Source organism: Kitasatospora sp. NPDC058063 (assembly GCF_042885395.1).
GTDB classification, from domain to species: Bacteria; Actinomycetota; Actinomycetes; order Streptomycetales; family Streptomycetaceae; genus Kitasatospora; species Kitasatospora lactacystinica.
Genome location: NZ_JBHVSD010000009.1, coordinates 306,459 through 353,560 on the forward strand (window position 1 = coordinate 306,459; position 47,102 = coordinate 353,560).

General features: G+C 73.5%; 37 protein-coding genes, 1 tRNA gene and 1 rRNA gene. 24 read left to right on the forward strand and 15 right to left on the reverse strand.

The genetic code is table 11. The features are described 5' to 3' along the window. Positions 1-190: 190 nt before the first annotated feature. The 10 genes from ACFVUY_RS18535 (at position 191) to ACFVUY_RS18580 (ending at position 14,049) form a co-directional block, all read left to right on the forward strand. Positions 191-1,723, forward strand: coding sequence for a hypothetical protein (locus ACFVUY_RS18535; protein ID WP_387685442.1), 1,533 nt, complete (start codon positions 191-193; stop codon positions 1,721-1,723). A gap of 20 nt (positions 1,724-1,743) precedes the next feature. After that, positions 1,744-2,706, forward strand: coding sequence for a glutamate ABC transporter substrate-binding protein (locus tag ACFVUY_RS18540; protein WP_387731052.1), 963 nt, complete (start codon positions 1,744-1,746; stop codon positions 2,704-2,706). Between the two features lie 277 nt (positions 2,707-2,983). Beyond that, positions 2,984-4,351, forward strand: a complete 1,368-nt coding sequence (locus tag ACFVUY_RS18545; RefSeq protein WP_387731055.1) for a hypothetical protein — start codon at positions 2,984-2,986, stop codon at positions 4,349-4,351. A 5-nt stretch (positions 4,352-4,356) separates the two neighbouring features. Continuing rightward, positions 4,357-7,029 (forward strand): tetratricopeptide repeat protein, encoded by a 2,673-nt coding sequence (locus tag ACFVUY_RS18550; protein ID WP_387731058.1) that lies wholly within the window; start codon positions 4,357-4,359, stop codon positions 7,027-7,029. A 3-nt stretch (positions 7,030-7,032) separates the two neighbouring features. Next, the gene (locus ACFVUY_RS18555; protein ID WP_387731060.1) at positions 7,033-8,388 is read left to right on the forward strand and encodes a protein phosphatase 2C domain-containing protein; all 1,356 of its coding nucleotides are present in this window, start codon (positions 7,033-7,035) and stop codon (positions 8,386-8,388) included. Between the two features lie 108 nt (positions 8,389-8,496). After that, positions 8,497-9,852, forward strand: coding sequence for a VWA domain-containing protein (locus ACFVUY_RS18560; RefSeq protein ID WP_387685430.1), 1,356 nt, complete (start codon positions 8,497-8,499; stop codon positions 9,850-9,852). A gap of 346 nt (positions 9,853-10,198) precedes the next feature. Further along, a complete protein-coding gene (locus tag ACFVUY_RS18565) occupies positions 10,199-11,335 on the forward strand; it encodes an FHA domain-containing protein (RefSeq protein ID WP_387731062.1) in 1,137 nt (378 codons plus the stop codon). 168 nt (positions 11,336-11,503) lie between these two features. After that, a complete protein-coding gene (locus tag ACFVUY_RS18570; RefSeq protein ID WP_359910612.1) occupies positions 11,504-12,421 on the forward strand; it encodes an ABC transporter ATP-binding protein in 918 nt (305 codons plus the stop codon). Next, entirely contained in the window at positions 12,418-13,554 is a 1,137-nt protein-coding gene (locus tag ACFVUY_RS18575; RefSeq protein ID WP_359910609.1) for an ABC transporter permease, read from the forward strand. Before ACFVUY_RS18570 ends, ACFVUY_RS18575 begins: the two co-directional genes overlap by 4 nt. A 90-nt stretch (positions 13,555-13,644) precedes the next feature. After that, on the forward strand, positions 13,645-14,049 hold the full coding sequence (locus ACFVUY_RS18580; RefSeq protein WP_387685424.1) for a globin: 405 nt from the start codon (positions 13,645-13,647) through the stop codon (positions 14,047-14,049). 103 nt (positions 14,050-14,152) lie between these two features. Here ACFVUY_RS18580 and ACFVUY_RS18585 read toward each other — a convergent pair whose 3' ends face one another. The 5 genes from ACFVUY_RS18585 to ACFVUY_RS18605 form a co-directional block, all read right to left on the reverse strand. After that, positions 14,153-14,845 carry a hypothetical protein gene (locus tag ACFVUY_RS18585; RefSeq protein ID WP_387685422.1) on the reverse strand — a complete coding sequence of 231 codons (693 nt, stop codon included), beginning with the start codon at positions 14,843-14,845 and terminating at the stop codon, positions 14,153-14,155. 29 nt (positions 14,846-14,874) lie between these two features. Continuing rightward, on the reverse strand, positions 14,875-15,318 hold the full coding sequence (locus ACFVUY_RS18590) for an acyl-CoA thioesterase (protein ID WP_387685420.1): 444 nt from the start codon (positions 15,316-15,318) through the stop codon (positions 14,875-14,877). Positions 15,319-15,460: 142 nt separating this feature from the next. Further along, entirely contained in the window at positions 15,461-17,125 is a 1,665-nt protein-coding gene (ettA, locus tag ACFVUY_RS18595) for an energy-dependent translational throttle protein EttA (protein WP_359910599.1), read from the reverse strand. A gap of 272 nt (positions 17,126-17,397) precedes the next feature. Next, on the reverse strand, positions 17,398-18,852 hold the full coding sequence (locus tag ACFVUY_RS18600; RefSeq protein ID WP_387685418.1) for a Cys-Gln thioester bond-forming surface protein: 1,455 nt from the start codon (positions 18,850-18,852) through the stop codon (positions 17,398-17,400). A gap of 357 nt (positions 18,853-19,209) precedes the next feature. Next, the gene (locus ACFVUY_RS18605) at positions 19,210-19,830 is read right to left on the reverse strand and encodes a single-stranded DNA-binding protein (RefSeq protein WP_387731064.1); all 621 of its coding nucleotides are present in this window, start codon (positions 19,828-19,830) and stop codon (positions 19,210-19,212) included. A 657-nt stretch (positions 19,831-20,487) separates the two neighbouring features. On the opposite strand from ACFVUY_RS18605, the gene ACFVUY_RS18610 reads away from it, so the two are divergent. Further along, positions 20,488-20,563: transfer RNA gene (locus ACFVUY_RS18610), tRNA-Arg, on the forward strand. Positions 20,564-20,884: 321 nt separating this feature from the next. Here ACFVUY_RS18610 and ACFVUY_RS18615 read toward each other — a convergent pair. Then, a complete protein-coding gene (locus ACFVUY_RS18615) occupies positions 20,885-21,490 on the reverse strand; it encodes a TetR/AcrR family transcriptional regulator (protein WP_387731067.1) in 606 nt (201 codons plus the stop codon). Positions 21,491-21,565: 75 nt separating this feature from the next. On the opposite strand from ACFVUY_RS18615, the gene ACFVUY_RS18620 reads away from it, so the two are divergent. Continuing rightward, the gene (locus tag ACFVUY_RS18620) at positions 21,566-22,120 is read left to right on the forward strand and encodes a GNAT family N-acetyltransferase (protein ID WP_387685413.1); all 555 of its coding nucleotides are present in this window, start codon (positions 21,566-21,568) and stop codon (positions 22,118-22,120) included. Positions 22,121-22,223: 103 nt separating this feature from the next. On the opposite strand, the gene ACFVUY_RS18625 is transcribed toward ACFVUY_RS18620, so the two are convergent. Then, complete coding sequence (locus ACFVUY_RS18625) at positions 22,224-23,846, reverse strand: MFS transporter (RefSeq protein WP_387731070.1); 1,623 nt, start codon at positions 23,844-23,846, stop codon at positions 22,224-22,226. A gap of 187 nt (positions 23,847-24,033) precedes the next feature. On the opposite strand from ACFVUY_RS18625, the gene ACFVUY_RS18630 reads away from it, so the two are divergent. The 3 genes from ACFVUY_RS18630 (at position 24,034) to ACFVUY_RS18640 (ending at position 26,262) form a co-directional block, all read left to right on the forward strand. Beyond that, positions 24,034-24,723 (forward strand): TetR family transcriptional regulator, encoded by a 690-nt coding sequence (locus tag ACFVUY_RS18630; RefSeq protein ID WP_380550304.1) that lies wholly within the window; start codon positions 24,034-24,036, stop codon positions 24,721-24,723. A gap of 35 nt (positions 24,724-24,758) precedes the next feature. Further along, positions 24,759-25,568: an enoyl-CoA hydratase/isomerase family protein gene (locus ACFVUY_RS18635; protein WP_387731073.1), complete on the forward strand. Its 810-nt coding sequence runs from the start codon at positions 24,759-24,761 to the stop codon at positions 25,566-25,568. An 82-nt stretch (positions 25,569-25,650) separates the two neighbouring features. Continuing rightward, positions 25,651-26,262 (forward strand): phosphatase PAP2 family protein, encoded by a 612-nt coding sequence (locus tag ACFVUY_RS18640; RefSeq protein ID WP_387685405.1) that lies wholly within the window; start codon positions 25,651-25,653, stop codon positions 26,260-26,262. Between the two features lies 1 nt (position 26,263). On the opposite strand, the gene ACFVUY_RS18645 is transcribed toward ACFVUY_RS18640, so the two are convergent. Further along, complete coding sequence (locus ACFVUY_RS18645; protein WP_387731075.1) at positions 26,264-27,490, reverse strand: acyl-CoA dehydrogenase family protein; 1,227 nt, start codon at positions 27,488-27,490, stop codon at positions 26,264-26,266. 134 nt (positions 27,491-27,624) lie between these two features. Between ACFVUY_RS18645 and ACFVUY_RS18650 the strand changes: the two genes are divergently transcribed. Both ACFVUY_RS18650 and ACFVUY_RS18655 read left to right on the forward strand, forming a co-directional pair. Then, positions 27,625-28,248, forward strand: coding sequence for a TetR family transcriptional regulator (locus ACFVUY_RS18650; RefSeq protein ID WP_387685401.1), 624 nt, complete (start codon positions 27,625-27,627; stop codon positions 28,246-28,248). A 151-nt stretch (positions 28,249-28,399) separates the two neighbouring features. Then, positions 28,400-29,857, forward strand: coding sequence for a cellulase family glycosylhydrolase (locus tag ACFVUY_RS18655; RefSeq protein ID WP_387731078.1), 1,458 nt, complete (start codon positions 28,400-28,402; stop codon positions 29,855-29,857). Between the two features lie 54 nt (positions 29,858-29,911). On the opposite strand, the gene ACFVUY_RS18660 is transcribed toward ACFVUY_RS18655, so the two are convergent. Further along, on the reverse strand, positions 29,912-31,936 hold the full coding sequence (locus ACFVUY_RS18660) for a M3 family metallopeptidase (RefSeq protein ID WP_387685396.1): 2,025 nt from the start codon (positions 31,934-31,936) through the stop codon (positions 29,912-29,914). Positions 31,937-32,178: 242 nt separating this feature from the next. On the opposite strand from ACFVUY_RS18660, the gene ACFVUY_RS18665 reads away from it, so the two are divergent. Then, positions 32,179-33,891 carry a bifunctional 3'-5' exonuclease/DNA polymerase gene (locus tag ACFVUY_RS18665; protein ID WP_387685394.1) on the forward strand — a complete coding sequence of 571 codons (1,713 nt, stop codon included), beginning with the start codon at positions 32,179-32,181 and terminating at the stop codon, positions 33,889-33,891. 45 nt (positions 33,892-33,936) lie between these two features. Here the strand turns inward: ACFVUY_RS18665 and dhaM are convergent, their stop codons facing one another. Further along, positions 33,937-34,329 (reverse strand): dihydroxyacetone kinase phosphoryl donor subunit DhaM, encoded by a 393-nt coding sequence (gene dhaM, locus ACFVUY_RS18670; protein ID WP_359910558.1) that lies wholly within the window; start codon positions 34,327-34,329, stop codon positions 33,937-33,939. Positions 34,330-34,486: 157 nt separating this feature from the next. Between dhaM and dhaK the strand changes: the two genes are divergently transcribed. Then, positions 34,487-35,479, forward strand: a complete 993-nt coding sequence (gene dhaK / locus ACFVUY_RS18675; protein WP_359910555.1) for a dihydroxyacetone kinase subunit DhaK — start codon at positions 34,487-34,489, stop codon at positions 35,477-35,479. A 20-nt stretch (positions 35,480-35,499) separates the two neighbouring features. After that, the gene (gene dhaL, locus ACFVUY_RS18680) at positions 35,500-36,126 is read left to right on the forward strand and encodes a dihydroxyacetone kinase subunit DhaL (RefSeq protein WP_387731080.1); all 627 of its coding nucleotides are present in this window, start codon (positions 35,500-35,502) and stop codon (positions 36,124-36,126) included. Between the two features lie 289 nt (positions 36,127-36,415). Here the strand turns inward: dhaL and ACFVUY_RS18685 are convergent, their stop codons facing one another. Continuing rightward, positions 36,416-37,588 carry a PP2C family protein-serine/threonine phosphatase gene (locus ACFVUY_RS18685; protein WP_387731082.1) on the reverse strand — a complete coding sequence of 391 codons (1,173 nt, stop codon included), beginning with the start codon at positions 37,586-37,588 and terminating at the stop codon, positions 36,416-36,418. 182 nt (positions 37,589-37,770) lie between these two features. Here ACFVUY_RS18685 and ACFVUY_RS18690 point away from each other — a divergent pair, with 182 nt between their 5' ends. After that, positions 37,771-37,989: a heavy-metal-associated domain-containing protein gene (locus tag ACFVUY_RS18690; protein ID WP_380550273.1), complete on the forward strand. Its 219-nt coding sequence runs from the start codon at positions 37,771-37,773 to the stop codon at positions 37,987-37,989. A gap of 66 nt (positions 37,990-38,055) precedes the next feature. Then, on the forward strand, positions 38,056-40,314 hold the full coding sequence (locus tag ACFVUY_RS18695; RefSeq protein WP_387731085.1) for a heavy metal translocating P-type ATPase: 2,259 nt from the start codon (positions 38,056-38,058) through the stop codon (positions 40,312-40,314). A gap of 69 nt (positions 40,315-40,383) precedes the next feature. On the opposite strand, the gene ACFVUY_RS18700 is transcribed toward ACFVUY_RS18695, so the two are convergent. The 3 genes from ACFVUY_RS18700 to ACFVUY_RS18710 form a co-directional block, all read right to left on the reverse strand. Continuing rightward, complete coding sequence (locus ACFVUY_RS18700) at positions 40,384-41,103, reverse strand: SDR family NAD(P)-dependent oxidoreductase (RefSeq protein WP_387685386.1); 720 nt, start codon at positions 41,101-41,103, stop codon at positions 40,384-40,386. 557 nt (positions 41,104-41,660) lie between these two features. Beyond that, positions 41,661-42,950, reverse strand: a complete 1,290-nt coding sequence (locus ACFVUY_RS18705) for a citrate synthase (protein WP_359910538.1) — start codon at positions 42,948-42,950, stop codon at positions 41,661-41,663. Between the two features lie 225 nt (positions 42,951-43,175). Further along, entirely contained in the window at positions 43,176-45,413 is a 2,238-nt protein-coding gene (locus tag ACFVUY_RS18710; RefSeq protein WP_387685383.1) for an ATP-dependent RecD-like DNA helicase, read from the reverse strand. Positions 45,414-45,595: 182 nt separating this feature from the next. Here ACFVUY_RS18710 and ACFVUY_RS18715 point away from each other — a divergent pair, with 182 nt between their 5' ends. Together ACFVUY_RS18715 and ACFVUY_RS18720 are read left to right on the forward strand one after the other, a co-directional pair. Then, positions 45,596-46,387, forward strand: a complete 792-nt coding sequence (locus ACFVUY_RS18715) for a VOC family protein (protein ID WP_387731088.1) — start codon at positions 45,596-45,598, stop codon at positions 46,385-46,387. A 99-nt stretch (positions 46,388-46,486) separates the two neighbouring features. Next, entirely contained in the window at positions 46,487-46,948 is a 462-nt protein-coding gene (locus ACFVUY_RS18720; protein WP_359910530.1) for a GNAT family N-acetyltransferase, read from the forward strand. A gap of 63 nt (positions 46,949-47,011) precedes the next feature. Here the strand turns inward: ACFVUY_RS18720 and rrf are convergent. Next, a 5S ribosomal RNA gene (gene rrf, locus ACFVUY_RS18725) occupies positions 47,012-47,102 on the reverse strand; the annotation flags it as partial.

The following is a 47,102-nucleotide window of genomic DNA, read 5'->3' on the forward strand; positions in this document are numbered from 1 at the left end:
GTACGGGCCGGGCCGACGGCAAGGGCGCACGAACGGTACCGGCCGCACCAGTGGTACCGGCCGTCCCGGGAACGTGCACGACATGCTCAAGATCGGCGCAAGTCAGGTGTGGCCGGGGGGAGTCACGGCCATACTGCTGCCATCGGTCGGGCCCCGGGGACGGGCCCGGCCCCAGGGGAGGATGAGGCGGGTGGCAACACCAGTAGGCAGCGGCGCGTCCGGCGCCGCGTTCCCGGCACGGCCGAACCAGCTGCCGGGGGCGCCGGGCGCGGCGGTGGCGACGGCCGCACCGGGGGCACCGGCCGCACCGGCCGTCCCCGGATCGGCCCCGCTCGCGAAGTCCGGCGGGGCGCCCCCGGCACCCAGACCCGGCGGGGCGCCCGCGAAGCGCCCTCCGACGGCCGTCGCCACCGGCGTGCGCGCCCGGCTCGCGCAGGCCACCCGCACACCCCCCGGCCGGCTGCGGCTGGCCGGCGTGGTGCTCGCGGTGCTCACCGTGGCCTTCGGCGGGCTCACCGCCTGGCAACTGGAGACCAGGGCCCAGGCCGCCGACCGGGTGGTCTCGTACAGCCAGCCGCTCAGCCGGGACGCCGCCGAGATCCACCGCAACCTGGCCGACGCCGCCACCACCGCGGCCAGCGGCTTCCTGCTGGCCGGCGCCGAGCCCGACGAGGTCCGCAACCGCTACGAGCAGGACATCGCCACCGCCGCCAAGCTGATCGCCCAGGCCGCCGCCCGGACCACCGCGACCTCGCCCGCACAGGGCTCGCTCGCCCGACTGAACCAGCAACTCCCGGTGTACGCCGGCCTGGTGGAGACCGCGCGGGCCGACAACCGGCAGGGCATACCGCTCGGCGGCGCCTACCTGCGGTACGCCTCCGAGCAGATGCAGACCGTCCTGCTGCCGACCGCCGCCGAACTGGCCGCCGTCGAGAACCGGGAGCTGTCCGACGACTACGCCGAGGCCAGAGCGGTGCCGTGGGCGGCGTACGGCCTGGCGCTGGTCGCCCTGGCCGCGCTGGCCTGGGTGCAGCTGACCCTGTTCCGCCGCACCAACCGGGTGTTCAACATCGGGCTGCTGGGCGCCACCGCCGCCGTCCTGTCCGGCGCCCTGTGGCTCACCGTCACCGGGCTGACCACCAGCTCGGCGCTCCAGCGGAGCAACCGCGAGGGCGCGGCCCCGCTGCGGGCGCTCAACACCGCCCGGGTGGACGTACTGACCGCCCGGCTGGCGGAGAACCTGCACTTCGTCGCCCGCGGCTCGACCACCAAGTACGCCGACCAGTGGGCGAAGGCCACCGAACACCTCGCCGGGGCCAAGGACCTCCCGCCGGACCGGTCCAACGGCTCCCTGCCGCAGGCCGTCCGGCTGGCGCCGTCGGCCGCCGTGCCGAGCGTCGTGGACGCCTCGAAGCAGTTCGACGAGTGGCGCCGGCGGCACGACGCCGCCCGGACCCTGGAGGTCGACAGCGCCGACTACCAGGGCGCCCTGGAGGCCACCGTGACGGCCAAGGGCGACGCGGCCACCGCCGACGCCGCCTTCAACGCCACCGACAAGGCGCTCGCCCGGGCCGCCGACATCGAGCAGGACCGCTTCGACAAGGCCGCCGGGGGCACCGGCGGGGACCTGCGCGCCGCCGCCGTCGCCGCCGCGCTGCTCGGCCTGGTGGCCGCGACCGCCGCGCTGCGGGGCCTGGGCCGGCGACTGGCCGAGTACCGGTGACGGGCAGAGGGGGAGACGCAATGCGCACCAGAGGATCCAGCGGATCGAGGAGAAGGACCAGGACCGCCGCCGCGCTCGCGCTGCTGGCGGCCGGCACGGCCGTGCTCACCGGGGGCGGCCCGGTCGGCGCCGCGCCGGCGGCCACGACCGCCGCGCCGCTGGCCGTGCACCAGGACCAGCAGGACCAGGCCGACGGCTGCGACGTCTACCGGAGCGTGCCGCCGAGCAGCGACGACGGCCCGGCCGTGAAGGCCGTCAAGGCCCGGCGCAGCCTGGTGATCGGCGTGGACCAGAACAGCTACCGCTGGGGCGCCCGCAACCCGAACACCGGCCAGATCGAGGGCTTCGACATCGACCTCGCCCGGGCGATCGGCGCGGCCGTCATGGGCGACCCGGACAAGGTGGTGCTCAAGCCGGTGGCCACGGCCGACCGGATCGACGCCATCAAGAAGGGCCGGGTCGACCTGATCGTCCGCACCATGACGATCAACTGCAAGCGGATGGAGGACGTCGCCTTCTCCAAGCCGTACTTCAACATCAGCCAGCGCGTCCTGGTGCCGAAGTCGTCGCCCGCGAAGAACATCGACGACGCGATCAAGGACAAGGCGGTCTGCGCCGCCGACGGCTCCACCGCGCAGACCGTGGTCAAGGAGAAGAAGACCGCCCGGCAGGTCGTCACGGTGGAGAACCAGCTGGACTGCCTGGTCCTGATGCAGCTCGGCAAGGTCGACGCCACCATGACCGACAACGGCCTGGCGGCCGGCCAGGCCGCACAGGACCAGACCGTGCGGATCGTGGACGGCGAGGCCCAGCCGGAGGTGATCGGCGTCGCCATGCTGAAGGACAGCACCGACCTGACCGCCCGGGTCAACCAGGTCCTGGCCGACTACTACGCGCGCGGCGACTGGACCCGTTCGTACGAACACTGGCTCAAGCCGTACATGCTCAACGAGGCCGAGCACTACTGGCCCGCACCGCACTGATCCGGCGTCGGGGCAGGTCCGGGGGCGGGCGTGCGGAACGGCGCAAGGCGGCGCGCGGGACGGCGCGGGGGAGGTGGCGCACGATCCGTCAGCGGGGCGTTTGACGGCACGTTGACGCCCCGTGCCCGCTCCGCCCGAACGGCCACCGGCTAGGGTTCGGGACGATCACCACGGGGAGACCGGTGGTGGACACGGGGGTTGTCGTGGGACCGCACGTCCGGTACGTCGAGCACGTCAGGTACGTCGGGATCGCACGCGAGGAAGGAAGGACACCGCGGTGGCGGCATCGGCTGGCCCGGTACTGAGCCGGGAGGAGGTCGACCGTGCGCTCGCCCGCCTCGGCGCGGAGCGGGACGCGGTCGAATCGGCGCTGCTCGCCCTCCAGGACCACCCGGGCCTGCGGCTGCTGGACGGCGCCGAGCTGTCCGGGCGCACCCTGGAGCGCTGGTCGGTCGCCGGCAAGGGACTGCCACTGCTCTGGGCGCTGTTCGACCGCTACTCCGAGGCACTGGCCTCGGCCCGGGCCGTCCGGGCCCGCAAGGCCAAGCCCGGCACACCCGAACTCGCCGAGCTGAGCGAACTGCTGACCGGCGACGCGGTGACCGTCCCGGGCGGGGTGGTGCCGGACGGCCCGCAGGTGCTCGGCGCGCCCGCCAAGCTGGTCGAACGGATCAGCCTGGACGCGCTGATGACCAGGATGAACTCCTGGTACGCCACCGTGCTGGAGGTGGTCAGCGCCGCCGACGCGGTCTGGTCGGCGCTGCCGGCCCGGATCGACCTGCTGCTGGCCGAGCTCCAGCGGGTGCGCACCCTGGCCGCCTCGCTCGGCGTGCGCACCGGCGCCCACCCGCTGGGCGACGACCTGGCCGGCCTCGAGAAGGACCTCACCGAGCTGCGCACCGAGGTGCGCGGGGACCCGCTGGCGCTGTGGCGCCCGGCCCGGGTGCCCGCCCAGCGCGGCACGGTCCCGGAGGGCTCGGCCTTCGCCGGCCCGGCCGGGGTGGTGGACACCGAGCGGTTCGACCGGGCCGGGCGGGCACTGGACGGCGTCCGGCTGGAGCTGGAGGACCTGCTGCGGCTGCGCGACGAGGCCGAGGACCGCCTCCAGGGCGTCGGTGACCTGCTCCAGCGGGCCGACGCCACCCTGGCCGAGGCCCGCCGGGCACGCGGCGAGGTGCTGGCGAAGATAGCGTCCAGCGACGTCCCGGCGGTGCCCGGACCGACCTCGGCGCTGCGCGAGCGGATCGTCGCGGCGCTGGACCTGCGCCAGGCCGGGCAGTGGGGCCGGCTGGCGCCGCTGCTGGACACGCTGGAGGACGCCGCCGCCAAGGAGCTGACCCGGGCCCGGCAGTCGCTCACCGAGGTGACCCAGCCGCTGGCCGTCCGGGCCGAGCTGCGCGGCCGGCTGGACGCCTACAAGGCGATGGCGGCCCGGCTGCGGGTCTCCGAGGACCCGGAAGTGATCGAGCGGTACGAGAAGGCGCGCTGGCTGCTGTGGAGCGCGCCCTGCGACCTGCGGGCGGCGGCCGCCGCGGTGGCCCGGTTCCAGCAGTCGCTGCGGCCGGCCCACACCGAGGCCGGAACCGGGCAGGGTCAGGAGGCGGCCGGCCGGCCGCCGGCCGACGGAGAGGTTCAGGGGGGCTGAGGTTGATGGGCGGGACGTGCGAACGGCCGGAGTGCTCCGGCAGCGGCAGGATCGACGCCGACGGCTACTGCGACGAGTGCGGGCTGGCCCCGGCGGCCAGGACCACCGCCACGCCCGGGAGGGCGACGACGGGGACCGCGGGGACGGGAGCGCCGACGACGGGAGCACCGGGAACCGGGGCACCGGCCTCCGCCGGCCCCGGCTCGTCCTGCCCGCGCGACTGCTCCGGCACCATCGACCCGGACGGCTACTGCGACGAGTGCGGCCTGACCCCGCCCGGCGGCGACACCGGGGTCACCCAGCCGTACGTCCCCTCCGCCCGGGTCTCCCCCGGCTCCGGCCACGGCCCCACCGGCCCGGCCCGTTCGATGTCGGCCCGCACCGGCTCGGCCCGTACGATGTCCGGCCGCTCCCGCTCGCACCGCTCCACCCGCACCGGCAGCGGCCGCTCGCTCTCGGTCCGCTCCACCCGGGGCGGCGGCACCGCGGGCACCCGCAGCCGGCTGGGCGCCGGCCTGGTCACCGTGCCGACCGTCGAGGCGGCCGACCCGTCCCGGGCCGTGCTGGCCAACCCCGAGGTGCCCGAGCGCAAGCGGTTCTGCTCCAAGTGCGAGGCCCCGGTGGGCCGGGAGAAGAACGGCAGCCCGGGCCGCCCGGACGGCTTCTGCACCAAGTGCGGCACGCCGTACTCGTTCACGCCCAAGCTGCGCCGCGGCGACCTGGTCGGCGGGCAGTACGAGGTGGTGGGCTGCCTGGCGCACGGCGGGCTCGGCTGGATCTACCTGGCGGTGGACCGGCGGGTCAACGACAAGTGGGTGGTGCTCAAGGGCCTGCTGGACACCGGCGACGAGGACGCGCTCGCGGTGGCCGTCGCCGAACGGCGCTTCCTGGCCGAGGTGGACCACCCGAACATCGTCCGGATCATCAACTTCGCCGAGCACCCGGACCTGCGCACCGGCGCCACCGACGGCTACATCGTGATGGAGTACGTCGGCGGGAAGTCGCTCAAGGACATCGCCAACGAGCGCCGCACCGCGGACGGCCGGCGCGAGCCGCTGCCGGTCGAGCAGGCGATCGCCTACGCGCTGGAGGCGCTGCCGGCCCTGGGGTACCTGCACGGCCGGGGCCTGGTGTACTGCGACTTCAAGATCGACAACGTGATCCAGAGCGGCGACACGCTCAAGATCATAGACATGGGCGCGGTCCGCCGGCTCGACGACGACGGCCCGATCTACGGCACCATCGGCTACCAGGCCCCGGAGATCGCCACCGACGGCCCCTCCGTCGCCTCCGACCTGTACACCGTGGCCCGCACCCTCGCGGTGCTCACCTTCGACTTCCAGGGCTACAGCGGCACCTACCGCGACTCGCTGCCCGGCCCCGAGCAGGTCGAGGCCTTCGCCCGGTACGAGTCCTACTACCGCTTCCTGGTCCGCGCCACCGACCCGGACCCGGCCCGCCGCTTCGCCTCCGCCGAGGAGATGGCCGACCAGCTCACCGGCGTGCTGCGGGAGATCATGGCCCTCCAGGACGACCGGCCCCGGCCCGCGCCGTCCACCCTGTTCGGCCCCGAACTGCGCGTCGTCGACACCGAGCTGGTGCTGCCCACCGAACAGGCCGGACAGCTCCGGGTGGCCCCCCTGGACCCGGCCGCCGCCGCCCTCGCGCTGCCCGTCCCCCGGGTCGACCCCGGCGACCCCAACGCCGGCTTCCTGGCCGTCCTGGTCACCCCCGACCCCGAGGAGACGCTCGCCGCGCTGGCCGCCGCGCCCACCGTCTCGGTCGAGAGCCGGCTGCGCGAACTGCGCACCCTGCTCGAACTCGGCCGCCACCCGGACGCCGTGCGCCGCCTCGCCGAACTGGAACAGGACCAGCCGGACGACTGGCGGGTGGTCTGGTACCGCGGCCTGACCGCGCTGGTCGGCAGCGAGGCCCCGCCCCGAACCGAAGGGCGCGCCGGCACCGAGAGCGAGGAGCGCGGGAGCGACGCAGGAGCGAGGGAGCGACGACCGTCGGCGCCGGGCCAGGAGCGCCCGGAGGCGAGCGGGCGAGTCGCAGCGCTGCGGGCCGCCGCGGAGGCCTTCGACGCGGTCTACGACGCCTTCCCCGGCGAGGCCGCCCCCAAGCTGGCCCTCGCCATCTGCGCCGAACTGCTCGCCGACGGCGGCGACGCGGCCGAGTTCTACCGACTGGTGTGGGCCACCGACCACGCCTACCTGAGCGCCGCCTTCGGGCTGGCCCGGGTCCGGCTGGCCGAGGAGGACCGGACCGGCGCGGTCCGCGTCCTGGAGACCGTCCCGGCCACCTCCAACCAGTACACGGCCGCCCGGATCGCCGCCGTCCGGGCCCGGCTGCGCGAGCGCCCGGCCACCGACGACCTGGCCGTCGACCTCGGCGCGAGCTCCGCGCAGCTGACCGCGCTGCGGCTGGACTCCCGCCGCCGCGAGGAGCTCGCGGTCGAGGTGCTCGACGCGGCCCTCGGCTGGGTCGGCGCCGAGGCGGCCGCCGGCCGGCGCGCCACCGACCTGGTGGTACTGGGACGTCCCGCACAGGAGCGGGAACTGCGCTTCGCCCTGGAACAGTCCTACCGGGTACTCGCCCGGTTGGCCGACCGGGCCGAGATCAGGATCGAGATGGTGGAACGGGCCAACCGTGCCCGTCCCAGGACGTGGGTGTAGCAGATGCCGCAGCAGACCGAGTGCCCGAGCTGTTCGGAGCCGATGGACCAGGAGGACGCCTTCTGCGGCTCCTGCGGGACCGGCCGGAACGGCCGGGCGGCCCCCGGCTCGATGCCGACGAGCTGGGCCGCCGCGCGCGGCGAGGCCGTACCGTCGCCGCGCGGGCCGGTCTGCGTGCACTGCGGGCAGCCGCAGGTCGCCCCGGACGGCTACTGCGAGGGCTGCGGCGGCGCCCAGCCGCGCCCGCGCGACCACATGGAGAAGTCGCTCGGGGGCGTCGCCGGGGTCAGCGACCGCGGCGTGCGCCACCACCGCAACGAGGACTCCTTCACCGTCGCCGCGACCTCGCTGCCCGGCGGCGAGCCGGTCGTGGTCGCCGTGGTGTGCGACGGCGTCTCCTCCTCCGACCGCCCGGACGAGGCCTCGGAGACGGCCGTGGACGCCGCCTCCGAGTCGCTGCTGACCGCCCTGGAGGCCGGCCGGGACCCGAACCGGGCGATGCACCAGGCCATCGCCGACGCCGCCAAGGCCGTCGCCGACCTCGCCACCGACGGCGCCGGCCCCACCCGCCCCGACCTCAACGCGCCCGCCTGCACCTACGTCAGCGCCATAGCCGCGGGCGGACGGGTCACCATCGGGTGGGTCGGCGACACCCGGGCGTACTGGATCCCGGACGACCGCGCCGCCGCCGAGCCCTTCCGGCTCACCCAGGACGACTCCTGGGCGGCCCGGATGGTCGAGGCCGGGCTGATGAGCGAGGCCGAGGCCTACGCCGACCCCCGCGCGCACGCGATCACCGGCTGGCTCGGCGCCGACGCCGAGGAGGTCGTGCCGCACACCCTCGACTTCACGCCGCACGTCCCCGGGGTGGTGCTGATCTGCACCGACGGGCTGTGGAACTACGCCGAGGCGGCCACCGACCTGGCGTACTACGTGCGCCCGGACGCCCGCACCGAGCCGCTCGCCACCGCCCAGACCCTGGTGAAGTTCGCCGTCGCGGCCGGCGGCCACGACAACATCACCGTCGCCGTGCTGCCGATCGACCCGCCGGCCGCCGCCGTCGAGGAGGCCGAGCAGAGCCCCACCGCGCTGGACCTGCCGGTGATCGCTCCGCGGCCGGCCGGCCGACCCGCCGCGGAGGAGGACGAGGACCACGATCCGACCCTGCCGGACCTCCCGGTGATCGGCTCCCCCGCCGCCCCGCTGCCCCCGGTCCCGCCGGCGCCGCCGGAGGTGCCCCCGGCGCCGGCCGTCCCGCCGCTCGTCCCCGCCGCTCCGGCACCGCCCGTCGCCCCGCCTGTTGCCCCGCCCGTCTCCCCGCCCGTCCCGCCGCAGCCGCCGCACCCGCCGACGGCCTGACCGACCACCCGCCGGACGCCCCGGCAGCACGGCCCGCCGGCCCGCCCGGCGGGCCGCCCCACCGTCCTGAGCACGTCCACCCCTCACCCGACGGGAGCCGACCGCCCCATGGCAACACTGGCGAAGCCGAACCTGCCCAGGTTCAACGTGGAGATCTTCCAGAACGAGTACCTGGCCGACGGCGCCCGCGAGGTCAACGCCATCGTCACCGTCACCGCGACCGGCGGCGGCACCTCCGGCGGCCGGCCGCTCGGCTTCGCCGACGCCACCCCGGCGGGCACCGGCACCGCGGCCGCCGTGGTCGTCCTGGTGGACTGCTCGGGCTCGATGGACTACCCCAAGAGCAAGATCAACGGCGCCCGCGAGGCCACCGCCGCCGCCATCGACGCACTGCGCGACGGCACCGCCTTCGCCGTGGTCGCCGGCACCCACGAGGCCCGCGACATCTACCCCGGCGACGGCACCCTCGCCATCGCCTCCGCCACCACCCGCGGGCAGGCCAAGGAGTCGCTGCGGCGGCTCACCGCCGCCGGCGGCACCGCGATGGGCACCTGGCTGGCCAAGGCCGACAAGCTCTTCCTCACCCGCCGCGACATCGCCATCCGGCACGCCGTCCTGCTCACCGACGGCAACAACGAGCACGAGTCCGCCGAGGACCTGGCCCGCACCATCGAACTGGTGACCGGCCACTTCACCGCCGACTGCCGCGGCGTGGGCACCGACTGGCGGATCGACGAGCTGCGCAGGATCTCCTCGGCGCTGCTCGGCACCACCGACATCGTCGCCGAACCCTCCGGCCTGGCCGAGGACTTCCGCTCGATGATGGCCGGGGCGATGGGCAAGCAGGTCGCCGACGTCGCCCTGCGGATCTGGACCCCGGCCAACGCCACGGTCAGGTTCGTCAAGCAGGTCGCCCCCGCGGTCGAGGACCTGACCTCCCGCCGCACCGAGGCCGGGCCCCGGGCCGGCGACTACCCCACCGGCTCCTGGGGCGACGAGAGCCGCGACTACCACGTCTGCGTCGAGGTGCCGGCCGCCTCGGTCGGCAACGAGATGCTGGCCGCCCGGATCAGCCTGGTGCTGCCCGACCAGGTCGCCGGCGGCACCCCGGAGGTGCTCACCCAGGGCCTGGTCAAGGCGGTCTGGACCGACGACCTGGCCTCCTCCACCCGGATCAGCCCGCAGGTCGCCCACTACACCGGGCAGGCCGAGCTCGCCTCCTCCATCCAGGAGGGCCTGGAGGCCCACCGGGCCGGGGACGTCGACCGCGCGACCTCCAAGCTGGGCGCGGCCGTCCGGATCGCCCACGCGACCGGGAACGAGGGCACCTACAAGCTGCTCCAGAAGGTGGTGGACGTGGTGGACCCGAAGGAGGGTACGGTTCGGTTCCGTAAGAACGTGAGCGAGGCCGACTCGATGACCCTTGAGACCCGGTCGACCAAGACGGTACGTGTGAAGAAGTGACCGCTGAAGACGTGACCGGGCCGGCACCCCGGCGCGACGCCGCACCGAGCCGGCCCGAAACGAGGGGGACCTGATGCCGATCTGCCCGAGGGGCCACGAGTCGCAGGCCGAGGACTGGTGCGACTTCTGCGGCTTCCCGATGACTCCGCCGGCCCCCGCGCCGGGGGCGCACGGAGGCTACCCGGGGGCGCCCGGGGCCGACCCCGCGCCCGGCGCGCACGCCGGACACCACCCGGGGTACGGCGGCGCGTCCTTCGGCGCTCCGCCGCCTCCGCCGCCGATGCCGCCGGGGGCCGTCCCCCCGGGAGCCGTCCCGCCGCCCGGGGCACCCCTGCCGCCCCCGGGCATGGTGCCTCCGCCCCCGCACGGGGCCGTCCAGCCCCAGGCCGGGCCGCAGGGCCTCACCACGGGCCTGGCCTTCTGCCCGATCTGCCGCAGCCCGCAGACCGGACGGTTCTGCGAGGAGTGCGGCTACGACTACGAGCTCTCCACGCCCTCGCGCCGCCAGGCGCCCGGCGCCGGACACCTCCCGCCCGGCCCGGCCCAGCAGCCGCCGCTGAACATCCCGGCGGCCTACGGCGGCACCCCGCCGCAGGCCCCGCCCGGTCACGCGCCCGCCGGCCGGCCGCCGTTCGAGCAGCCGCCGCTCGGTCACGCCCCGGCCGGCCAGCCGCCCTTCGGACAGCCGCCGTTCGGTCACGCCCCGGCCGGCCAGCCGCCGTTCGGAGAGTCACCGTTCGGACAGCCGCCGGCCGCCCAGCAGGCCGTCGCGCCGCCCGTCCAGCAGCAGCCGCAGGCGCCCGCACACCCGCACACCTACGGCTACCCGCCCGCCCAGCCCGGCACCGGGCCGACGGCACCTCCCGGCCACCACGCCGGGGGCGAGGGGAACACGCCGGAGGGCGCGTTCCCCGACACCTCGGTGCGCGAGGACTCCGGGCCGGTCTACGCCCACCCGGCCGGCCCCGGCCCGAACAGCCGCGGCGGCGACTTCGGCACCTCCTTCAACCTGGCCCCGCCGCAGCAGGCGCAGCCGCAGCAACCCCAGGAACCCGCCCCGGCCGAGCCGGTGCGGACCAACTGGATCGCCGTGGTCGCGGCCGACCGGGACTACTTCACCGAGATGATGGCCCGCAGCGGCCCCGAGGCGGCCGGCCTGTTCTTCCCGCCGTACTGCCCCGAGCGCCGGATCCCGCTGACCGGCCGCGGCCAGCTGCGGATCGGACGGCGCAGCCAGCACCGCGGCACGGTGCCGGAGATCGACCTGTCCGTCCCGCCGGAGGACCCGGGCGCCTCGCACCAGCACGCGCTGCTCGCCGAACAGGCGGACGGCAGCTGGGTCCTGGTCGACCAGGACTCGACCAACGGCACCACCGTGAACGGCGGCGCGGAGCCGATCACCCCGCACACCGCGATCCCGCTGAACGACGGCGACCGGATCCACATCGGCGCCTGGACCACCATCACCGTGCACCGCGGCTGAAAGACCGCCACATCATTCCCTGATGGGCCGTCAGTGCCAACTCCGGTCGGGCCGGGCGGAATTCGACATCCGCCCGGCCCGACTTTGTTTGACCCCTCTTCAAAATATCCGCAAATTCGCTCGCACGGATGTGCACAGGAGCCTTCGCAGCCCCTAGGCTCAGGCCACATGACTGCTGCTATATCCGCTGACGGCATACGTCAGCGGTACGGGGATGTGCAGGCCGTCGACGGGGTGTCGTTCACCGTCGAGGCCGGCGAGTTCTACGGGATCCTGGGCCCCAACGGCGCCGGGAAGACCACCACGATGGAGATCCTGGAAGGAGTCCGGAAACCGGACGAGGGCCGGATCCAGCTGCTGGGCATGGAGCCCTGGCCGCGCAATCCGAAACTGCTGCCGCGAATCGGCGTGCAGTTCCAGGCGACCGCTTTCTTCCGGAAACTGACGGCCCGGGAGACCATCCGCACCTTCGCGTCGTTCTACGGGGTCGGCCCCAAGCGGGCCGATGCGATGCTGGAGCGGGTCGGCCTCTCGGACAAGGCCGAGACCCTGACCGACCAGATGTCCGGCGGCCAGGCCCAGCGCCTGTCGATCGCCTGCGCACTGGCGCACGACCCGGAGCTCGTCTTCCTGGACGAGCCCACCACCGGACTCGACCCGCAGTCCCGGCGCAACCTGTGGGACCTCCTGCGGGACATCAACGCCGAGGGCCGCACGGTCGTGCTGACCACGCACTACCTGGACGAGGCCGAGGTGCTCTGCGACCGGGTCTCGATCATGGACCACGGCAAGATCCTCCACACCGGCGCCCCGGCGGCGCTGATCCGCGAGATCGACGACACCGTCCGGATCAGCGTGGCCTCCGGCCAACTCCCGCTCGCCCGGGCCCGGGAGCTGATGACCGCGGCCGGTGCGGACATCGCCAACCTGGAGGACGACACCGTCTCGCTCTCCGTCTCCACCCGCGTTCCGGCCCCGGTGCTCAGCGTCCTCGCCGAGCAGAACGCGCTGCGCGGCCTGGAAGTGCGCGGCGCCACCCTGGAGGACGTCTTCCTCCAGCTGACCGGACGGGAGTTCCGCGCATGACCGCCAGCACCTCCACCGAGCCGCAGGCCCCGGCCCGGCGCGGCGGCCCCGCCACCGACGAGCGGGAGCGGGTCAGCGCGTTCTGGAGCCTGTCCCGCGCCATGCTGCTCGGGATGAAGCGCGACCGCACCGCGACCTTCTTCATCCTGCTGTTCCCGCTGGTGTTCCTGGTGTTCTTCGGCAGCGTCACCAAGGGCTCCGGCAGCCCCCACGCCAAGGTGGCCCAGGTCGGCGCGGTGAAGCTGTTCGACTCGATCCAGGGCGACGAGCGGGCCGGGCTGGACAAGGTCCTCACCATCACGAAGACCGACGACGAGGCCGCCACGCTGGAGAAGGTCCGCAAGGGCGACTACGACGCGCTGATCAAGCAGGGCCCGGACGGCACGGTCGAGCTGCGCTACACCGCCGCCGACCAGGTCCGCGCCGGCGCGCTCCAGGGCATCCTCAACTCGGTCGTCCAGACCGCCAACCAGGCGGCCACCGGCCAGAAGCCGGCCTTCGTGCTGGACTCCCAGCAGGTCGAGGACAAGTCGCTCAAGCCGATCCAGTTCCTCACCCCCGGCCTGCTCGGCTGGGCCGTCGCCACCGGCGCGGTGTTCGGTGCCGCGCTGACGCTGGTCAACTGGCGCAAGTCCAAGGTGCTGCGGCGGCTGCGGCTGGCCCCGATCAACGCCGGAACCGTGGTCAGCTCCCGGATCCTGGTCTCGCTGCTGACCGCGTTCCTGCAGACCGCCGTCTTCCTGGTGGTCGCGACGAGCTTCTTCGGGCTCAAGCTCACCGGCAACTGGTGGCTGATCATCCCGCTGGTGGCCTGCGCGACGCTCGCCTTCATGTCGATCGGCCTGCTGGCCGGCTCGGTCGCCAAGACCGAGGAGGCGGCCAACGGCATCTCGCAGATCATCGTGCTGCCGATGTCCTTCCTGTCCGGCTCGTTCTTCCCGCTGGACGGGGCGCCGGGCTGGCTGAAGGCCGTCTCCGAGGTCATGCCGCTGCACTACCTGGTCAACTCCGCCCAGTCGGTGCTCACCCGCGGCGGCGGCGTCATGGACGCCCTGCCGACCATGGGCGGCCTGCTGCTCTTCGCGGCCGTGCTGACCGGCATCTCCTGGAAGCTGTTCCGCTGGGAGGACTGACCCTCCCCGGTCGACGTCCACCGATCCCGACGGGGTCGTACGCCTTTGGTCCCGGTGTACGACCCCGTCGGCGTCTGCGACCATGGTCGGGTGAGAGAGATCCGGCGAGGCACGTTGAGCGAGGAGACCTTCTACGACCAGGTCGGCGGTGAGCCGGCCTTCCGGCGGCTCGCCCACCGGTTCTACGAGGGCATCGCCGAGGACGAGTTGCTGCGGCCGATGTACCCCGAGGAGGACCTCGGGCCGGCCGAGGAGCGGATGGCCCTCTTCCTGATGCAGTACTGGGGCGGCCCGCGCACCTACAGCGAGCGGCGCGGCCACCCCCGGCTGCGGATGCGGCACGCGCCGTTCAAGGTCGACAAGGCCGCGCACGACGCCTGGCTCACCCACATGCGGGCGGCCGTGGCGAGCCTGGAGCTGCCGGCCGAGCACGAGCAGCAGCTGCTCGAGTACCTGACCTACGCCGCCGCCTCGATGATCAACACCCCGGGCTGAGGCCGTTCCCGGGGTCTTCCCTGGGTCTTCCCCCGGGGGGCTTCCCCCGGGGTCTTCCCGGGCTTGCGGGCCGGGGCTTGCGGGCCGGGGTTCGCGGGCCCGGCTACCGGACCGGGCTGAGCCCCAGCCCCGCGCCCGGCGCGGCCACCGTGCGCACCGCCACCGAACCCGCCGGGGCGCTCAGCCGCAGCCAGCCGCCCGCCCGGTGCACGGTCAGCGGGGCACCGGGCCGCAGGAAGCCGATCACGTACGCGGCGTGCAGCGCGCGCAGCGGCAGCTCGGGCAGCACCGTCACCGGGCGGGACCAGATCTCGTCGGCCAGCGCGTCCAGCACCGTGCGGCCGCGGTGGTGCGCCGGGACCGCCTCGCTGCGCTCGCGGAACTCCTGTACCCCGGCCATGAGTTCGGGGTACACCTCGGCCACCGGCGGGGCGCCCACCGGCCGCCAGCCGGTGCGCGGCGGCAGCAGCCCGGCCCAGGCCGGGCCGGTCACCGGCGCGGGCAGCGCGACGGCGCCCGCCTCGGCGTCCACGCCGTCCAGCAACTGGCCCGCCGAGACGGTCAGGTCCACCGGGCCGTCCAGACCGCCCAGCCGCACGGTACGGACCGCCAGCGCGCCCGAACCGCCCAGCGGCAGCCGTCCGAAGACCGCCAGCACGCCGTCGCCGTCGCCCGGGCCCACCGCCTGGAGCCGGACCGCCGCCGCCCGGTCGAAGCGCAGCAGGCGCAGCAGGAAGGCGGAGAGGTCGGCGGCCTCCCCGGTGTCGGTCAGGGCGAGACGGGCGGTGATGGTCACAGCGGTTCAGCTCGAATCGTCAGGTGGGGTCAGACGGCGGCGACGGCCGGCTCTACGTCCATGAAGCGGCCGAGGAACTCCCGCTCCACCGGCGAGATCCGGCGCGGCCGGCCCTCGGCCAGGTCGTAGGGGACGACCACGGTGGACGCCCGGACGTACACGATGTCGCTGCCGTCCTCGGCGACGTCCTTGATCTCGTACGAGACCGTCAGCGAGGCGCCGCCGATCTTCGTCACCCAGGTCTCGATGGTGACCGGCTCGGGCCGGTGCACCAGCGGACGCTTGTAGTCGATCTCGTGGCGGGCCACCACCGAGCCGCCCGCGAACTCCCCGGCGCCGGCCGCGGCGGCCTGGGTGAACATGAAGTCGATCCGGGCCTCCTCCAGGTAGCGCAGGAAGACCACGTTGTTGACGTGCCCGAAGGCGTCCATGTCGGACCAGCGCAGCGGGCAGGCGTAGATGTGGCGAGCCACGGCAGTTCTCCTCGGTGTCCGGTCGCCCGCCGCCGTCCACCGCCGGTGGCGTGGGACGCGACGCGGCGGACGGTGGCGACGGGCCGCGGCCCGGCAGGCCGCCCCGGGGGGCAGTCTGCCGGGCCGTTGTGACGGCTGGGTGTCAGCCTCGGGTCAGCTTCTTGTACGTGGCCCGGTGCGGACGGGCGGCGTCGGCGCCGAGCCGCTCGATCTTGTTCTTCTCGTACGACTCGAAGTTGCCCTCGAACCAGAACCACTTGCTGTCGCCCTCGTAGGCGAGGATGTGGGTGGCCACTCGGTCCAGGAACCAGCGGTCGTGGGAGATGACCACGGCGCAGCCGGGGAACTCCAGCAGGGCGTTCTCCAGCGAGGAGAGCGTCTCGACGTCCAGGTCGTTGGTGGGCTCGTCGAGGAGCAGCAGGTTGCCGCCCTGCTTGAGGGTGAGCGCCAGGTTCAGGCGGTTGCGCTCACCACCGGAGAGCACGCCGGCCGGCTTCTGCTGGTCCGGGCCCTTGAAGCCGAAGGCCGACACGTAGGCGCGGGACGGCATCTCGACCTGGCCGACGTTGATCCAGTCCAGACCGTCGGAGACGACCTCCCAGAGGGTCTTCTTCGGGTCGATGTTGGAGCGGGTCTGGTCGACGTAGCTGATCTTGACGGTCTCGCCGACCTTGACCGTGCCGCTGTCCGGCGTCTCCAGGTCCTGGAGCATCTTGAACAGGGTGGTCTTGCCGGCGCCGTTCGGGCCGATGATGCCGACGATGCCGTTGCGCGGCAGGGTGAAGCTCAGGTCGTCGATCAGGATCTTCTCACCGAAGGCCTTGTTGAGGTTCTCGACCTCGATGACGACGCTGCCCAGACGCGGGCCCGGCGGGATCTGGATCTCCTCGAAGTCCAGCTTCCGCATCTTGTCCGCCTCGGCCGCCATCTCCTCGTAGCGGGCCAGACGGGCCTTGGACTTCGCCTGGCGGCCCTTGGCGTTGGAGCGGACCCACTCCAGCTCCTCCTTGAGGCGCTTGGCGCGCTTGGCGTCCTTCTGCCCCTCGACCTTGAGGCGCGACTGCTTGCTCTCCAGGTAGGTGGAGTAGTTGCCCTCGTAGCCGATCGCGCGGCCGCGGTCGAGCTCCAGGATCCAGCCGGCCACGTTGTCCAGGAAGTACCGGTCGTGGGTGACGGCGACGACGGTGCCGGCGTACTTGGCCAGGTGCTGCTCCAGCCAGTTCACCGACTCGGCGTCCAGGTGGTTGGTGGGCTCGTCGAGCAGCAGCAGGTCGGGGGCCTCCAGCAGCAGCTTGCAGAGCGCCACGCGGCGCTTCTCGCCACCGGAGAGCTTGGTGACCTGCCAGTCGCCGGGCGGGCAGCCCAGCGCGTCCATGGCCTGCTCCAGCTGGGCCTCGAGGTCCCAGGCGTTGGCGTGGTCCAGGTCCTCCTGGAGCTTGCCCATCTCGTCCAGCAGCGCGTCCGAGTAGTCGGTCGCCATCAGCTCGGCGATCTCGTTGAAGCGGTTGAGCTTCCCCTTGATCTCCTTGACGCCGTCCTCGACGTTCTCCAGGACGGTCTTGGACTCGTCCAGCGGCGGCTCCTGGAGCAGCATGCCGACGGTGAAGCCCGGCGAGAGGAAGGCGTCGCCGTTGGAGGGGTGCTCCAGGCCGGCCATCATCTTCAGCACGGTGGACTTACCGGCGCCGTTGGGGCCCACGACGCCGATCTTCGCTCCGGGGAGGAAGCTGAGCGTCACGTCGTCAAGGATGACCTTGTCTCCGTGAGCCTTGCGCACCTTGCGCATCGTGTAGATGTATTCCGCCACGTGAGATCGCTCCGGCGTCGTCGGGAGTAATTCGGCTTGCAGCCTTCCATTGTGCCGCACCCGGCCCGGAGCCCGAACCGCCCAGGTGACCCCACGGGGGTATCCGGAGCCGCTCCCCGCCCGCCCGGGCCCCGCCACCAGCGCCCCTTCCGCCCCACCCCGGGAACGCGACGGCCCGGCTCCCCGCACGGATGCGGGGAGCCGGGCCGGTGTCCGCTCTCAGGGTCTCGGGAGGTCAGCGCCCCCCGGCCCGCTCGGGCGGTTCAGTCGGTTCAGGCGGTGGTGCGACCGTGACGGCCGCGGCGGCGCAGGACGAAGACGGCGGCGCCACCGGCCACGACCAGGCCACCGGCGACGGCAGCGAGGATCGGGGTGGAGTCATTGGCACCGGTCTGGGCCAGGCCACCGGTGCCGGGGGCGGCGCTGGTGGTCGCCGGGGTCGGCTGGCCGGCACCGGTGCTCGGGGTGCCCGACGGGGTCACCGACGGGCCGCCGGACGGGGTGCCGGTCGCGGCCGGGGTGGCCGGGGTGGTCGGGGCCGGGGTCGGGGTCACGCCGGTCTTGCAGTCCAGAACGCCGGTGAACTGCTTGGAGTAGCCGTTCGGGCCGGTCACGGTGAAGTCGTAGCTCGCCTTCTCCTCGACCTTGACGAGCACGCTCTCGGTCTTGCCCGGCTGGACGGCGACCTGCTGCTTGCCGACCGTGACGGTGGCCGCCTCGTCACCGGTGTTGGCGACGGACACCCGCACGCCGCCGGCGGCGCACTCCTCCTTGGCGGAGCTGTCGATCAGCGCGCCCTTGCCCTGCTTCCAGGTGGCCTTGGCGCCGGCCGCGACGTTCACCTTGGTGGAGCCGGCCAGGATCATGGTCTGGCTGTGGCGACCGCGGTTGTCCACCTTGCTCATGAAGACCCGGCCGCTGAGCACGGTGGCCTCGGCGGTGGCGTTGATGGCGGCCTTGCCGTCCGGGGTGCCGGCCGGCACGTCCAGGTACAGCGGGGTGTCCTTGTTGATCGGGCCCGCCAGGGCGCCACCGACCGGCTTGTTGTCCTTGTCCAGCAGCTTGACCTTGTCCGCGGCGTCGCCGGTGACGGTCAGCTTGACCTCGTTCGCGCTGGAGTTCAGCAGGAACGGGCCGAGCTTGCCGCCCGACTTGCCGGAGACCGAGTCCGGGGCGAGGGTCAGCGAGGGCTTCGGCTCGGCCGCGACGCCCTTGTTGGCGTCGCCGACCAGGTAGTCGCGGAGCTTCTTGGCCTTGTCGTTGCGCGGGACGGCGTTCTTGTTGTCCGAGAACTTCCAGATCGCGGCCTGGGTGCCCGCGGCGGCGTCCGCCTCGCTCAGACCGTCGACGTGGATGGCCGTGGCCAGGGAGGCCAGGCTGGCCTGCGGGTACGAGTTGTCCAGGATCCAGCGGATCTTGGGGGCGTTCGCGTTGCTGTTGAGCGAGCTCGCAGCCCAGTCCGCCTCGTGGTACTTGGCGTTGCTGTCCAGGTAGACCGGGTTGTCGAAGTCGATGCAGTACGTCCGGAGCTTCTCGCCCGCGTCCGTCTTGAGGGTGAACAGGCCGCCGTCGACGGTCCCCTTGCCCTCGACGTCGATCTTCTCGCCGAGCATCTCGTTCTGGACCTCGGCGGTCACGCCCGAGGTCGGTGCGCCGGCCGCGCCGGCCGCGGCCGCCGCACCGGCCGCGAACAGGCCTCCGCCCAGCGCCAAGCTGGTCGTGAGCATGACAGTGGTTATACGGGACAGACTCAGCCCCTGCCTCTGGAACATCTGGGATCCCTCCGGGCCGGGCCGCACCGAGTGGGCAGTCCCCGCCGACTTGCCGATCCGCGCGTGCCCCCTGTGGCACTGCTGCGGGTATGAACCAGACGAATCCTATTGAGCCCCGGAGGCCCCGAAACCCCCATGCGAAATCAGGACGATTCCGTATCTGGATCGTTATCAATCCCCTCAGGTCCCACACAAGCTGACGGCCCGGCAGAAACTCACGGACGGTTTTCTGTTATGCGGTCGGATTGCGCGTGCGGGCGCAACGACGTTCTCGATCAACATATTTGTCGACAGGGAAGGTCACCCGACCGGTCAGGTCGACACATCCGCGGCGCCACCTCCCCGTGCCCTCCCGTCCACCTCCCCCGGTTCCCCCGCGACCGGCCTCCCGCCGGGCGGCAGCGCCCGCACGGCGGGTGCCGCCACCGCCGCCGGGGCCGCCGGGGAACCCGCCCCGGGCCGCGGCACGGAGCCCCTGCGCGCCTCCACCGCGCTGACGATCCACTCCGGCACCACCTCGTCACCGGCCTCCGCCCCGGCCGGCCCGGGGCCGCCCGGCGGCTGCCCGCGCACCCCCGCCGCCCACCGGAACGCCGTGGTACCACGGGTGAGGTCGTGTCCGACCGATCGCGCGTCGATCTCGGCCCGGCTGCGCTTCACCTCCCCGTCCGCCCACTCCCGCACCCGCAGCCGGCCGCTCACCAGCACCGGATCGCCCTTGGCCAGCGAGCCGATCAGATTGACCGCCAGCGCCCGCCAGGCCGTCACCGTCACCCACTGCGTCTCGCCGTCCACCCAGCACTCGCGCTGCCGGTCGTACCGCCGTTCCGTGCAGGCGAGCCGGAAGTTGGCCATCGGCACCCCGCCGCCGGTTTCGCCGTAGCTCACCTCCGTCGCCACATTGCCGACCACCGTCACATGCGTCTCGTTCACAGCACACCCTCCGTTCCCGCCGATGCACCGTACGGAATCGACCGGTGCGCCTTGAGCGTGCACTTCGGGGGAAATCCCAGCCACCGAGTTCCGAAATCCTGTGGATAACTCGGGCCTGTGGAAACTTTTGTCACTCGCAGGGGTGAATTTCAGCCTCCCGCAGCCTCTGCACGGCCCGAATCTTCGCGGCCATGACAACAAACCCGCTGCTCGCCGCCCCGCCGGCACGCCCCGGAAGCCACCGGGGAACAGGATCCGGAACGCACCCGGACGGCCGTCCGCGCACGTCATCCGACCGGCGCAACGGCGATAAAGGCCCCCCACCCGCTCCGTCGGCGGCACATTCTCCGTGCCGAATCCATAACGGGTGAGGAGGCAGCCCCGTAACGACTGCACAACGTCCGGCGCGGAACACTCCCAGACCGCTGCACTCACGGCCTTCACCTGCGATTATCGGACCGCTCCACCGAACCGACACACCAACGGCGGTGTCGTCGCACCCGGCCGGGGAAGCGGTCACCCTTATCCTGTCCCCGACAGGGCGAGGGCCCACCACCCCCACCCCCACCCTCAGGTACGGGGCCGGACAGCGCGCGCCCCGGCGCCCGCCAGCCCGATCCCGGCCACGGTCGCGCCCGCCAGGGCGCCGCCCGTCCCGCCCCCATAGCTCAGCGGATAGAGCACCCGCCTTCTAAGCGGTAGGTCGCAGGTTCGAATCCTGCTGGGGGCACCATCCGGCAATTGCCCAGGCCACCGCTCCGACGAACACCATCCGTGTTCGTTCCGGACCACCCGGTCATCCCGTACACCAACCGTTCCGCGCACCCTTCGCGCAGAACTCGTGACGATGCGTATCGCGGCCGCCGTGAAACAGGACCGAAAACGGGGTCAATCGGAACAACCGGAATTCCCGGCGAATCCCCCGCCCCGCACAGGCCGGAGCACGCGCCGCCCTCGACGGCCGACCCCGACCGGACCCGATCCGATCCGATCCGACCGGACCGGACCGGACCGGCGCACTCCGGCTGGGGCCCGCCTGCCCCGCCCGCCCCGCCTACCCCGCCAGCCCGGCCAGATAGGCGTCCAGCAGCTTCGCCTGCCGCTCCGCCGGGAACTCCTCCGGAGCGAACAGCGCCTGCACCACCAGACCCAGCACGAAGGCCTGCGCCCCCGCGGCGAGCGCCGCCGGGTCGGCCTGCGCCGGGAGCTCCCCCAGCCGCTGGGCGTCCGCGACGTGCGCCGTGAGCGCGGTGCGCGAGCGCGCGTAGCGGCCCGCGTGCGCGGCCGCCAGCTCCGGGTCGGCCAGGGCGTGGTCCCAGGAGCCGACCCAGATCCGGTTGTCGGCCGCGGCCTCGCCGTCCAGCGGCAGCACGTCCAGGAGCGAGGCCCGCACCCGGGCCAGCCCGGCCGGCGGCGGGCCGTCGGCCGGGTCGGTGCGCCGGGGCCGGGCCAGCGAGCGCCGGTCCAGCTCCTCCAGCGCATGGCTGAGCAGCGCCCGCTTGTTCGGGAAGTAGTGCGTCAGCATCCCGGTGGAGGCACCCAGTTCGGCGGCCACCGCGCGCAGGGTCAGCCCCTCGAAGCCCCGGGTGGAGAGCACCCGCCACACCCCCTCGGAAACATCCGAGCGTCGGGCGTCATGGTCTCCACGGGCCGGTGTCATGGGGGCTATCGTACATACCAAACGTTTGTTATGAATGGTTCCGCCAACCTCAGCACCACCCGTGAAAGGCCGCCCGTGTTTGCCGTACCGCTCACCGAGAACGCCGAACTGCGCCCGCTGGAGCCCTGGCAGGCCCCCGAGTTCCTGACCCACCTCGACCGCGCCCGCGCCCACACCGACCCGTGGATCCCCTGGGCGACCTTCTCGGTCGACCTGGACTCCGCCCGCGCCACCCTCCAGCGCTACTCCGACGGCCAGAACGCCGACCAGAAGCGGATCTACGGCATCTGGCTGGACGGCACGCTGGTCGGCGGCGTGATGTTCGTGAGCTTCGACGCCCGGTCCGGCGTCTGCGAGATCGGCGCCTGGACGGAACCGGCCGGCGAGGGCCACGGGCTGATCACCGCCGCCGTCAAGCTGCTGCTCGACTACGCCTTCGCCACCCGCGGCATGCACCGCGCCGAGTGGTGGTGCTCCTCCGTCAACGCCCGCAGCCGGGCCGTCGCCGAGCGGGTCGGCATGACCCGCGACGGCGTACTGCGCGAGTGGTACCCGTACAACGGGGTCCGCTACGACAAGGAGATCTGGGCCATCCTGGCCTCCGAGTGGACGGCCGCGGCCAAGGGCTGAGCCGCCCGCGACAGCGGCGGGGCCCGGTGGACACCTCCGTGCCACCGGGCCCCGCCGCTCGAACACCGTCCAGCTCGGACGCCGCCCAGCTCGAACCCCTCGCTCAGGCCGCCCGGGCCCCGACCGCCGGGCGCTCCGCCGCCACCCCGGCCGGCGGCTCGGCGGCCTCGCCCTCGCCGGCACCCGCACCGGCACCGGCACCCGGGACCGCATCCGCATCCTGGGCCGCGTCCCCGTCCAGGGCCGCGCCGCCGACCACCCGCAGCCGCCACACCAGCAGCAGCACCAGCACCAGCACCCCGCCGGCCGACAGGAAGACCACGTCCACGGCGTCGGTGAAGCTGCGCACCGCGTGCTCGCGCGCGGCCCCGGTGAGCGTCCGGACGGCGCCCAGCGGCCGGCCCTGCTCGCCGTCCGCGAAGACCCTGGTCAGCACGGTGCCGAACACCGCCGCCCCCAGCGCGTTGCCGAGGTTCTGGAAGAACCGGATGCCGGTGGTCGCCACGCCCAGCTGGTGCACCGGCGCGGCCTGCTGCACCACCACGATCAGCTGGCCGATCAGCTGACCCAACCCGCAACCCAGCAGGGCGAGTTCGGCCATCACCGCGGGCAGCGCGGTGGTCGGCCCGCTCAGGCCGAGCAGCAGCAGGGCGAGCGCCGCACAGCCCGCGCCGGCCAGCAGGAAGGTCCCCAGCGAGTGACCCCGGGCGAGCAGCCGGCCGACGGCCAGGCCGGAGACCGTCATCCCGGCCGCCATCGGGATCAGGTACAGGCTGGCGGTGGTCGGGGCGACGCCCCGGGCAAGCTGGAGGTAGAGCATCACCTGGACGATCGCGCCGATCATGCCCATTCCGACCAGGCCCTGGATCGCGAAGCCCAGCCGCACCACCGGGATCCGGAACAGCGACAGCGGCAGCACCGGCGCGGCGGCGACGGCCTGGCGCCACAGGAAGAGGCCGAACGCGGCGAGCGTGCCGAAGGCCAGCCCGAGGATCACCGGGGACGTCCAGGCGTAGTCCTTGCCGCCCCACTCGGTGACCAGCAGCAGCCCGACCGCGAACGCCGCGGCCAGGGCGGAGCCGAGGAAGTCCAGGCCGCCGCGGCCGGTCGCCCTGGGCAGCCTGATCACCAGGGCGACACCGACCAGCACCACCAGGCAGAGCGGCAGGTTGACGTAGAAGATCCAGCGCCAGCTGACGTGGTCGGCGAGCAGCCCCCCGACCAGCGGGCCGACCGACATGCCCAGTCCCGCGACGATCCCGCCCATGGCGCTGCCCTTGGCGTTGGCGCGCCCGCCCGGCTCCTTGAACTGGGCGATGACGACCATGGTGACGCTCATCAGCCCGCCGCCGCCGATGCCCTGGACGGCCCGGAAGGCGATCAGCTGGCCCATCGACTGCGCCGCTCCGCACAGCGCCGAACCGAGTGTGAAGGTGGCGACCGCCCCGAGGAGCACGCGCTTGGCGCCGTAGGAGTCGCACAGCTTGCCGTAGAGCGGCAGCAGCGCGGTGGCGGCGAGGGCGAACGCGCTGATCAGCCAGGGCAGCCGGTCTACGCCGTGGACCGGGTCGAGGTCGCGGACGATCGGCACGGTGGCCGCCGAGACGATGTTCATGTCGAGCACGGCCAGCACGATCGTGACCAGGCAGAGCAGCATGCCCGCCTTGCGTCGGCCGGGTGTCATCGGCGCGGTGGCGCCGGGCGGTGCGGGTACGGCGGTGGCCATGGTCAAGTCCCCCCAGGGTCGGTCGAGTTCGCGTCGGGGCCGGGACGGCCGGCGGCGCGTCCTCACCATGGCAGCATTTTTGTACCCGGTCAATTCTTCATCCCGACCAATCTTTCAGCCTGGGCAATCTTTCATCCCGGCCAATCTTTCGGACCGGTCAACATTTGAGCCTGGTACAGTCCCCAGCATGGCGATGCGACCCGCACAGGACCCCGGCTCCGACGTCGACCTGGACGCGCTCCCGCTGCGCGAGCGCAAGAAGCTCCAGACCGGCATGCGGATCTTCCGCACGGCCATCGCGCTGTTCACCGAGCGCGGCTTCGACCAGGTCTCGGTCGCGGAGATCGCCGCCGCCGCCGAGGTGTCCAAGATGACCGTCTTCAACTACTTCCCCACCAAGGAAGAGCTGGTCATGCGCCCGATGGAGCAGCACCTCGACGAGCCCGCCCGGGCGGTGCGCGACCGCGCCCCGGGCAGCTCCGCGGCGACGGCGCTGCGCGAGCAGTTCCTCGCCGCGCTGGAACGCTTCGACCCGGCCTCCGGGCTGAACGACGACCGGATCGTGCTCGACGTGGTCCGGCTGATCCACCGCACCCCGGCACTGACCGCCCGGGCCACCCACGGCTTCGACCTGCTGGCGCACGCCGCGCTCTCCGCCGAACTGATCGCCCAGGACCCGGCCCACGACGAGCTCACCGCCCGGGTCGCCACCGCGCAGGCGCTGGCCGTCCGGGTCGCGCTGATCGCCGCCAACCATCGGCGGATGCTCGCCGGCGAGCGGGCCGTCGACGCCCTGCCCACCGCACTGGAGGAGGCCCGCCGCGCCTTCGCCCTGCTCGAACACGGCCTCGGCGACTACTGCACCCGCGCCGCCTGAGAGAGTTGGCGCACCACGACCGACCGGAGGTGCGCATGGACCAGCCGCTGCTCACGCGGGACCGCTCCGCCCTGCCCGCGCAGGCCGAAGGCCTCAACGCGTACGTCGGCGAGGACGGCGTCGCCGTCCTGGAGTTCGCCCGCCCGCACCGCCGCAACGCGGTGACCCTGGCGATCTGGCAGGCGCTGCCCAAGGTGCTGGAGGAGCTGGCCGGCCACGAGGGCGTGCGCGTCCTGCTGCTCACCGGCGCCGGCAACACCTTCAGCGCGGGCGCGGACATCGCCGAACTCTCCGAGGTGTACGGCGATCCGGACCACGCGGAGGCCTACCACGCGACCAACGTCGCCGCCGAGGAGGCGCTGGCGGCCTTCCCGCACCCGACCCTCGCCGTGGTGCACGGTGCCTGCGTCGGCGGCGGCTGCCAGCTCGCCGTCGCCTGCGACCTGCGGTTCGTCGCCGAGGACGCCCGGCTCGGGATCACCCCGGCCAAGCTCGGCGTGGTCTACTCGGCGGTGCCGACCGTACGGCTGTCCCGGCTGATCGGCCCGGCCCGGGCCAAGTACCTGCTGTTCTCCGGCGAGTTGGTGGCCGGCCGGGACGCCCTGCCGCTGGGCCTCGCCGAACGCGTCCTGCCGGACGCCGAACTGGACGCCGCCGCACTGGACTTCGCCCGGGTGCTGACCCTCCGCTCGACCCAGACCATCGGCGCGGCCAAGGCCGTCCTGGACGCCCCTCCCGAGCGGGCGGACGAGGTCCTGGCCCCCTGGCTGCTCCGCGCCCGGGAGGGCTCGGACATCCGCGAGGGCCTGACGGCCTTCCTGGAGGGCCGCCCCGCCCGGTTCTGAGCCGGGCCGCACCACCATCACCTGTACGACCGGAACCCGTCCAACCCGTCCGCCCCTTCACGCCCCCGGAGCACCCACCCCGATGACGACCGAGGCCGAGGCCGCGCCCGCCGCCCCCACCAGCCGGACGATCTGGGCCCGCCGGATCACCGACGGCCTGGAGCCGAAGAACGTGATCGTCGCGCTGCTCCCGGTGCTGGGCGGCCTCCGCTACGGCCTGCCGGGCATCGGCTGGGCGCTGTTCGCCATCCTGTTCGCCGCCGTCGTCCCGACCCTGATCATCCGGCACGGCATGCGCAAGGGCACCGTGGCGGACCGCCACGTCGGCCACCGGCAGCGGCGGCTGACCGTCTTCCCGCTCATCATGGGCTCGGTGCTGCTCAGCTTCGCGGTGATGATCGGACTGGACGCCCCGGCCGACCTGACGGCGCTGGTCCTGGCGATGTTCGCCTCGCTGGTCCCGATCCTGGTGATCACCGCCTGGTGGAAGGTCTCCGTCCACACCGCCGTGGCCACCGGCGCGGTGGTCTGCCTCGCCATCGCACTGGGCCCGCTCTGGCTGCTGCTCGCTCCACTGGTTCCGGCGATCGGCTGGTCCCGGGTGGTGCTGCGGGACCACACCACCGCGCAGACGGTCGTCGGCGCGGTGGTGGGCGCGCTCACCGCCGGGCTCACCTTCTGGCTGGCCCGCTGAGTCAGCGGATCGGCACCCCCGAGATCGCCCGGGCGATCACCAGCCGCTGGATCTCGCTGGTCCCCTCGAAGATCGAGTAGATCGCGCTGTCCCGGTGCATCCGCTCCACCGGGTACTCCCGGGTGAAGCCGTTGCCGCCGAGGATCTGCATCGCCTGCGCGGTCACGTACTTGGCGGTCTCACCGGCGTACAGCTTGGACATCGAGCCCTCGGCCGCCGTGAAGGGCTGGTTGTTGGCCGCCGTCCAGGAGGCCCGCCACACCAGCAGCCGGGCCGCGTCGATCCGGGTCCTCATGTCGGCGAGCTGGAAGGCCACGCCCTGGTTGTCGATGATCGGCCGGCCGAACTGCTCGCGCGTCCTCGCGTAGTCCAGCGCCACCTCGTACGCGGCCCGGGCGATGCCGATCGCCTGCGCGCCGACGGCCGGGCGGGAGGCCTCGAAGGTGGCCATCGCCGCGTTGCCCCGGCCCCCCGGGCGCTTGACGCCCTCGCGGGCCCGGGCCAGTCGCTCGTCCAGCTTCTCCTTGCCGCCGAGCAGGCAGCTGCCGGGCACCCGGACGCCGTCCAGCACGACCTCGGCGGTGTGCGAGGCGCGGATGCCGTGCTTCTTGAACTTCTGGCCCTGGCTCAGTCCGGGGGTGCCGGGCGGGACGACGAAGGAGGCCTGGCCCTTCGCACCGAGCGCCGGGTCGACGGTGGCGACCACCACGTGGACGGCGGCTATCCCGCCGTTGGTGGCCCAGGTCTTGGTGCCGTTCAGCACCCACTCGTCCGCGGCCTCGTCGTACACCGCCCGGGTGCGCAGCGCCGAGACGTCGGAGCCGGCGTCCGGCTCGGAGGAGCAGAAGGCCGCCACCTTGACGTCCTCCGGCGTGCCGAACATCTGCGGGGTCCAGGTGCCGATCTGCTCGTCGGTGCCGTTGGCCAGCACCGCGACGGCTGCCAGGGTGGTGCCGACGATGGACAGCCCGATGCCGGCGTCGCCCCAGAACAGTTCCTCCATGGCGATCGGGATGCCGACGCCGGAGGGGTCGAAGTACTGCTGGGCGTAGAAGTCCAGCGAGTAGATGCCCAGCTTGGCGGCCTCCTGGATGACCGGCCAGGGGGTCTCCTCGCGCTCGTCCCACTCGGCCGCGGCCGGGCGCATCACGTCGGCGGCGAAGCCGTGCAGCCAGTCGCGTACGGCGAGCTGGTCCGCGCCCGGGTCCAGCGAGAACGTGCTGCTCATGGTGCGTGCCTCCGAAGACGTGTGCGGCCGACCGGGGTGTTACCTCGGGTAACATCGTGGGAGTCTGCTACTGATTGGTAACCGGTGTCAACGCCCAGGCAGACCCCGCCGAACCCGATCCCGAGGAGCAGCGCATGTCCCGAGAGCCCCGCCGCGAGCAGCTGCTCAACGCCGCCGACCGGGTCATCCAGCGCGAGGGGCCGGGCGCCAGCATGAACGCCATCGCCGCCGAGGCCGGGATCACCAAACCGATCCTCTACCGCCACTTCGGCGACCGGAACGGCCTGATCAGAGCCCTGACCGAACGCCACACCGGCGGGCTGCTGGCCGCCGTCCGGGCCGCCCTCGCCGAGCCGCTGGAACGCCGCGACCGGGTCGAACACGTCCTGGACACCTACCTCGCCGGCATCGAGGCCCGCCCCCAGGTCTACCGGCTGCTCACCCACCCCGAGCCCGGCGACCCCAGCAGCGCGGGCAACGCGCTCGCCCCCGCGCTCAAGCAGATCGCCGAGGAGATCACCCGGGCCGTGCGGAGCCAGGTCGACCTCGGCGCCGACCGCGACCTGCTCGCCGAGGCCTGGGGCCGCGGCATCACCGGCATGGTGCTGGCCGCCGGGGACTGGTGGCTGGAGACCAGACCCTGCTCCCGCACCCGGATGGTGCAGGCGCTGGCCGACCTGCTCTGGGGCCGGCTCGCCGCCGCCGCGGACCTGCCGACCGCCGTCCCGCCGACCGCGCCCGAGCCGACCGCCGACTGACGCCCGGCCACCCGCCCACTCGGTCGCTCGGTCGCTCGGTCGCTCGGTCGCTCGGTCGCCCGACAGCGTCCGTCGACCGAACTCTTGTGCCGCGCACGACAGTCCGGGCATCATCGGGCCCCACCCCCACCCCTGCCGTGCGAGGTCCCCGATGCGCCTGCGCCGCACCGCCGTCGCCCTGCTGCTCGCCGCCACCGCCGTCCTCACCGCCGTCCCGGCCTCGGCCCACGGCGGGCAGCCGGGCCGTTCCCCCGCCCCGGACCGCTTCCCCACCGGCACGGCCACCGCCGCCGACGGCCGCACCTCCCTCACCGACGCCCAGGGCCGCCGCCTGCGGCTGCGCGGCTTCAACCTCGACAAGTACGCCGAGGCCACCCCCGCCGACCTCGACTCCGTCGCCGCCCAGGGCTTCACCCTGGTCCGGCTGCCGGTCTCCTGGACGAGGCTGGAGCCCGAGCGCGGCCGCCTCGACCTCGCCGAACTGCACCGCGTGCAGCGGCTCCTCGACCGGGCCGACCGGTTGGGCCTGCTGGTCCTGATCGACTTCCACCAGGACGTCTACGGGCCGAAGTTCGGCGGCGGCACCAACGGCGTGCCCGTCTGGGCCACCCGCGACGACGACCTGCCGTTCACCCCCGACCCGGACGACTGGTTCGCCGGCTACTTCCAGCCCGCCGTCCAGGCCGCCTTCCGGCACCTCTACGACGACCCCGACCTGCGCGCCTGGCAGGCCGACTTCTACACCCGGCTCGCCCGCGAACTGCGCGGCCACAGCTCACTGCTGGGCTACGACCTGTTCAACGAGCCGTTCGGCCCGGTGGACGGCGACCCGAGCGACCCGGCCGTGCTGGCCGCCGCCTCCGCCGCCCTGGAACAGGGCCGGCTCGCCGACATGTACCGCCGCCTGATCACGGCCGTGCGCCGGGTCGACTCCCGCTCCTGGCTGTTCGTCGAGCCGACCGTGCTGGTCGGCCAGGGCGTACCCACCCAACTGCCCGGCTTCGCCGACCCGCGCCCCGGCGCGCCCCGGCTCGGCTACGCGCCGCACTTCTACGACACCGCGGTCGAGGGCGGCGCCGACTGGGACCCGGCCGGCGGCTTCGTGGAGCAGTACACCGCCGCGATCACCGGCTACCCGGCCGCCCACCGCCTGCCCGTCCTGGTCGGCGAGTGGGGTCCGCCGAACTCCCGCACCCCGGGCAACGCCGAGCTGGTCCGCCGCCAGGTCGCCGCGATGGACGGCTTCGCCGAGGCTTGGACGATGTGGTACTGGTGCCGGGGCAACGGCGGCTACTGCGCGCTCGACCCGGCCGGACGCCCCGCCCCCGGCGACGAACCCGCCTTCGGCCCGTACCCGGTGGCCGTCGCGGGCACCGAGGTCCGGACGGCCGCCACCACCGTGGGCTGGCGCTCGGACGGCACCGGGCGCGGCAGCGAGATCCTGCTGCCCCCGGCCGCGTTCCCGCACGGGGCCGGTGTCACCGTCGCCCCCGCCGGCGCCCGGGTCGAGGTCGAACAGCCGACCGGCGGGCGGGCGGGAACCGTACGCGTCCGGCTCCCGCACGCCCCCCGGGGCACAACCGTGACGGTCACGCTCACCGCTCGATGAGCGGACCGAGCGGGCCGAGCGGGCCGAGCGGCGTGAACGTACCGAGCGGGACGGTCACGCCAGTCCCCGGCGGGCCAGCAGCGGCCCGGTCTCCGGCGCCCGGCCGACCACCGCGCGGAAGGACTCCAGCGGGTCCCGGCTGAACCCGCGCGCCAGCAGCTCCCGCCGGAACAGCTCGCCGCTCTCCCGCACCGGGCGCCCGTTGCCCTCGAACCACTGCACGGTGTCGGCGTCCAGCACCTCCGACCAGATGTACGCGTAGTACGCCGCGCTGTAGCCGCTGGAGAAGATGTGCTGGAAGTACGCCGTCCGGTAGCGCGGCGGGATCGCGTCCACCGCGATCCCGGCCGCCGCGAGCGCCCGCGCCTCGAACTCCTCGGCGTCCGCGATCTCCTCGCCCTGCGGCACGGTGTGCCAAGCCCAGTCCAGCAGCGTGGCCGCCAGGTACTCGACCGTCCGGAAGCCCTGCCCGAAGCCCTCGGCCGCCGTCATCCGCTCGACCAGCTCGGCCGGCAGCGGCTCCCCGGTCGCGTGGTGGCGGGCGTAGTTGGCCAGCACCTCGGGCCGGACCATCCACATCTCGTTGACCTGCGAGGGGAACTCGACGAAGTCCCGGGGCACCGAGGTGCCCGAGAACAGCGGGTAGCGCACGTCCGAGAACAGCCCGTGCAGCGCGTGCCCGAACTCGTGGAACAGCGTGCGCACCTCGTCCCAGTCCATCAGCACCGGCTCGCCGGGCGCCGGACGCGGGATGTTGAGGTTGTTCAGCACCACCGACCGCTGCCCGGTCAGCCCGGACTGGGAGACCAGCGCGTCCATCCAGGCGCCGCCGCGCTTGGACGCCCGGGCGTGGAAGTCGCCGATGAACAGGCCCAGCGGGCTGCCGTCCTCCTCGAACACCTCGAAGACCCGGGCGTCCGGGTGGTGGGCCGTCAGGTCCGGCCGCTCGGTGAAGCTCACCCCGTACGCCAGGTTCGCGGCGAAGAAGACGCCGTCCCGCAGCACCCGCTCCAGCTCGAAGTACGGGCGCAGCACCGCCGCGTCCACCTGGTAGGAGCTCTGCCGGACCTTCTCCGAGTAGTACGCCCAGTCGTGCGCGGCGAGCTCCCCGATCCCGTCCGCGGCGGCCGCCCGGGCCAGCTCCCCGGCCTCCCGCCGGGCCATCGCCACGGCCGGGCCGACCAGCCGGGACAGCAGGCCGGAGACCGCCTCGACGGTGCCGGACGTCTCGTCCGCCACCACGTACGCGGCGTGGCTCGGGTACCCCAGCAGCGCGGCCCGCTCGGCGCGCAGCGCCGCCATCCGGATCGCCAGCGGGCCGTTGTCCTCGGCGCCCCGGCCGAGCGAGGCGGCCAGCAGCCGCTCGCGCACCGAGCGGTCGTCGAGCCGGGCCAGTTCGGCCTGGCCGGAGGTGCTCCGCAGGCTCAGCACGTAGCCGCCCGGGCGGCCGAGCACCCGGGCGTTCTCCGCGGCCCCGGCGACGGCGCCCTCGGACAGTCCGGCCAGTTCGTCGGCGGAGTCCAGCACCAGCGCGGCGGAGCGGGTGGCGGCGTTCACGTTCTGCTGGAACGTCGTTCCGAGCGCCGCGAGTTCGGCGTTCAGCTCGCGCAGCCGGGCCTGCTCGGCCTCGCCCAGCCGGGCACCGGAGCGCACGAAGGCGGTGTACCGGCGCTCCAGCAGCCGCAGCGACTCCGGGTCCAGTCCGAGCCCGGCGCGGGCCTCGTGGAGCGCCTCGATCCGGGCGAACAGCGCGAGGTCCAGGTGGATGGCGTCGTGGTGGACGGCGAGCAGCGGGCTGACCTTCGCCTCCACCTCGTCCAGCACGTCGGTGGTGTCCGAGGAGGACTGGTTGCGGAACACCGCGTCGACCCGGCGCAGCAGCTCCCCGGAGCGCTCCAGGGCCACCAGGGTGTTCTCGAAGGTCGGCAGGCCCCGGTCGGCGGTGATCGCCGCGATCTCGGCCAGCTGCTCGGCCATTCCCCGCTCGTACGCGGGCAGGTAGTGCTCCTCGCGGATCTCGGCGAACGGCGGGAGCTCGTAGACCAGCGGACTGGCCTGGAAGAACGGGTTCTCGGTCATTTCGCGAACCCTACGCCGTGTCACCCGCCCTGCCCACGCGGTTCTCCACCCCTGCGGACACCCCGCCGGGGCCCGTCCCGCCGGGCGCCGCCGTGCCCGCCTGCCACGCGTTGTCACACCCACCCGTTAACGTCGACGGCGCGGGCCCGTCGGTCGCGGGCCGCCGCGCGCCCGCCCGCGGGCCCGCACCCCCCGTACCCGTCCCCGCACGCCCGACCGCGCGCCGGAGAGGAGCAGCCCCCGTGGCACCCAGGACCGCCCTCGCGCCCGACCCGCACGGCCCCGGCGGCCGGCTCCAGGCACTGGACGACGCGGGCGCCCCGCTCGGCCCGCCGGAGACCGTCCGCGACCTCGCCACCGCCGTCGCCGCCCGGGAGGCCGCCGACCATCCGCGCTGGGTCTGGGCCGCCACCGACTCCGGGTACGCCCCGCTGCTGCCGAAGCTGCCCGACCGGCTCGCCCGCTGCCACGACCTGCGGCTGGTCGAGGCGCTGCTGCTGGCGCACGAGGGCCGGTTCGGCGCGCCCCGGTCGCTCGGCGCCGCCTGGGCCCGGCTGCGCGGCCTGCCCGTCCCGGCGGACCTGCCCGAACCGGGCCTGTCCGACGCCGACGACGGCCAGGACACCCTGTTCGCCCCCGACCGGCTGCAACTTCCGCCCGGCGCCGACCCGTTGGCGGCCGTGGTCGCCGTCCACGCCGAACAGCAGCGCCGGATCGCCGCCCTCGCCGACCCGGGCGCCCGGCAGCGGTTCCGGCTGCTGGTCGCCGCCGAGTCGGCCGGCGCCCTGGTGGCCGCCGAGATGGCCCACGACGGCCTGCCCTGGCGGGCCGACGTCCACGACCACCTGCTCACCGAGCTGCTCGGCCCCCGCCCGACCGTCCCCGGCACCCAGCCCAGGATCCTCGCCGAGCTCGCCGTCGACCTCCAGCAGGCACTCGGCGCCAAGCCCTTCAATCCCGACTCCCACACCCAGGTGCTGCGCGCCTTCGCCGAGGCGGGCATCCAGCTCGGCTCCACCCGCTCCTGGGAGCTCAAGGGCATCGACCACCCGGCCGCGCAGCTGCTGGTCCGCTACAAGGAGCTGTCCCGGATCCACGTCGCGCACGGCTGGGCCTGGCAGGACGCCTGGGCCCGCGGCGGCCGCTTCCGGCCCGAGTACGTGGTCGGCGGCGTGGTCTCCGGCCGCTGGGCCAGCCGCGGCGGCGGCGCCCTGCAGATCCCGCGGATCCTGCGCCGCGCCGTGGTCGCCGACCCGGGCTGGCTGCTGGTCGTCGCCGACGCCGCCCAGCTGGAGCCCCGGGTCCTCGCCGCGCTCTCCCAGGACGCCGGGCTGGCCCGCACCGCCGCCGGCGGCGACCTGTACGAGGCGCTCGCCGCCCACGCCTTCCAGGGCGACCGGGACAAGGCCAAGCTCGGCCTGCTCGGTGCCATGTACGGCCAGACCAGCGGCGACATCGGCCCGCTGCTCAACACCCTGCACCGCCGCTACCCGGCCGCGATGGGCTACGTCGAGGCCGCCGCCCGCACCGGCGAGGACGGCGGCCTGGTCGCCTCCCGGCTCGGCCGGGTCTGCCCGCCGGCCTCCGCCGACTTCCTCGACCTCACCGAGGGGGACGCCGCGGGCGAGGCCGGCGGCCGCACCGCCCGCGCCCGCGGCCGGTTCACCCGCAACTTCGTCATCCAGGCCAGCGCCGCCGACTGGGCGCTGGCCCTGCTCGCCGCGCTGCGCCGCCGGCTGAACGACCTGCCGGCGTCCGGCCCGGCGGACCGCCCGCACCTGGTGTTCTTCCAGCACGACGAGGTGATCGTGCACACCCCGGCGAACCTCGCCGACGAGGTGGCCGCCGCCGTCGCCGAGGCGGCCGACGAGGCCCGCCGGCTGGTCTTCGGCGACACCCCGGTGCGCTTCCCGCTCAGCACGGCGGTGGTGGACTGCTACGCGGACGCCAAGTGAGCGGACTCCACGTGAACGGACGCCGGGTGAGCGGACGCCGGACGCTCAGAGCTTCCTGAACCCGCGCGCGTCCTCGGCCGCCGCGACCACCTCGGCCAGGTCCGCCCCGGTCGAGGCGGTGACGGCGGCGGCCACCGCGCCCTCCACGAACGGCGCGTCCGCCAGCCGCACGCCCGGGCGCGGCTCGTCCTCCAGCACCGTGACGGCGGTGAGCACCGAGCTGCCGAGGTCCGGCAGAACGACCACGCCCGCCCCGGCGTCGGCCCGCGCGATCGCCCCGGCGATCAGGTCGTAGCTGGTGCCGAGCCCGCCGTCCTCGGTTCCGCCCGCGACGACCACCCGCACGCCGTCCGGGGCGAGTTCGCCGAGCAGTTCGCGCAGCCCCTCCGCGAGCCGGGCGCTGTGCGAGACCAGAACAATGCCCACGTTCTCACTCATGCGGCCGACCCTACGGCCGGAACCGACTGCTCCGGGAGAGTGATCGGAATCCCGCGTGTCGCACCCCGTGCCCCCCACCCCCGTCTGGCGTAGCGTCGGGTCCACGGCATCGACCGCCGTGGCGTCCTCACCCCGGTCACCAAGGGAGCGAAGAGCGTTGAAGAAGCTGATCAACACCCCGGAGAGCGTCCTGGAGGACGCGCTGGCCGGAATCGCCGCCGCCCATCCGGAGCTGGCGGTGGACGTCCCCAACCGGGTGATCACCCGGGCCGCCCGCCCGGCCGGTCCCAAGGTCGCGCTGATCTCCGGCGGCGGCTCCGGCCACGAGCCGCTGCACGGCGGCTTCGTCGGCCCGGGCATGCTCGACGCCGCCTGCCCCGGCGAGGTGTTCACCTCGCCCGTCCCGGACCAGATGCTGGCCGCCGCCAAGGCCGTGGAGAACGGCGCCGGCGTGGTCTTCGTGGTGAAGAACTACACCGGCGACGTGATGAACTTCGAGCTCGCCGCCGAACTCGCCGCCGAGGAGGGCCTGGAGGTCCGCACCGTCCTGGTCAACGACGACGTCGCGGTCGAGGACTCCACCTGGACGGCCGGGCGCCGGGGCACCGGCGCGACCGTGCTGGTGGAGAAGACGGCCGGCGCGCTGGCCGAGCGCGGAGCCCCGCTGGACGAGGTCGCCGCCCTGGGCGAGCGGGTCAACGCCGCCTCCCGCTCCTTCGCGATCGCGCTCACCGCGGCCACCGTCCCGGCCGCCGGCAAGCCCGGCTTCGACCTGCCCGAGGACGAGATCGAGGTCGGCGTCGGCATCCACGGCGAGCCCGGCCGCCGGCGGGAGAAGCTCCGCCCGGCCCGCGAGCTGGCCGCCGAGGTGGTCGAGACCGTCCTGGCCGACCACCACCTGACCCCGGGCGACGAGGTGATCGCCCTGCTCAACGGCCTCGGCGCGACCCCGCTGCTGGAGCTGTACGTGGTCTACGGCGAGGTCGCCGCCAGGCTCGCCGAGCGCGGCATCACGGTGGCCCGCAGCCTGGTCGGCAACTACGTCACCAGCCTCGACATGGCGGGCTTCTCGCTCACCCTCACCAAGGCCGACGCCCAGCTGCTGGAACTCTGGGACGCCCCGGTCGACACCCCCGCCCTCAAGCGCTGAGCCGCACCGAAGGAGACCCGATGGACTTCGACACCTCGCTGGCCGAGGCCTGGATCCGAGCGATCGCCGCGGCCGTCGAGAAGGAGCAGTCCCGGCTCACCGAGCTGGACTCCGCGATCGGCGACGGCGACCACGGCAGCAACCTCCGGCGCGGCTTCGCCGCCGCCCTGACCGCCCTGGACGGCCTCCGGCCGGCCGGCCCCGGCGCCGTCCTCACCAGGACCGGCAGCACGCTCATCTCCAAGGTCGGCGGCGCCTCCGGCCCGCTCTACGGCAAGGCCTTCCGCGCCATCGGCGCCGCCCTGCCCGAACCGGCCGGTCCGGCCGACGTCGCCGAGGCCCTGTCGGCGGGCCTGGACGCCGTCCGCCTCCTCGGCAAGGCCGAACCCGGCGACAAGACCATCGTGGACGCCTGGACCCCGGCCGTCGCCGCGTTCCGCGCGGCGGCCGCCACCGGCGCCGGCCTCCCCGGGGCGGCCGCCGCGGCCGCCGACGCCGCCGAGCAGGGCGCCCGCGACACCGTCCCCCTCCGGGCCCGCAAGGGCCGCGCCTCCTACCTGGGCGAACGCAGCATCGGCCACCAGGACCCGGGCGCCACCTCCACGGCCCTCGTCTTCCGCACTCTCGCCGACGTCACCGCCGCCTGACCCTCACCCACCCACAGCAACCACCCCCACCCACCTCCCCCCTCTTCCCCCGACCCACCTCCCCCCTCACCCAACCCAGCGAGAGGGACGCGCTGCGGAAGGGGCGGCGCAGGGGGTGGCCCGGAGAGGGGCGTTGCGGGTGATTTTCAGACTGCCAACGGCGGCCAACCCCACCCCCAAAGTCGGCAGTCTGAAAATCATCCAGCCCCTCGGAGCGGCCACCCCCGGAGCCGCCCCGTCCCCACCCTCCCGAAAGCCCCCACCCGCAAGCCCGCCCCGCAGGGGCCCCTCACCCGTCCGTCCGCGCGATCAGCAGGAGCAACGCGTCGTCCCGCAGCTCCCCGCCGGTGTGCGCCAGCAGGTCCGCGTACACCCGGCCCACCGCGGCCTCCAGCTCCCCCGCCGAGCGCGCGGCTCCCCGCACCAGCGGCCCGACCCGCTCCGCCAGCGGGTAGAACTCCCCGCTCGTGCGGTGCCGCGCCTCGATCACCCCGTCCGTACAGAGCACCAGCACGTCCTCCTCGGCGAACGGCTGCCCCCAGGTGGTCGGCTCCCCCGTCGCCAGCCGGCCGAGGCCCAGCGGCACCCAGGGGTCGGGCGCGTGCAGCACCTGCGCCCGCCCCTCGGGGTCCACCCGGATCGGCGGCACGTGGCCGTACTGCAGCAGTTCCATCGCGCCGGGCGTACGGAACTCCGCGAACAGTGCCGTGGTGAACTCCCCGTCCGGAACGTGCCGTTCGACGCTGGCCTCGATCCGCGCCGCGACGCCCCGCAGCCCGGCCTCGTCGTACGCCGCCTCGCGGAACGCGCCCAGCACCACGGCCGCGGTCTGCACCGCCGCCAGTCCCTTGCCCCGGACGTCCCCGACCGCGACCCGGGTGCCGTGCGGCGTCTCCAGCACCGAGTACAGGTCGCCGCCGATCCGTGAGGCGTCCGCCGCCGACACGTACCGCACCGCGAGCCGCAGCGGTCCGACGGTCGGCCCGGGCAGTTGCAGCAGCGCCCGCTGGGCGGCCTCGGCGACGGAGCTGACGGCCGCGAAGGCCGCCGCGCGCCGCATCCGGATCTTGGCGACCCAGGCCGAGAACAGTGTCAGGACGACGTAGCTGACCATCGCCCCGTACAGGAAGCGGGCGTCGTTGATGTTGTCGACCTCGTCGTAGTGGCTGAGCCCGAACACCGTGACCAGCCCGAACGCGCACACCAGGAGCAGCTCGCGGGGTTTCAGGGTCAGCGCCGCGATGGTCGGCACCACGGTCATCAGCGGGGCCAGGTAGCGGTCCTTGCCGGAGAGGAAGTCCGCGAGCCCGACCAGCAGGACGGCGATCAGCGCGGGCGTGGCGCGCCGCCAGAACGGGACGTCCTGGAGGTCGGCGGCGAGCAGGGCGCCGCGCTGCCGGTCCGGCGGCAGTCCGGCTGCCGTGGGGGCCGAGGGAGACTGGGCGCGGCGGAGCGGAAACACATATCGAACATAAGGGACGATCACGGAGGAGGCCCGACCGGCCCGGCTCCCCGCGCTGCGGAGCATTCCGCCCCGCCGTCTCCGGGAATACCCTGGAGGGGTATGGTGTTGTCGCAAGAGTCGTTGCCAGCGCCGCGTCCCGGACGAACACCCGGGCCGCCCGGACCTCCCGGAGGCCTCCGATGTCCACCACCATCACCTACACCGTGTCCGGCATGAGCTGCGGCCACTGCGAGAAGGCGATCAGCGAGGAGGTCTCCGCCCTGGCCGGGGTCACCGGGGTCGCCGCCGACTCCACGGCCGGTACCGTGACGATCTCCTCCGCCGCCCCGTTGGACGACGAGCAGGTGCGCGCCGCGATCGACGAGGCCGGCTACGAGCTGGTCGGTCGCAGCGCCTGACCCACCCGGCACGGTGGGGGCCGCCGCGGCGCCCCCGCCGGCCGCCCGACCGAGGAGCTGATCCGCATGAGCACGTCCACCCCGGACCTCGGGGCCCGGGACCGGGTCGAGCTGTCGATCGGCGGGATGACCTGCGCCTCCTGCGCCGCCCGGATCGAGAAGAAGCTCAACCGGATGGACGGCGTCGAGGCCACCGTCAACTTCGCCACCGAGAAGGCCCGGGTCGACTTCGGCCCCGGCACCACGGTCGAGGAGCTGATCGCCACCGTCGAGCGCACCGGCTACACCGCCGAGGTCCCCCCGCCGCCGGCGCCCGCCGCCCCCGAACCCGAGCGGACCGCTCCGACCGGACGCCCCGACACCCTGCGGGACCGGCTGCTGATCAGCACCGTCCTCAGCGTCCCGGTGGTCCTGCTGTCGATGGTGCCGGCCCTCCAGTTCGACAACTGGCAGTGGCTGGCCTTCGCGCTCACCGGCCCGGTCGTGGCCTACGGCGGCCTGCCCTTCCACCGCGCTGCCTGGACCAACCTGCGGCACGGCGCCGCCACCATGGACACTCTGGTCTCGCTCGGCACCCTGGCCGCCTTCGGCTGGTCCTGCTGGGCCCTGTTCCTGGGCCACGCCGGCCTGCCCGGGATGCACCACGCCTTCTCGCTGTCCGTCGGCGACACCGATGCCTCCGCCACGCTCTACTTGGAGACCGCCGCCGCCGTCACCGTGCTGATCCTGCTCGGCCGCCACCTGGAGGCCCGCTCCAAGCGCCGGGCCGGCGCCGCGCTGCACGCCCTGCTCGACCTCGGCGCCAAGGACGTCGCCGTTCTGCGGGCGGGCCGGGAGGTACGGCTGCCGGTGGACCGGCTGACGGTCGGCACCCGCTTCGTGGTCCGCCCCGGCGAGAAGATCGCCACCGACGGCGTGGTGGTCGAGGGCGCCTCGGCCGTGGACGCCTCAATGCTCACCGGCGAGTCCGTCCCGGTCGAGGTCACCGTCGGCGACGCCGTCACCGGCGCCACCGTCAACGCGGGCGGGCGGCTGGTGGTCGAGGCCACCCGGGTCGGCGCCGACACCCGGCTGTCCCGGATGGCCCGGCTGGTCGAGGAGGCCCAGAACGGCAAGGCCGCCGCCCAGCGGCTGGCCGACCGGATCTCCGCCGTCTTCGTCCCGGTCGTCATCCTGATCGCCCTCGCCACCCTGGTGGTCTGGCTGCTGGCCACCGACAGCCCCACCGAGGCCTTCACCGCCGCCGTCGCCGTGCTGATCATCGCCTGCCCGTGCGCCCTGGGCCTGGCCACCCCGACCGCGCTCATGGTCGGCACCGGCCGCGGCGCCCAGCTCGGCATCCTGATCAAGGGCCCCGAGGTGCTGGAGACCACCCGCCGGGTCGACACCGTCGTCCTCGACAAGACGGGCACCGTCACCGCCGGCCGGATGGCCCTGGTCGCCGTGCACACCGCCGAGGGCGTGGACCGGGCCGAGGCGCTGCGCCTGGCCGGCGCCGTCGAGCACGCCTCCGAGCACCCGATCGCCCGGGCGGTCGCCGAGGCCGCCGCCGAGGCCGGCGAACTGCCCGCCGTCACGGACTTCCGCAACGTGCCCGGACTGGGCGTGGAGGGGGTCGTGGCGGGCCGCACGGTGGTCGCCGGGCGTGAGGCCCTGCTGGCCGACCGCGCACAGCACCTGCCGCCCTCCCTGGCCCGCGCCAAGTCCGCCGCCGAGGCGGCCGGCCGCACCGCGATCGCGGTCGGCTGGGACGGCGAGGCGCGGGCCGTGCTGGAGGTCGCCGACGCGGTCAGGCCGACCAGCGCCGAGGCGATCGGCAAGCTGCGCGCACTGGGTCTGACCCCGGTGCTGCTCACCGGCGACAACCGGCTGGTCGCCGAGGCCGTGGCGGCCGAGGTCGGCATCGCGCCGGAGCACGTGATCGCCGAGGTCATGCCGCAGGACAAGGTCGACACCGTCAAGCGGCTGCAGGCCGAGGGCAAGGTCGTCGCGATGGTCGGCGACGGCGTCAACGACGCCGCCGCGCTCGCCCAGGCCGACCTGGGCCTGGCGATGGGCACCGGCACCGACGCCGCCATCGAGGCCGGCGACCTCACCCTGGTCCGCGGCGACCTGCGCTCGGCGGCCGACGCCATCCGGCTCTCCCGCAGGACCCTCGGCACCATCAAGGGCAACCTGTTCTGGGCCTTCGGCTACAACGTGGCGGCGATCCCGCTGGCCGCGGCCGGCCTGCTCAACCCGGTGATCGCGGGGGCCGCGATGGCCTTCTCCTCGGTCTTCGTGGTCACCAACAGCCTGCGGCTGCGCCGCTTCCGGCCCGCCTGAGCCCGTACGTGCGGCGGGCCCCGACCGGTTACCGGTCGGGGCCCGCCGTCCGTCTCGACGCCCTGCGGCTCAACGCCCCAGCAGCTCGCCGCCGTTGCAGTGCAGGATCTCGCCGGTGATGAACCCGGCCTCGGGCGAGGCCAGGAAGTGCACCGCCGCCGCGACCTCGCCGCTCTCGCCGATCCGCCCGAGCAGGGTGCGGGCGGCCCGGCGGGCGACCTCGGCCTCGTCCAGCCGCGGCCCGAAGAACTCGGTGCCCGCGACGGTGCCCGGCGCGACGATGTTGGCGGTGATGCCCGAGGTGCCCAACTGGGCGGCCAGGAAGTGGTTCCAGGCGTGCAGCGAGGCCTTCGCCGCGCCGTACGAGCCGGCCCCGCGCAGGGCGGCGATGGAGCTGACGGTGACCACCCGGCCGGAGCCCGGGGTGAGCCGGTCGCGGACCGACTCGGTGAGCAGCACCACGGTCAGCACGTTGCGCTCGAAGTCGCCGCGCCAGCGCGCCAGCAGGGCGTGCGGTCCGCCGCCGACCACGGTCTCGCGGCTGCCGGCGTTGTTGATCAGGACGTCGATGCGCTCGGGCAGTTCGGCGAGCGCGGCCTCGACGGCGTCCGGGTCGGCGAGGTCGCACACCAGCGGGGTGACGTTCGGTCCGAGGTCGGCCGCGGCCTTCTCCAGGACCGCCCGGCGGCGCCCCACGATCACCACGTGGTCGCCGGCCTCGACGAACCGCCGCGTGACTTCGTACCCGATTCCCGTGCCACCGCCGGTGACGACGACGTTCCTGGCCATCTGCGCACTCCCTCCCCAGTTCCGCCGTCGCGCGGCGAATGTGCGCGACGGTCCGTACCGGAATGCCACGATTCCTATCACGCTCGGTTGCCGTGACTGCGGGGAGGGTGACGTCCCGCGCGAGCGAAGGTGTGATATGGGCGTGGTACGACGCGCACACGGAGCGTGGCGAGAGGCAGCTCACACCCCCCGGGCGTAACTTCTCGCACCCTGATACGTCTTAGGTTGGTAGTGCGGCAGTTTTTCCGATGGGCGGGGACACGCTGAACGGCAATGTGTCCCCGCGCTTCCAGAACTGTCGCCGACGGGGCTCCGGCGGGCCCCGGGAACGGTCGTCGAACCCGACGGCCTTCGCGCACGACGCCGGGGTTCTGGCGGGCCTGGGACGCTTTGAGCGGCCGTCCCCGGCTGCGGCCGACCCCGGAGTCGTGCGCCGTACGGTTCCGTCCCCGCGCGGGCCCTCGGGCGCGCCACCGGGACGCGAAGGGGCCCGGCCGCTCGACAGCGGCCGGGCCCCTCTCAGCTTCCGCGCGGGCCGGTGGTCGGCTCCGCCACGGTCAGCGGGCGTCCAGCGGGACGTAGTCGCGGATCGCGGTGCCGGTGTAGATCTGGCGCGGACGGCCGATCCGGCTGGTCGGGTCGTTGATCATCTCGTGCCAGTGGGCGATCCAGCCCGGCAGCCGGCCGAGCGCGAACAGCACGGTGAACATGCTGGTCGGGAAGCCCATGGCGCGGTAGATCAGGCCGGTGTAGAAGTCCACGTTCGGGTACAGCTTGCGCGAGATGAAGAAGTCGTCCTTGAGGGCGTGCTCCTCCAGCTTGAGCGCGATGTCCAGCAGCTCGTCGCTCTTGCCGAGCTGGCCGAGGACCTCGTGCGCGAGCAGCTTGACCTGGGCGGCGCGCGGGTCGAAGGCCTTGTAGACCCGGTGACCGAAGCCCATCAGCTTGACGCCGGCTTCCTTGTTCTTCACCTTCGTGATGAAGGCGTCGACGTCGCCGCCGTCCTTCTGGATGCTCTCCAGCATCTCCAGCACGGCCTGGTTGGCGCCGCCGTGCAGCGGGCCCCACAGGGCCGAGATGCCGGCCGAGATCGAGGCGAACAGGTTGGCGTGGCTGGAGCCGACCAGGCGCACGGTGGACGTCGAGCAGTTCTGCTCGTGGTCCGCGTGCAGGATGAGCAGCTTGTCCAGCGCGTTGACGACGACCGGGTTGAGCTCGTAGTCCTCGGCGGGGACGGCGAAGGTCATCCGCAGGAAGTTCTCGACGTAGCTCAGGTCGTTGCGCGGGTAGACGAAGGGCTGGCCCATCGCCTTCTTGTACGCGTACGCGGCGATCGTCGGCAGCTTGGCGAGGAGGCGGACCGTCGACAGGTGGCGCTGGGCCGCGTCGAACGGGTTGTGGCTCTCCGGGTAGAACGTGGACAGCGCGCCGACGACCGAGGACAGCATGGCCATCGGGTGGGCGTCCCGCGGGAAGCCCTGGAAGAAGCGCTTGACGTCCTCGTGCAGCAGGGTGTGCTGGGTGATCTCGCGGTTGAACTCCGCCAGCTGGTCCGCGTTGGGCAGCTCGCCGTTGATCAGGAGGTACGCGGTCTCGATGAAGCCGCCATCGGAGGCGAGCTGCTCGATCGGGTAGCCGCGGTACCGCAGGATGCCGTTGTCACCGTCCACGAAGGTGATCGCGGACTTGTACGCGGCGGTGTTACCGAAGCCGTTGTCCAGGGTGACCAGGCCGGTCTGCGGGAGCAGCTTCGAGATGTCGAAGCCGGAGTTGCCCGCAGTGCTCTCGACGACGGGGTACTCGTACTCGCCGTCCTGGTACCTCAGTACTACCGAGTTGTCGCTCACGTCTTCCTCACCGACGAAATGAATCCTCTTCCAAGGTGCCCTGACTGTCTCTACCATCCCCCATCCGGAGGACAGTCGCGCACCCGGGGTGGCCCGAAAGGGCCCGCCCCTACAAAACCTGCCGCCGCAGCCGGTACGAACCGGACAAGATCGGCACCACCCTAGGCTCTGCCGTAAATCTCTTCACGTCAAGAGAACATTAGAGGCAACCATCCCGTTGGATAATCATCCAGCTGTCAGCCGATGGTCGAGCGCGGTGTGCCTCCGACCTGCGCTGACGGCCCGGACCGCCTGCCCGATCGCCTTGCGTGACCCCACCAGCACCACCAGTTTCCTCGCCCTGGTCACAGCGGTGTAGAGCAGATTTCGCTGGAGCATCGTCCAAGCGGACATGGTGACCGGAATCACCACGACCGGGTACTCGCTGCCCTGCGAGCGGTGGATCGTCACCGCGTACGCGTGGGCCAGCTCGTCCAGTTCGTCGAAGTCGTACGACACCTCCTCGTCCTCGTCGGTGAGCACCGTCAGCCGCTGGTCGTCGACAGCCAGGGCGGTCACCACTCCCACTGTGCCGTTGAAGACGCCGTTGCGCCCCTTGTCGTAGTTGTTGCGGATCTGGGTGACCTTGTCCCCCACCCTGAACGTGCGCCCGCCGAAGCGGCGTTCGGCCAGCCCCTCCCGGGCCGGCGTCACCGCCGCCTGGAGCAGGGTGTTCAGGTTCCCCGCGCCGGCCGGGCCGCGGTGCATCGGCGCCAGCACCTGCACGTCCCGGCGCGGGTCGAAGCCGAACTTCTGCGGGATCCGGCGCGCCACCACGTCCACCGTCAGCCCGGCCGCCCGCTCCGCGTCGTCCTCGGCGAACAGGAAGAAGTCCGCCAGACCGTCCGTCAGCGGCGGCCTGCCCTCGTTGATCCGGTGCGCGTTGGTCACCACGCCGGACTGCTGGGCCTGCCGGAAGATCCTGGTCAGCCGCACCGACGGGATCGGCCCGCCCTCGGCCAGCAGATCCCGCAGCACCTCCCCGGCGCCCACCGAGGGCAACTGGTCCACGTCCCCCACGAACAGCAGGTGCGCCCCCGGCGCCACCGCCTTGACCAGCTTGTTCGCCAGGATCAGATCCAGCATCGAGGCCTCGTCGACCACCACCAGGTCCGCGTCCAGCGGCCGGTCCCGGTCGTACGCGGCGTCCCCGCCCGGCTTCAGCTCCAGCAGCCGGTGCACCGTCGAGGCCTCCACCCCGGTCAGCTCCGCCAGCCGCTTCGCCGCCCGGCCGGTCGGCGCCGCCAGCACCACCTTGGCCCGCTTCGCCAGCGCCAGCGTCACGATCGACTTCACCGTGAACGACTTGCCGCACCCCGGACCGCCCGTCAGCACCGCGACCTTCTCGGTCAACGCGAGCCGCACCGACTGCTCCTGCTCCGGCGCCAGTTCGGCCCCGGTCCGCTTCGCCAGCCACTCCAGCGCCACCGGCCAGTCCACGTTCCCGAACCACGGCATCCGGTCCGCGTCCGACCGCAGCAGCCGGACCAACTGGTTGGCCAGCGAGATCTCCGCCCGGTGGAACGGCACCAGGTACACCGCCGTCACCGGCTCGCCGCCCTCCCCCGGGACCGCCTCGCGCACCACCCCCTCCGCCGCCACCAGCTCCGCCAGGCAGTCGATCACCAACCCGACGTCCACCTGGAGCAGCTTCACCCCGTCCGCGATCAGCCGCTCCTCCGGCAGGAAGCAGTGCCCCTGGTCGGTGCTCTGCGACAGCGCGTACTGCAGGCCCGCCTTCACCCGCTCCGGGCTGTCGTGCGGAATGCCCACCGCCTGGGCGATCCGGTCCGCCGTCAGGAAGCCGATACCCCACACGTCCGAGGCCAGCCGGTAGGGCTCGTTGCGCACCACCCCGATCGAGCCGTCGCCGTACTGCTTGTAGATCCGCACGGCCAGCGAGGTGGACACCCCGACCCCCTGCAGGAAGACCATCACCTCCTTGATGGCCTTCTGCTCCTCCCAGGCCTCCGCGATCTTCTTCGTCCGCTTCGGCCCCAGCCCCGGCACCTCGATCAGCCGGCCCGGCTCGTTCTCGATCACCTCCAGGGTCTCCACCCCGAAGCGCTCCACGATCCGCTCGGCGAACCGCGGCCCGATCCCCTTGATCAGCCCCGAGCCCAGGTACCGCTGGATCCCCTGGATCGTGGCGGGCAGCACCGTGGTGTAGTTCTCCACCGTGAACTGCCGCCCGTACTGCGGGTGCGAACCCCACCGCCCGTGCAGCCGCAGCGACTCGCCGACCTGCGCCCCCAGCAGCGCGCCCACCACCGTCAGCAGGTCGTTCCCGCCCCGCCCGGTGTCCACCCGGGCCACCGTGTAGCCGGTCTCCTCGTTGGCATAGGTGATCCGCTCCAGCACGCCCTCGACCTGCGCGAGCTGGCTCGGCACCTGCTGCCCGGACTGCGCCGCCTGCTTGCTCACCGGACCCCCTTCGACCGGTACGGGTGGATCAATGCCGCTACGCACCGTACCGCCCCGTACCGACAGCCCCGGAACCGTTGCCTGCCGTGCACCGCCCCGGCCGAGGTGCCAGGCTGGGAGGAACCGAGGGGGACCGCCGTCGACCGCGCCCGCCCGGGCCCCGTCCGAGGAGCAGTGCCGCCATGCTCAACACCGACTTCCGCCCCGGCTCCCCGGACTGGCTCGACCTGAGCAGCCCCGACACCCGCGCGTCCGTCGACTTCTACACCACGCTGTTCGGCTGGACCTTCGACTCCGCCGGCCCCGAGGCCGGCGGCTACGGCTTCTTCCAGCTCGACGGCCGGACCGTCGCCGCCCTCGGCCCGATCCCCGACGAGGCGACCCCGCCCGGCTGGACGCTCTACTTCGCCACCGAGGACGCCGACCGCACCACCGCCCTGGTCGAACAGGCCGGCGGCCGCGTCCGCTACGCCCCCTTCGACGTCTTCACCGCAGGCCGGATGGCCGGCTGCACCGACCCGACCGGCGCCGACTTCGCCGTCTGGCAGCCGCACGACACCCGCGGCCTGGACCTCGTCACCGAGGAGGGCAGCCTCTGCTGGGCCGAGTGCTACAGCGTCGACGCCGAACGCGCCAAGTCCTTCTACCGCGCCGTCTTCGACTGGCAGGAGCAGGACGTCCCGCTCGGCGAGGTGATGTACACCGTCCTCACCCCGGCCGGCGGCGGCACCGACGACGCCCACGGCGGCATCATGCAGCTCGGCCCCGAACACACCGCGCGCGGCACCGGCTCGCACTGGCTCCCCTACTTCGAGGTCCCCAACACCGACGCCAGCCTCGCCATCGCCGCCACCCTCGGCGCGACCGTACGGATCCCGGCCATGGACGTGCACGGCGTCGGCCGTCTGGCCCAACTGGCCGACCCGCACGGCGCCGTCTTCGCCGTCATCACCAGCACCAAGCCCGGGGAGTGACGGCCGATGGGGCCCACGGCCCTTCAGAAGGGCCGTGAAGGGGTGCTACGGGCGTAGACAGGGTGTGGTGGCCTCGGCACATGCTTCTAGTCTCTGATCATGACTGAAACGGCTGTTCTGACGATCCGACGGGCCACCGCCGACGACCTGCCGGCGATCGTGGCCATGCTGGCCGACGACCCACTGGGCGCCACCCGCGAGAGCCCCGACGACCTCACCCCCTACCGTGCCGCCTTCGCCCGCCTCGACGGCGACCCCCACCAGCACCTGGTCGTCGCCGACCGGGCCGGCCGCACCGTCGGCACCCTGCAGCTCACCGTCGTCCCGGGCCTCTCCCGGGCCGGCGCCACCCGAACGATCATCGAGGGCGTCCGGATCCACGCCGAGGAACGCGGCAGCGGACTGGGCACCGACCTCATCCGCTGGGCCGTCGACCGCTCCCGGGAACTCGGCGCCGACCTCGTCCAGCTCACCTCCGACGCGACGCGCACGGACGCGCACCGCTTCTACGAGCGGCTCGGCTTCACTGCCTCGCACGTCGGATTCAAACTCAAGCTCTGACAATCGCCCGGAAACGCGAAAAACCCCCATCCGGATCCCGGATGGGGGTTCTTCTGAAGAATTGTTCGGCGGCGTCCTACTCTCCCACAGGGTCCCCCCTGCAGTACCATCGGCGCTGTAAGGCTTAGCTTCCGGGTTCGGAATGTAACCGGGC

Excerpts from the sequence above, each read along its gene's own strand:
- ACFVUY_RS18540 (WP_387731052.1), top strand. The coding sequence starts at position 1,744 with ATGCGCACCAGAGGATCCAGCGGATCGAGGAGAAGGACCAGGACCGCC.
- ACFVUY_RS18550 (WP_387731058.1), top strand. The coding sequence starts at position 4,357 with ATGGGCGGGACGTGCGAACGGCCGGAGTGCTCCGGCAGCGGCAGGATC.
- ACFVUY_RS18555 (WP_387731060.1), top strand. The coding sequence starts at position 7,033 with ATGCCGCAGCAGACCGAGTGCCCGAGCTGTTCGGAGCCGATGGACCAG.
- ACFVUY_RS18560 (WP_387685430.1), top strand. The coding sequence starts at position 8,497 with ATGGCAACACTGGCGAAGCCGAACCTGCCCAGGTTCAACGTGGAGATC.
- ACFVUY_RS18565 (WP_387731062.1), top strand. The coding sequence starts at position 10,199 with ATGGTGCCTCCGCCCCCGCACGGGGCCGTCCAGCCCCAGGCCGGGCCG.
- ACFVUY_RS18570 (WP_359910612.1), top strand. The coding sequence starts at position 11,504 with ATGACTGCTGCTATATCCGCTGACGGCATACGTCAGCGGTACGGGGAT.
- ACFVUY_RS18575 (WP_359910609.1), top strand. The coding sequence starts at position 12,418 with ATGACCGCCAGCACCTCCACCGAGCCGCAGGCCCCGGCCCGGCGCGGC.
- ACFVUY_RS18600 (WP_387685418.1), bottom strand. The coding sequence starts at position 18,852 with ATGCTCACGACCAGCTTGGCGCTGGGCGGAGGCCTGTTCGCGGCCGGT.
- ACFVUY_RS18615 (WP_387731067.1), bottom strand. The coding sequence starts at position 21,490 with ATGACACCGGCCCGTGGAGACCATGACGCCCGACGCTCGGATGTTTCC.
- ACFVUY_RS18625 (WP_387731070.1), bottom strand. The coding sequence starts at position 23,846 with ATGGCCACCGCCGTACCCGCACCGCCCGGCGCCACCGCGCCGATGACA.
- ACFVUY_RS18630 (WP_380550304.1), top strand. The coding sequence starts at position 24,034 with ATGGCGATGCGACCCGCACAGGACCCCGGCTCCGACGTCGACCTGGAC.
- ACFVUY_RS18635 (WP_387731073.1), top strand. The coding sequence starts at position 24,759 with ATGGACCAGCCGCTGCTCACGCGGGACCGCTCCGCCCTGCCCGCGCAG.
- ACFVUY_RS18640 (WP_387685405.1), top strand. The coding sequence starts at position 25,651 with ATGACGACCGAGGCCGAGGCCGCGCCCGCCGCCCCCACCAGCCGGACG.
- ACFVUY_RS18645 (WP_387731075.1), bottom strand. The coding sequence starts at position 27,490 with ATGAGCAGCACGTTCTCGCTGGACCCGGGCGCGGACCAGCTCGCCGTA.
- ACFVUY_RS18650 (WP_387685401.1), top strand. The coding sequence starts at position 27,625 with ATGTCCCGAGAGCCCCGCCGCGAGCAGCTGCTCAACGCCGCCGACCGG.
- ACFVUY_RS18655 (WP_387731078.1), top strand. The coding sequence starts at position 28,400 with ATGCGCCTGCGCCGCACCGCCGTCGCCCTGCTGCTCGCCGCCACCGCC.
- ACFVUY_RS18660 (WP_387685396.1), bottom strand. The coding sequence starts at position 31,936 with ATGACCGAGAACCCGTTCTTCCAGGCCAGTCCGCTGGTCTACGAGCTC.
- dhaM (WP_359910558.1), bottom strand. The coding sequence starts at position 34,329 with ATGAGTGAGAACGTGGGCATTGTTCTGGTCTCGCACAGCGCCCGGCTC.
- dhaL (WP_387731080.1), top strand. The coding sequence starts at position 35,500 with ATGGACTTCGACACCTCGCTGGCCGAGGCCTGGATCCGAGCGATCGCC.
- ACFVUY_RS18690 (WP_380550273.1), top strand. The coding sequence starts at position 37,771 with ATGTCCACCACCATCACCTACACCGTGTCCGGCATGAGCTGCGGCCAC.
- ACFVUY_RS18695 (WP_387731085.1), top strand. The coding sequence starts at position 38,056 with ATGAGCACGTCCACCCCGGACCTCGGGGCCCGGGACCGGGTCGAGCTG.
- ACFVUY_RS18700 (WP_387685386.1), bottom strand. The coding sequence starts at position 41,103 with ATGGCCAGGAACGTCGTCGTCACCGGCGGTGGCACGGGAATCGGGTAC.
- ACFVUY_RS18715 (WP_387731088.1), top strand. The coding sequence starts at position 45,596 with ATGCTCAACACCGACTTCCGCCCCGGCTCCCCGGACTGGCTCGACCTG.
- ACFVUY_RS18720 (WP_359910530.1), top strand. The coding sequence starts at position 46,487 with ATGACTGAAACGGCTGTTCTGACGATCCGACGGGCCACCGCCGACGAC.